The organism is Pseudomonas sp. FSL R10-2964, from assembly GCF_009600035.1.
Classification (GTDB): domain Bacteria; phylum Pseudomonadota; class Gammaproteobacteria; order Pseudomonadales; family Pseudomonadaceae; genus Aquipseudomonas; species Aquipseudomonas bubulae.
Genome location: NZ_WIWH01000004.1, coordinates 1 through 57,671, shown reverse-complemented (window position 1 = coordinate 57,671; position 57,671 = coordinate 1). Strand labels below are relative to the sequence as shown.

Sequence of the window (57,671 nt, the reverse complement as noted above, 5' to 3'; positions counted from 1 at the left end):
GCGGGTAGGCGTCGATAAAGTCCTGCAGGCCCACCAGTTCGATATGTTCGCGCACGGTGTCGCGCTTTTCCTTTGTGCTCAGCGGCGAGTTTTTCAGCGCCACGGCAACGTTCTGTTCAACGTTGAGCCAGGGGAACAAACGGTGATCCTGAAACACGATGCCGCGCTCCAGCCCCGTGCCGTCGATGGGCTGGCCATTTAGCAGGATGCGCCCCTCGTACTCCTCGTCCAGGCCCAGAATCAGGCGCAGCAGGGTGGACTTGCCGCAACCGCTGGCACCGACGATGCTGATAAATTCGCCGGGAGCGATATCCAGCTGGATATTGTCCAGCACTTGCAACTGGCTGCTGCTACCGGGGCGCGAAGCAAAGCGCTTGCTGATGTTTTCCAGGGTCAGGCTGTTATTGAGCATGCTGCAATCCTTTTGAAAGTGCCGATTAACGCGGTTCAATGCCGTACAGGCGTTGCATGCGTCGCTCAAAAATTCGGGCCAGGGCATTGAGGCTCCAGCCCACCAGGCCGATGACCACCATGCCGAACAGCACCAGGTCCATCATGAAATGCTCGCTGCCATCGATCAGCGTGTTGCCGATGCCCTCCCCCGACACCAGCAGATATTCGGCGCCGATGGTCGCCAGCCACGAGTACACCAGCGCCAGATACAGCCCGGTGAAAATCGAGGGCAAGGCGGCGGGCAGCATGACTCCGACGATGGTCTGCCAACGGCTGAAGCGGTAGACCCGCGCCACTTCCAGCAGGTTGGGCGGCACATTGCGCAGGCCGTCGCAGGTATTGACCACCACCGGCACCAGGGCCGCCAGTGACAAAAACACCACCTTGGCCACATCGCCCAGGCCGAACCACACCGAGATCAGCGGGATCCAGGCGAACAGCGAAATCTGTTTGAAGGTGTTGAAGCTCGGGCCTACCAAACGCTCGAAATAGTGCGACAGGCCCAGCAGGCAACCCAGCACCAGGCCCAGGGCGGTGCCGATAAAAAAGCCGCTGAGGTTGCGCGTCAGGCTGGCGCTGATGGCCCGCCAGAACTTGCCCGAAGCGATCTGATCCCAGGCCGTGGCCGCCACTTTCTCCGGTGAAACCAGCAGCCCGGACTGGCTCCAGCCCAAATGCGAAGCCAGCCACCACAGGGCGACGGCACTGATCGGCAACACCCAGCCGCGATAGCGACGGCTGCTGCCATGACTGATAGCCAATGCGCTGCTCATGACAGGCGCCCCGCTACCGATGCGCGGCCACGATTAAGGCGGCGCTCGGCATAATCAAAACCACGGTCGATCACCAGGCCGATCGCCCCGACCACCACCACGGCGGCCATCACCAGATCCAGCTGGAACAGTTGGCGACCATAGACAATCAGGTAACCCAGCCCTTCGCTCGACGCCACCAGCTCAACCACTACCAGCGACAGCCAGGCCTTGGTGAAGCCCAGGCGCAGGCCGGTAAACAGGGTCGGGATAGCCGCCGGCAACACGATAAACACCACACTTTGCCAGCGGCTGAAACCATAGGCCCGCCCTGCTTCCAGCAAGCCCTTGGGCGCCTGGTGGAAAGCCTGCAAGGTGCACAGGGTGATCGGCACCATCGCCGCCTTGGCAATCAGCACGTACTTGAGCGGCTCGCCGATGCCGAACAGCAACAAGGCAAACGGCAACCAGCCCAAGACCGGGATTTGCACAATGGCATTGAAGGTGGGCAGCAGATAATCCTCGACGGTTTTCGACAACCCCATCGCCAGCCCCAGCGCCACACCGATAGCGCCCCCCAGGGCAAACCCGACGACTACCCGCTGCAGGCTGGCGGCAGCATTTATCCACAGGTCGCCAGAAGCAAAGAGATCCGACAGGGTTTCGTAAACATAGGCTGGCGGCGGCAAGACCTGCTCTGACAGCCAGCCCTGCTCAACCCCCAGATACCACAGGCCCAGCAGGGTCAGCGGCAAGAGCCAGGGCAAGCTCCGGTCACCCAGGGTCGTGGCCCAGGCCGAGGTGCGCGGCACTTCGACCTTGCGTACCGGGCGTGCCGGGGCCGGTGGCAAACGCTTGACGTTGCCCTTGGGTAGCGCCGGTGCGTACTGCTGCGGTATGACGGTCTGTGCCCTGGCCATATGCCTGGCTCCTTTGTTGCTACTACAAAAAACGGATTCCCTGTGGGCTCCCACAGGGGTATCCCCATAAGGGTATGCAGCTACTTGCCCGCTACCGCATTGCCGGCGGGCTGTTTGCCATCCACGCCATAGGCCGTCCAGAAGCTCTCCAAGCCCTTGGCTTTCAACGCGGTCTGCAAATAGTTCGGCTCAAACCAGCCTTCGATACTCACCGGGCGGCGGATCAGCTTTTCGTCCTTGGCCTGCTCTGCCACTGCCTGGTAGCGACTCACCAGAAAGGTGTCGATCAGCGGCGAATTCCGGTCCCGCAAACTGACCCCGGTAAAGTCGGCGCGCAGTGAGTCCACCGGGTCGTTGCTCTTGGCCCACTCGCTGAACACCTCATCACGATGGCTGTCTTCGGACGCCCATTTCGCCGCATCCACCAGGGTATCGACGACTTTTTGCACATTGCCCGGGTGCTCTTTTTCATAGGCACCGCGCACCACCAAGGCGGTCTGACGGGTGTAGCGCACATCCTGGGCAGGGTTGTCGTAAACGATGTCGATCAGGCCCTTGTCACGCAGCTTGAACAGCTCACGACCACCGAAGGCCGCATCCACGCCATTGGAAACCAGGGCTGCCTGGGTACTGCCGGCATCGAGGTTGATCACCTTGATATCGCGCTCGCTCATGCCGTGCGCTGCCAGCAGGTTGATCGACACCAGATGACCGTTGGTGCCGCGAAACACCGCGACCTTCTTGCCTTTGAGGTCTTCGATGGTCTTGATGTCAGAGCCCTTTGGCACCGCCAGATACAGGTTGGCCCGCACCCCCAGTGCTGCCAGCAGTTTGGTGTCCAGCCCGTTGGAGCGCCCGACCACCGCCGGCAGATCACCCTGATAGGCGAAGTCCAGCTGCTGGTTGGACAACGCTTCGTTGACCGCAGGGCCAGCGCCTTTGAAGAAGAACCACTGCACCTCGGTGCCGGTGCCGGCGAAGGCTTTTTCCAGCAGTTGCTGGTTACGCACGATGCCCAGCGGCGAGCCACTGAACGTGACCGGATCACCGCCACCGGCGCTCGCCACACCGACGCGCAACACATCGGCCTCGGCCAGCGGAACAGCCATGACCGCCGCCAGCACGGCGGCAATGCGGGTCTTGCGCAACAGGGCATTTACTTTGAATGTGGCCATGGGCAGGTCTTCCTTGAAGCAATAAGGCGCGGCCCGTCAGGCGGCGAGGTGTTTTTTGTCGGCTTCGGTTTTCGGCGAGCGGGTGTCCGGGGTCGGCTTGAGCGCCTGGCTCAGGCGGCCGTCGACACCCACCGGCACATCGCCGTCGATGGTGGTGCGACGTACGATGCGCGGGGCATCGTCGTAGTCGTTGATCGCAATATGCTGGGTGGCGCGGTTATCCCAGATCACCACATCACCTTCCTGCCAGCGCCAGCGCACGGTGTTGTCGACATGGGTAATGCGGTCATGGAACAGGCGAATCAGTTGCTTGGAATCGTTGCTGCTCACACCCTGAATATCTTTGACAAAGTGGCCCAGCAACAAACTTCTTTCGCCCGATTCCGGGTGAACGCGAACCAGCGGATGTTCAGTTTCATAAACTTCGGCAGTGAACTGTTCGCGATAGCGCTTGAGACCGGACTCATCGGTACCGCGAGGCGTCGCATAGTCATAAACATTGGTGTGCAGAGCGCGCAAATTGTCCGCAAGTTGCTTTAACGGCTCGGGTAAATCGTTATAAGCCGATGCGGTATTGGCCCACACTGTGTCGCCGCCATAGGGTGGAATGACCACACCGCGCAAGATGGAGATTTTCGGGTAATTGGCCACAAAGGTCACATCGGTATGCTAGGAGTTGGCGCGGGTTTCCTTGGCGTCCAGGTGCAGGATGGCGGAACTTTGCTCGGCAGAGCGCACGGTCGGGTGGGGCACCTGATCACCGAAGCGGCGGGAAAATGCTTCGTGCTCGGCGTCGCTTAAATGCTGGTCGCGAAAGAACAGGACTTTATATTTCAACAAGGCCTGATGAATAAACTCGAATGTTTCGCCACTGATATCACCGCCCAGTTTTACGCCTTCAAGTTGTGCACCAATTCGACCCGCTACGGGTTTTACTTGAATAGTCATCGCCCCACTCCTGCTTCACGAGTTGTTGTGAACAGATCATAAAGGCATAAAAACTCGGGCAGCCAATCACTTTTTAGTCTAACGATAGATGAGCAGTTTTATAGAACATGTCCGGTGTTAGCGGCGTTAAATGGTTATAAACTTTTCAGTTGTAAGTTAATAACCCTTTCAATTATTCACCTGTTTGCCTGGCTCGCGCATAACCGCTTTACGACGTGGCAACCGGCCATTGAGCAGCGGTGGAGCGAGACTCTTCCCCGATTTGGACAGGCGCAAGCGAGCGGAATTACGCTCGGATGTTTCACGGGAATGAAAGCGAATCGTCGTACGAATCACCTGATTATCTCTAGCTAGGCTCACAGAACTGACCACCCTTCTTTGGTTTGGTGGCTTAAATTCAGGAGCGCATATGAACAACGCAGAACACTTAACCGCCCAATGGCACTTGCAAAAGAAACGGGCAGAGGTCAGCGTAATGACAAACGTCATTACACGAGTCAAAGCCATGGCCTCCATCAACATTCGCATTGACGATGAACTCAAAGCCCGCGCTTACCAGGAACTTGAGCGCCTGGGTGTCACCCCCTCTGAACTGGTCCGCCAGGCATTTCAGTACGTAGCCGAACGCGGCCAACTGCCCTTTCGCCCCATGCTGGTAACCGAAGAAGACGAAGCCCTCATCAACACTGTGCGCGAACGCCTGGCGGCACCACAAAGGGTCAAGGTAACACTGGATGACCTTTGATCTTGAGTTTGAGTTTGACCAGCGCGCACTCAAGGAATGGCACAAGCTCGCAGACCGGTCAGGCAGCAATTCAAGAGCAAACTGTCAGAGGTGTTGCTCAACCCCCGCGTTGAAGCCAACCGGCTGCGCAAGCTGCCCGATTGCTACAAAATCAAGTTACGCAGCGCGGGTTACCGACTGATCTATCAGGTCATTGATCAAGAGGTTGTGGTGTTCGTCGTCGCCGTTGACAAGCGCGAACACGAGACCGCGTATCGCAAGGCGCAAGACCGCTTGAAGTAAGCCACCCCATTAAAGGCAAGCGCAAATCCAAAGCCCTGTAAAATCCAGGTTTTCAACTGGGTCAACACCTCTGGCATATGCCTTGCACCCTCGCAGTATGCTTTTGCCAAGGTGCTGCCTCCCATGAACGAATCACTCGCCGGGCCTCTGGCCTGGGTCAACGGCAGCGATGCCCCGGAAAAAACCGAAATCAATCTCGGTTTTATGGCCCTCAGCGATTGTGCCTCGGTGGTGGTGGCCGCCACTCAAGGGTTCGCCCAGCCCTTCGGGCTGACGCTGAACCTCAAGCGCCAGTCGTCCTGGGCCAGCCTGCGGGACAATCTGGTCAACGGCCAGCTCGACGCCGCCCACAGCCTCTACGGGCTGATCTACGCCGTGCACCTGGGCATTGGCGGCGTGGCGGCCACCGACATGAGCGTACTCATGGGGCTTAACCAAAACGGCCAGAGCCTCAACCTCTCCCACGGTTTACAGGCCCTGGGCGTGACCCGTCCTGAGGCGCTGCAACAACACGTGCACCAAAGTCGATCGAAACTGACCTTCGCCCAGACTTTTCCCACGGGCACTCATGCCATGTGGCTGTATTACTGGCTGGCGAGTCAGGGCATTCATCCGCTGCAAGACGTCAACAGCGTAGTGGTACCACCGCAACAGATGGTTGCGCACTTGCAGGCAGGTCGCATTGACGGCTTTTGCGTCGGCGAGCCGTGGGCTGCCAGCGCGGTTGCACAGAATATGGGGTTTACCCTCGCCACCACCCAGGCGCTGTGGCCCGATCACCCGGAAAAAGTCCTGGGCTGTACCCGGGCGTTTGTCGAGCAGTACCCCAATACCGCCCGGGCGCTGGTGATGGCGATCCTGGAAGCCAGCCGCTTTATCGAGCAGAACGACGAAAACCGGCGCAGTACCGCGCAGTTGCTGAGCGCCCCCGAGTACCTGAATGCACCCGTAGAGTGCATCGCGCCGCGTCTGCTCGGCGACTACAACGACGGCCTGGGCAAGCACTGGCAAGACCCGCACGCCCTGCGTTTTTATGGTGACGGCGAGGTCAACCTGCCGTACCTGTCCGATGGCATGTGGTTTATGACCCAGTTCCGCCGCTGGGGCTTGCTGCGCGAAGACCCGGACTACCTCGGTGTTGCCCGTCAGGTTCAGCAATTGGCCCTGTACCGCGACGCGGCCAACGCCGTTAAGGTGCCGGCAGGTGCCGCAAACATGCGCAGCAGCCAGTTGCTCGATGGCAAGGTGTGGGACGGCTCGGATCCCGCAGGCTATGCCCGAAGTTTTGCGCTGCATGCCATGAGCACCCGCGCTCCTCTTGCTGCCCGTCGTTGACTGGAGCCACCCCCATGCTGCGTATCTTGCTGATCAACGACACGGCGAAAAAAGTCGGCCGCCTGAAAGCCGCGCTGAGTGAAGCCGGATTTGAGGTAATCGATGAGTCGGGCCTGACCATCGACCTGCCTGCTCGCGTCGAAACGGTGCGCCCGGACGTGATCCTGATCGATACCGAGTCGCCAAGCCGCGATGTGATGGAGCAAGTGGTGTTGGTGTCTAGGGACCAACCACGACCGATTGTCATGTTCACCGACGAGCACGACCCAGGCGTGATGCGTCAGGCGATCAAGTCAGGGGTTAGCGCCTACATTGTCGAAGGCATTCACGCACAGCGCTTGCAGCCAATTCTCGATGTGGCCATGGCTCGCTTCGAGAGCGACCAGGCCCTGCGCGCCCAACTGCATGCCCGCGACCAGCAACTGGCCGAGCGCAAGCGCATCGAACTGGCCAAGGGTCTGCTGATGAAGATGAAAAGCTGCAACGAAGAAGAGGCCTACACCCTGATGCGCCGCCAGGCCATGAGCCGCCAACAAAAACTGATACAGGTGGCGGAACAGATCATAGCCATGAGTGAGCTTCTGGGTTGACCCATGATCCTCCTCAATTGGCACAGTTTTCGCTAAGCAATCCTTACCGGTAACCAACGGCGGTTGCCCCATCTACGACAGAGACGTCGCTCCCCTGATTCGCCCATGGCGGATCCGGCAGCGGCGTTTTTTCGTTTTGGCCCCAGCGACCGGGGCCGGTGGTGCGGCCGTTACGGCGCCCCATCGCAACTCTTCTTCTAAAAACGATCAACCGTTGAGGTGCGCGATGAATTCAAGCTTCTGGAAGTCCGGCCATACTCCAACCCTGTTCGCGGCGTTTCTGTATTTCGACCTGAGTTTTATGGTCTGGTATCTGCTCGGCCCACTGGCCGTGCAAATCGCCACCGACCTGCACCTGACCACGCAACAGCGTGGGCTGGTGGTGGCCACGCCGATCCTCGCGGGGGCCGTGCTGCGCTTTGTGATGGGCCTGCTGGCTGATCGCCTGTCTCCCAAAACCGCCGGGCTGATCGGTCAGGTCATTGTTATTGGTGCGCTGTTTGTGGCCTGGAAGCACGGTATTCACAGCTACGAGCAGGCTCTTTTGCTGGGGCTGTTTCTGGGCATGGCTGGCGCCTCGTTTGCCGTTGCGTTGCCGCTGGCCTCGCAGTGGTATCCACCGCAACACCAGGGCAAGGCAATGGGCATCGCCGGTGCAGGCAACTCTGGCACGGTGTTCGCTGCGCTACTGGCCCCGGTGCTGGCAGCGGCCTATGGCTGGAGCAATGTGTTCGGCTTTGCCCTGATCCCGCTGGTGCTGTGCATTTTCGTGTTTGCCTGGTTGGCCAAAAACGCCCCGGAACGGCCCGTGGCCAAGTCCATGAGTGATTACTTCAAGGCCCTGGGCGACCGCGACAGTTGGTGGTTCATGTTTTTCTACAGCGTGACGTTCGGCGGCTTTATCGGCCTGGCCAGCGCCCTGCCCGGCTACTTCAATGATCAATACGGCCTGAGCCCGGTGACTGCCGGCTACTACACCGCGGCCTGTGTGTTTGGCGGCAGTTTGATGCGGCCGCTGGGCGGTGCGCTGGCGGATCGCTTCGGCGGTATTCGTACCCTGTTGGGGATGTACACCCTGGCGACCATCAGCATCGCCGCCGTAGGTTTCAACCTGCCAAGCTCCTATACAGCACTGGCGCTTTTCGTCTGCACAATGCTGGGATTGGGTGCAGGTAACAGGGCAGTTTTCCAATTGGTGCCTCAGCGCTTTCGTCGTGAAATTGGCGTTATGACGGGCTTGATCGGCATGGCAGGCGGCATTGGTGGTTTCGCCCTCGCAGCAGGCATGGGCGCGATTAAACAAAGCACCGGCAGCTATCAACTGGCCTTGTGGTTATTTGCCAGCCTTGGCGTACTGGCCTGGTTCGGCCTGCACGGGGTCAAGCGCCGCTGGAGAACAACCTGGGGCTCGGCTGCCGTGACCGCTGCCCGAGTGTGAGACTGCAATGAGTCTGCAACTGAGTTTCGCCCACGCCAGCGCCATCGGCCCTCGCGCAGAGAATCAGGACGCACTGCGCGAGGTCACGCCTGTGCCCATGCTGGCGGCAAGCAAGGGGCATTTATTTGCCATTGCCGATGGCGTCAGCCAATGCGCCGATGGCGGCCTGGCCGCCCGTTCGACGTTGCAGGCACTGGCGCTGGACTACTACGCCACACCAGAGACCTGGAGCGTCGCCCAGGCACTGGAGCGTTTGCTGCAAGCGCAAAATAGCTGGCTGCGCGCCAATGGCGGCGGGCAACCGCTGCTGACCACGGTAAGTGCTGTGGTCATGCGCGGCAGGCGTTTTACGTTGGCCCATGTGGGTGATTGCCGGGTCTACCGCTGGCACGCCACAACCTTGCAGCGCATCAGTGAAGACCACGTCTGGGACCAGCCGGGTATGCAGCATGTGCTCAAGCGGGCGCTGGGGCTGGATCAGTATCTGGTGGTGGATTTTCTGGACGGTGAACTGCAACAGGGCGAGACCTTTGTGCTGCTTAGTGACGGTATATGGTCGACCCTGGGCGATACCGCCATAGCCGCCCTGTTGCGTGATCTTCCCGACCTGCAAAGCGCCGCCAGCACGCTGGTGAATGCCGCGCATCGGGCAGGCAGTCAGGACAATGCCAGCGCTCTGCTGGTGAGGGTCGACGCTCTGGGGGAAAGCGCCATCGGCGACGCCCTGGCGCAACTGCAGCAATGGCCACTACCGCCCGCGCTCAAACCGGGGCAACACTTTGAAAACTGGCAGGTCGAAAACCATGTTGGCCAGAGCCAGCAATCACTGCTCTACCGGGTGCGGGATGCGCAGCAACAGCCCTGGCTACTGAAAACCCTGCCGGCCCATCTGCACGACGATCACCTGGCAGGGCAAGCGCTGCTATCGGAAGAATGGTTCCTCAAGCGCGTGGCGGGTCGTCATTTCCCCGAGGTGCACCCCGCCAGCCAGCGTCAGCATTTGTACTACGTGATGCGTGAATATCCAGGCACCACCCTGGAAAATCTCTATACCAAGCGCGGGCCTCTGCCCCTGGCACAATGGCTGGATCTGGCCGAGCGCCTGTTGCGAGCTGTGGGCCTGTTACACCGACGGCAGATTTTTCATCGCGATATCAAACCGCACAATCTGTTGCTGGGTGACGACGGTGAATTGCGCTTGCTGGACTTTGGGCTGGCCTACTGCCCCGGTCTGTCGGAGGATCTGCCATCAACGTTGCCCGGCACACCCAGTTATCTCTCCCCGGAAGCCTTTCGCGGCGAAAAACCCAGCCCCGGACAGGATCTCTACGCCGTGGGCGTGACGCTGTATTACCTGCTGACCGGGCATTACCCCTACGGAGAAATCGAAGCATTTCAGCGTCCGCGCTTTGGTATGCCTGTCAGCGCCAGTCGTTATCGACCCGATCTGCCGGAGTGGATTGCCCATAACCTTGAGCGCGGGGTTGCCGCCAATCCGGCGCAACGCTTTGAAACGGCCGAAGAATGGCTGCTACAACTGGAGCAGGGTGAGCGCCAGAGCTTGAGCGTGCGCCCCCGGCCCTTGCTGGAGCGCGAGCCGTTAAAGGTATGGCGGACGGTGGCATCAGTGTCGTTGTTGATAAATCTGGTGCTGATATTTTTGCTGTCTCACCCATAAAGGTGTTCGCTACAGGGCAAGCGGCGCCCCAATAACGGGCGAGGCGCATTGCATCGGTGCACAAAAACACCCCGCGAATATCCAGACATCGTGTAAACACGGGCTCTTGTCAACTTGGCACAACCACTGCATTAGCTAATCCATCAAACATAAAACCCGGTCTTCAACGACGAATACCAGGTTTCCCGAGAGAACGGGACAAGGACAAAGGCGTCCTCGCTAGGCAACTAGCGGGACGCCTTTTTTTGTTTTTGCACAATGTGTCGAGCAAGGCCGCAATGCCCCCCAGAAGGCCGGCCTTGCTCGCGGAGAACCTGATGAAAAAACTCAAACTGGTGATGATCGGCAACGGCATGGCCGGGGTTCGCACCCTGGAAGAGTTGCTCAAACTGAGCAACGAGCTGTACGAGATTACGGTCTTCGGCGCCGAACCTCACGCCAACTACAACCGTATCCTGCTCTCGCCCGTTCTGGCCGGGGAACAGACCTTCGAGGAGATAGTGCTCAACGATCTGGACTGGTACCTGGACAACAACATCAAGCTGCTGCTCAACCGCAAGGTGGTGCAGATCGACCGGGCCAAGCGCAGGGTTATCGCCGAAGACGGTACCGAAGCCGAGTACGACCGTCTGCTGATTGCCACCGGCTCTACGCCCTTTATCCTGCCGATCCCCGGCAACACCCTGGACGGTGTGATCGGCTACCGCGATATTGCCGATACCCAGGCGATGATCGATACCGCCAAAACCCATAAACACGCGGTGGTCATCGGCGGCGGACTGCTGGGGCTGGAGGCAGCCAATGGCCTGATGCTGCGCGGCATGCATGTGACCGTGGTGCATATCGGCGAATGGCTGCTGGATCGCCAACTCGACCCGATCAGCGGCCAACTGCTGCAAAACGCCCTTGAAGCACGCGGCCTGCATTTTCGCCTGCGCGAACAGACCAATGCCCTGCACGATGCTGGCAATGGCCGGGTGGGCTCGGTGGAGTTCAAGAACGGCGAGATCATCCCTGCAGATCTGGTAGTGATGGCTGCCGGTATTCGGCCCAATACCGAGCTTGCCGAGCAGGCGGGCATCCCCTGCAATCGCGGCATTCTCGTCAACGACACCCTGCAAACCTACGACCCGCGCATTTACGCCATCGGCGAATGCGCCAGCCATCGCGGCATCGCTTACGGCCTGGTGGCGCCACTGTTCGAGCAGGCCAAGGTCTGCGCCAACCACCTCGCACAACTGGGTTTTGCCCGTTATCAGGGCTCGGTCACGTCGACCAAACTGAAGGTCACCGGCATCGATCTGTTCTCGGCAGGCGACTTTATGGGCGGTGAAGGCACTGAAATCATCACCCTCAGCGACCCGATCGGCGGGGTCTACAAAAAGCTGGTGATCAAGGACGACATTCTGGTGGGTGCCTGCCTGTACGGCGACACCGCAGACGGCGGCTGGTACTTCCGACAAATCCGTGAGAATCATGCCATCGGTGAGATCCGCGATCATTTGATGTTTGGTGAAAATGCCATAGGCGATGTCGGCCATCAGGGCCAGGACAAGGCCATGAGCATGGCCGACACCGCCGAAATCTGCGGTTGCAATGGCGTGTGCAAGGGCACCATCGTCAAGGCTATTCAAGAGCACGGGCTGTTCAGCGTTGATGAGGTCAAAAAGCACACCAAGGCGGCCAGCTCCTGCGGTTCATGCGCGGGGTTGGTGGAGCAGATTCTGATCAACACCGTGGGGGGCGCGGCAGACGTCAAACCCAAAAGCGAAAAAGCCATCTGCGGCTGCAGCGATCTGAACCACGGACAAATCCGCCGGGCCATTCGCGAGCAACATTTGCTGACCATCGCCGACACCCAGCGCTACCTGAACTGGCGCTCGCCCAACGGCTGCGCCACCTGCCGCCCGGCGCTCAACTACTACCTGATTTCCACCTGGCCGGGAGAGGCCCGCGATGATCCGCAATCACGGCTAATAAACGAAAGGGCCCACGCAAACATTCAAAAAGACGGCACCTATTCCGTCGTCCCGCGGATGTGGGGCGGCGTCACCAACCCGTCCGAGCTGAGGCGTATTGCCGATGTGGCCGACAAGTACAACGTGCCGATGGTCAAGGTTACCGGCGGGCAGCGCATCGATCTGCTGGGGATAAAAAAACACGACCTGCCGGGCGTGTGGAAGGATCTGGACATGCCCTCGGGGCATGCCTACGGCAAATCCATCCGCACGGTAAAGACCTGTGTGGGCAGCGAATTCTGCCGCTTCGGCACGCAAAACTCGACGCAACTGGGCATCGAACTGGAACACGATCTGTTCAATATGTGGTCGCCGCACAAGGTGAAGTTGGCAGTGTCCGGTTGCCCGCGTAACTGTTCGGAAGCAGGCATCAAGGACGTAGGCATCATCGGTGTGGACTCCGGCTGGGAGATGTATATCGGCGGTAATGGCGGGATCAAAACCGAGGTTGCCGAGTTCTTCGTCAAACTCAAAACGGCTGAAGAAGTACGCGAGTACAACGGTGCCTTTTTACAGTTGTATCGCGAAGAGGCCTTCTACCTCGAGCGCACCGTGCATTACCTGCAACGGGTCGGTATGGAGCACATCAAAAAGGCTGTGCTTGAAGACCCCGAACGGCGCAAGGCGCTCAATGATCGCCTGCAGTTTTCCCTGTCGTTTGAACAAGACCCGTGGAAAGAGCGCCTGGTGCAGCCGTTGCTGAAAAAGGAGTTCGAGGTCATCCCCGTGAACAATCTGGAGGTGCCGGCATGAACTGGCTCGATATCTGTTCACTTGAAGAAATCAACACCCTGGGCTCACGGATCATCAGCGGACCGAAGGGTGATATCGCGATTTTTCGCACAAGCGACGACGAAGTGTTCGCCCTCGACGACCGCTGCCCGCACAAGGGCGGCCCGTTGTCCCAGGGCTTGATCTACGGCAAGCGCGTCGCCTGCCCGCTGCACAACTGGCAGATCGATTTGCAAAGCGGCGAAGCCCAGGCTCCGGACATCGGTTGCGCCCACCACCATCAGGCGCGGGTCGAAAATGGCCGTGTGCAGTTGGCCCTGCGGGACGCAGGCTGATGAGCCGCCAGATCACCGCCTCCACCTGCTGCTACTGCGGGGTCGGCTGCGGCGTGCTGATCGAACATGATGGCGAGCGTATTCTCGGCGTCAGCGGCGATCCGACGCATCCGGCCAACTATGGCAAGCTGTGCAGCAAAGGCTCGACCCTGCACCTGACCGGCGACCTCAATGCCCGCGCGCTGTACCCGCAACTGCGCCTGGGCAAGGCACTGGCCCGTGGTCGCATCGACTGGGACAGCGCCCTTGATCACGCGGCCAATGTGTTCGCCGCCACCATCGCCGAGCACGGCCCCGACAGCGTGGCGTTTTATATCTCGGGGCAGTTGCTGACCGAGGATTACTACGCCTTCAACAAACTGGCCCGGGCGCTGGTGGGCACCAACAATATCGACAGCAATTCGCGGCTGTGCATGTCCTCGGCCGTGGTCGGCTACAAACGAAGCCTGGGCGCCGATGCGCCGCCTTGCAGCTATGAAGACCTGGAGCTGAGCGATTGCGTGATGATCGTCGGCAGCAATATGGCCTACGCACATCCGGTACTGTTTCGCCGCCTGGAGGAGGCAAAAGCCCGACGTCCGCAGATGAAAGTCATCGTTATCGACCCGCGGCGTACCGATACCTGCGATCTGGCCGACCTGCATCTGGCAATTTTACCGGGCACCGACGTCGCGTTGTTTCACGGAATTTTGCATTTATTGCTGTGGGAAGACTGGGTCGATCGCGACTTTATCCAGGCCCACACTCAGGGCCTGCCCGAGCTGAAAAGCCTGGTGCGCGATTACACCCCGCAGATGGTCTCGCAATTGTGCGGCATCAGCGTCGAGCAACTGCAGCAATGCGCCGAATGGGTAGGCACCTCGCCAAGTTTTTTATCGCTGTGGTGCATGGGCCTGAACCAGTCCACCGCCGGCAGCGCGAAAAACAGCGCCCTGATCAATCTGCATCTGGCCACCGGGCAAATCGGCCGCCCGGGTGCAGGACCGTTCTCGCTTACCGGTCAGCCCAATGCCATGGGCGGGCGCGAAACCGGTAGCCTGTCCAACTTGTTACCCGGCCATCGTGATGCGGCCAATGCTGAACACCGGGCCGAAGTCGCCGCTTACTGGGGTGTTGAGCAACTGCCACAGAACACCGGCCTGAGCGCCATCGAACTCTTTGAGCAAATGGCCAGCGGCAAGGTCAAGGCCGTGTGGATCGCCTGCACCAACCCCGCGCAATCCATGCCGGACCAGACTGCCGTGCGGGCGGCGTTGCAGGCCTGCCCGTTTGTGGTGCTGCAAGAGGCGTTTCACACCACCGAAACCGCGGCCTTCGCCGACCTGCTGTTGCCCGCGGCCAGTTGGGGAGAAAAGGACGGCACAGTGACAAACTCTGAGCGGCGTATTTCCCATGTACGCAAAGCCATTCCGGCACCGGGGGAAGCCCGTTCCGACTGGGCGATTACGGTGGATTTCGCACAGCGCCTGGAAAAACATCTGCGTCCCGAGCACAGCAGCCTGTTTGCATTTGAAACTGAAGCCCAGGTGTTCGACGAATACAAGCGCCTGACCTCTGGCCGTGATCTGGACCTGTCGGGTATCAGCCATGCAGTGCTCGATGCCATCGGCCCGCAACAGTGGCCCTTCCCGACGGGAGCTCGTGAAGGCACAGCGCGGCTGTATCTGGACAGGGCATTCCCTACCGCCACCGGTCGTGCGCAGTTCGTGGCCGAGCCCTACCGCGCCGCCAAGGAGCAGCGCGACGCACGCTTCCCCCTCACGCTGATCACTGGTCGCCTGCGCGATCAATGGCACGGCATGAGCCGCACCGGCACGGCCGCGCAATTGTTCGGTCACGTCAGCGAAGCGGTGTTGAGCCTGCACCCGGACGAGTTGCGCCGTCATCGCCTGCAGCCCGGAGATCTGGTCAGCCTCAAGAGTCGGCGCGGCGCCGTGATTGTTCCAGTCAGCAGCGACGACAGCGTACGCCCGGGGCAGGCGTTTTTGCCGATGCACTGGGGTGACCGCTTCCTCAAGGGCGGGGTCAACACCTTGACCGTGCCAGCGTTTGACCCGCTGTCCAAACAACCGGAACTCAAACACAGCGCCGTGCGCCTGGAACCGGCGCAATTACCTTGGCACCTTTTCGCCCTGATCGAGGGTGATGTTCAACAGAACTTCGAGACACTGCGCCAGCTCTGCGAAACCTTTTCGTACGTCAGTTTCAGCCTGACTGGCCGCGAGCGCCCTGCGTTACTGATCCGTGCCGCTAGCGCCAGCGCACCCGATCCGCAACTGCTACGCGAGATTGATCAATGCCTGGGGCTCAACGAGGGGCCGGTACTGGCTTACGACGACCCGCGCCGCGCCATTGGCAAGCGGGTGCGCATCGAGCACGGAAGCATCACTGCGATTCGTCTGGCGGGCGAAACCCTGGCACGGCACTGGCTGCAAAACCTGTGGCAGGAAGGCCGCGCCGACGAGCAATTGCGCCGCTGGCTGCTGGCGCCACTGAGCGCGCCACCGGGCAACGCCAACGCCCCGACCGCTGGCAACTCGATTGTGTGCAATTGCAAGAACGTCAGTCAGAGCGTGATTGAGGCTGGCATCGCCCAAGGGCTGGACTTGCAGGGACTGAAAAGATCGTTGGGCTGCGGGACGCAATGCGGCTCCTGTGTCCCGCAAATCAAGCGCTTGCTGACTGCCCAGGCGCAGCCGGTCGCCATTAACCCGTGAGGAAATCACAATGAGTGCAAAAGTCTGGCTGGTGGGCGCAGGGCCGGGTGATCCGGAACTGCTGACGCTCAAGGCCGTGCGCGCCCTGCGCGAAGCAGATGTCGTATTGATTGACGATCTGGTCAATGACGCAGTGCTGGAGCATTGCCCCGCTGCGCGGGTGATTTCGGTGGGCAAACGCGGAGGGTGCCGTTCGACTCCACAGGCGTTTATTCATCGCCTGATGCTGCGTTATGCCCGCCACGGCAAATGCGTGGTTCGACTCAAGGGCGGCGACCCATGCATTTTCGGCCGTGGCGGTGAAGAGGCACAGTGGTTGCGTGAACACGGGATTGAGGTGGAACTGGTCAATGGCATCACGGCCGGCCTGGCTGGCGCGACGCAATGCGCTATCCCCCTGACCCTGCGCGGCGTGGCCCGTGGGGTGACGCTGGTGACGGCACACACCCAGGATGACAGCCAGGTGAACTGGCAGGCGCTGGCGCAAAGCGGCACGACCCTGGTGGTGTATATGGGGGTAGCAAAGTTGAGCGAGATCCGCGAACAATTGCTGGCGGGCGGCATGACGGCGGACATGCCGGTGGCCATGATCGAAAATGCCTCCTTGCCCCACCAGCGCGAATGCCGCAGCGACCTGACGGCGATGGAGAAAGATGCCCAGGCGTTTGAACTCAAGAGCCCGGCGATTCTGGTGATTGGTCGCGTGGCAGCATCCAGCGCGGCACAACCATCACGGGAGGAGAATGTGTGGGAGCCGGGCTTGCCCGCGATGCAGGCAACCCGCTAGTTCTGAAGGGAATTTTAACTGTGGGAGCGAGCCTGCTCGCGAACGACTTTCGCGAGCAGGCTCGCTCCCACAGGGAGGGTTGACCGGCAACAGAGTATCTACAGAAATGGCGCAGAAGGGGTGATCTCAAACGACCCCCTTCGCCTCAACGTTTACCCCGCTGCGGGCCACAAGCCACGCGCAAAGCGACTTGTGACTGAGCCAAATCGACCCCCGCCGTCATCCCGGTGTCATGGGGCTTTGTTTCCTTGACGGGCATTCAGCCCTCAAGGAGCCCCCATGATTCGCCCCACATTACTGGCCCTCGCGCTTTTTTCCGTGATCAACAGCGCTTGCGCCGCCCCCGACACGCCGCTGCCCCACTCCCCCGGCGCGCCTTATGCCGCCAGTGGCCTGGCCGACCGTATCGTGCTGACCCCCGGGGCCGATCCTGCCAGGGAAATGGCCGTTACATTCCGCACCGATACCCGCCAGCAGACCAGCCAGCTGCAACTGGCTCCTGCCCTCGATGGCCCGCAACTGGCCAAGGCGGCGCATGAGGTCCAGGGCACAAGCATCAGCCTGGACAACGAGAACGGCGCGGCGTTGTTCCACCAGGTACGCCTGCACGACCTGCAGCCGGGCACGGCCTATGTGTACCGGGTCAAGGGCAGCGACGGCTGGAGTGAGTGGTTGCAGTTCCACACTGCGACCAAGACTTTCAAGCCGTTCAACTTTATTTATATGGGCGATGTGCAGAACGACATTCTGTCACTGGCCTCGCGCAGCATTCGCCAGGCCTTGCAGAGCGTGGCCAACCCCGCGTTGATCGTGCATGCCGGGGACCTGGTGTCGCAACGCGAAGACCTGGTACACGACGATCAATGGGGCGAATGGAACCAGGCAGGTGGTTTCAATTACGGGATGATTCCCCAGCTAGTGGCCGCCGGCAACCACGAATACCTCGACGGCCTCAACCCCGACGGCAGCGAAACCCGCACTCTCGGGCCGCACTGGAGCCGCCAGTTCGCCCTGCCGCAAAACGGTGTTGATGGGCTCAAAGACACCACCTACTTTGTCGACTATCAGGGTGTGCGGTTTATCGTCCTTGATGGCACCTCGGCGCTCGATATGGGCACCCTTGATCAACAGACCCGCTGGCTTGAGCAGAGCCTGAAAACCAGCCCCGCACGCTGGAATATCGTGGTCACTCACCAGCCGGTCTACACCTGCGCCCGCCCCGAAGATACCGAGCCGTTGAAAACTGCCTGGAAGCCGCTGTTCGAGCGTTATGCGGTGGATCTGGTGTTGCAGGGCCATGATCACTGCTACAGCCGTGTCAGCAACGAGGCCGGGCGTGTTGCGTCCAAAGCCGCACAAGCCGGCGGCAAGATTCAGGGACCGGTGTATATGGTCTCGGTGGCGGGTTCAAAGATGTATGGCCTCAATGACCGGGCCCGGCAGCAACCGGATCGCAGTGCTGAAGAAACCCAGCTGTACCAGACGGTCGACGTACAGGACTCAAGGCTGAAGGTGCGCAGCTACACCGCGGCTGGCAAGTTGTATGACGCCTTTGACCTGGAGCGCGACGGCAAAAATCGCAACCACTTGCGCGAGCCGGTGAAAAACCTGCCCGCCGAACGCGCCTGCACGCAAACGGCTGGCCCCGACGGCTTCGCCTGCAGCTCAAGGGCCAAGTAACCCGCTGCTACGGGAAAACTTCAACTGTGGGAGCGAGCCTGCTCGCGAACGACCTTCGCGAGCAGGCTCGCTCCCACTGGAAGGAATCTACGGGGTTCGGCGGCACCTCACTGCTCTAGGTGATCGGCGCCGGATTGAACAGGGTGATGTCGTTGTGCAATTTGTGCTGCTCGGCCCAGGTGTGCTGTTTGCCACTGGCCACGTCCAGGTAGTAATGGAACAGCTCCCAGCCCAGTTCCTCGATGCTCGCCCGCCCGGTAGCGATGCGCCCGGCGTCGATATCGATCAGGTCCGGCCAGCGTCGGGCCAGCTCAGTGCGGGTCGAGACTTTCACCACCGGTGCCATCGCCAACCCATAAGGCGTGCCGCGACCTGTGGTGAATACGTGCAGGTTCATACCGGCGGCCAGTTGCAAAGTACCGCAGACAAAATCGCTGGCAGGCGTGGCACAAAAGATCAGGCCCTTGCCCTTGACCCGTTCGCCCGGCCCCAGCACGCCATTGATCGCGCTGCTGCCGGATTTGACGATGGAGCCCAGGGACTTTTCGACAATATTCGACAGCCCGCCTTTCTTGTTCCCCGGCGTGGTGTTGGCGCTGCGATCCGCCTCACCCTTGGCCAGGTAACGGTCGTACCAGTCCATTTCACGCACCAGTTCTCGGGCGACGGTTTCGCTGGCAGCACGGGAAGTCAGCAGGTAGATGGCGTCGCGCACTTCGGTGACTTCGGAAAACAGCACCGTCGCCCCTGCCCGCAGCAGCAGATCCGAGGCAAAGCCCAACACCGGGTTGGCAGTGATGCCGGAGAACGCATCGCTGCCACCGCACTGCATACCCAAAATCAGCTCGGACGCAGGCACGGTTTCGCGGCGACGTTGATCGAGTTTTTTCAACCGCACTTCGGCCAGCGCCATGATCTGTTCGATCATTTCGGTAAAGCCGTGGCTGGAGTCCTGCAAGCGGTACAACCACGGCTCGCTCAAGTCCACTGAGCTGTCGTTTTCGTGCATCACCTGGCCGGCCTGGAGCTTTTCGCAGCCCAGACTGATCACCAGCGCTTCGCCACCCAGGTTGGGGTTGCGCGCCAGGTTGCGCACGGTACGGATCGGGATATAGGCGTCGGTGGCGCTGATCGCCACACCGCAGCCGTAGCTGTGGGTCATAGCCACCACATCATCGACATGCGGGTAACGGGGCAACAACTCGTCCTTGATGCGCTTGACCGCATGGTCCAGCACGCCGGTCACACACTGCACGGTGGTGGTGATGCCGAGGATATTGCGCGTCCCGACCGTGCCATCGGCGTTGCGATAACCCTCGAAGGTGAAGCCCTCAAGTGGCATTTGCGGTGCGGGAACATCGGTGGCCAGTGGCAGACTGTCGAGGGGCGGTGCGGTGGGCATGCGCAGTTGGTCCTCATTGACCCAACTGCCCCGCGCAATGGCTTGCAGGGCATAGCCGATCACCTGACCGTAGCGGATCACCTCGCCACCTTCGGCAATAGCCGCCAGCGTGACCTTGTGGCTCTGGGGGACAAAATCCACCGTCACCAGCCCGTCGGCAAACACAGTACCCGCCGGTACGCCCTGGTCGTTGACCACCACCGCGACATTATCCCGCGGGTGCAGGCGGATCGAGCGCGGTGAGTCGGAATGTTCAATCAACGTCATGACGCCGCTCCTCAAATATGGACAGGTAAAATGTCAGCGATTTTCGGGTCGCTGGTCGGTGGTTCTTTAAGTACCACACGCTTGATCGGGCCGACGATCACCAGATAGCTGAAGACCGCCACCAGTGCGTTGCAACCGACAAACACCAGCGCCCATTTGAACGAGCCGGTGGCACTGATGATGTAGCCAATGACGATCGGGGTAGTGATGGAGGCGATGTTACCGAAGGTATTGAACAGGCCGCCGCTCAAGCCGGCGATCTGCTTGGGCGAGGTGTCGGAAACCACGGCCCAGCCCAGTGCGCCCACGCCCTTGCCGAAGAAGGCCAGGGCCATAAAGCCCACCACCATCCATTCAATGTCCACATAGTTGCAGGCCACGATACTGCTCGATACCAGCAGGCCGGCGATGATCGGCGCCTTGCGGGCGAAGGTCAGGGAGTGGCCCTTGCGCAGCAGGTAATCGGAAATGACCCCGCCCAGCACGCCGCCGATAAACCCGCAGACCGCCGGCAGTGAGGCAATAAAGCCGGCCTTGAGGATGGTCATGCCGCGATCCTGCACCAGGTACACCGGGAACCAGGTCAGAAAGAAATAAGTGATGCCATTAATGCAGTACTGACCCAGGTAAACGCCGAGCATCATGCGATTGGTCAGCAGCTGGCGTATGTAGTCCCACTTGGGGCCGTCGGCCTTTTTGCCTTTCTGGTCCATGTCGACCATGCCGCCGTTGTCGGCGATGTGTTTGAACTCCGCTTCGTTGATGCGCGGGTGCTCACGCGGGCTGTAGATCACTTTGAGCCAGATGCCCGAGAAGACGATGCCGAACACACCCATCACGATAAAGACGTGCTCCCAACCGTAGGAATACACGATCCAGCCCATCAACGGTGCAAACAGCACGGTGGCAAAGTATTGCGCCGAGTTGAAAATAGCTGAGGCCGTGCCACGTTCGGCGGTGGGGAACCAGGCGGCCACGATGCGGGCGTTGCCGGGAAAGGACGGCGCTTCGGCCAACCCCACCAGAAAACGCAGCATGAAGAGCGCCACCACGGCCGTGGACATGCCGAATTCACCGACAAAGCCTTGCAGCACGGTGAACAGGGACCAGGTAAAGATGCTCAGGGCATAGATTTTTTTCGAGCCGAACCGGTCGAGCAACCAGCCACCGGGGATTTGCCCGGCCACATAGGCCCAGCCAAATGCGGAGAAGATATAGCCCAGGGTCACGGCGTCGATGCCGAGGTCTTTTTGCAGGCTGGAACCTGCGATGGCGATAGTGGCACGGTCGGCATAATTGATCGTGGTCACCAGAAAAAGCATGAGCAAAATCAAATAACGGACATGCGTCGGCTTGGTCGCTTGCATGTAGTACTACTCCCACTGATTATTTTTATGTGCGGGTTAATCTGTTTTGGCTGTAGCTGACGGGTGGAACTTATGTGGGAGCTGCGTGAGCCACCGATCGTATTCCTTTACGTAAAAAGCCGCTGATTACTCAGCGGCCTTGGTCATTGCTTACTGCGGACCTTGCTTGTCGATCAAGGCTGCCAGCGCCTCGTACTCGTCCGGCAGCAGATCGGTCAACGGGGTACGCACCGGGCCTGCGCCGTAACCGGAAATGGTGGCCCCGGCCTTGACGATGCTGACCGCGTAGCCGGCTTTGCGGTTGCGGATGTCCAGGTACGGCAGGAAGAACTCATCGATGATCTTGCCGATCGTGCCGTGATCGTCACGGGCCACCGCACGGTAGAACTCCATCGCGGTTTTCGGGATAAAGTTGAACACCGCCGAAGAGTAAACCGGAACGCCCAGTGCCTTGTAGGCCGCGGCGTACACTTCGGCCGTCGGCAAGCCGCCCAGATAGCTGAAGCGATCACCCAGGCGGCGACGGATCGACACCATCAATTCGATATCGCCCAGGCCATCCTTGTAGCCGATCAGGTTGGGGCAGCGCTCGGCCAGACGTTCCAGCAGCGGTGCGGTCAGACGGCAAACGTTGCGGTTGTAGACGATCACGCCGATGTTTACCGACTTGCACACTGCCTCAACGTGGGCGGCAACGCCGTCCTGGCTGGCTTCAGTCAGGTAATGCGGTAACAGCAGCAGGCCTTTGGCGCCCAGGCGCTCGGCTTCTTGAGCGTATTCGATGGCCTGGCGGGTCGAACCACCGACACCGGCCAGGATCGGCACGCTGGTAGCGCAGGTATCGACTGCGGTTTTGATCACTTGCGAGTATTCGCTGGCTGCCAGGGAGAAGAACTCACCCGTGCCGCCAGCGGCAAACAGGGCCGAAGCGCCGTACGGAGCCAGCCATTCCAGACGTTTGATGTAACCCTCAGGGTGGAAATCACCTTGAGCATTGAAGTCGGTTATCGGAAAGGACAACAGACCGGAAGAGAGGATGGACTTCAGTTCTTGTGGATTCATTATTCGAACACCCTGGGAGCACGTTGTGATGAGAAATACGTTAGCGATTCGTTGCGTCGTACGTCATCGTACAACTTAAAAAAAGAACGTCAATCTCATTTCTTGAAATCGTGGCTGCCCTGGGGCGAATCAGTTTCGATAAAAACAAAAAAGCCCGTCTAGTACGGGCTTTGGTGGAGTGTGGTGAAAGTGAAATTTAATTTTTGGTAAGTGACAGGTTGTCGTAGAACAGCTCATCTTACGCAGCAATACCCGGTGGGAGCGGGCTTGTTCGCGATGCAAGCGCCGCGTTCTGTCAGGCCATCCGCGTCGATACGATCGCGGGCAAGCCCGCTCCCACAGGTGGAGGACGCCCTACCCGCGCTGCGCCTCTGCCTCTTCATGGGCATGGCGCAGGCGCTCGCGGCTGTTGGTCAGGTGCAGGCGCATGGCAGCGCGGGCCGCTTCCGAATCCTGACGGGCAATAGCCTGGTAGATTTCTTCGTGTTCACGGTTCAGGCGGTCCATGTACTGCTGCTGGTCATCATGGGCCAGACGCGCCGAATTGAGCCGGGTTCGCGGGATAATGCTGGTGCCCAGGTGAGTCATGATGTCCGTGAAGTAGCGGTTGCCGGTCGACAGTGCAATCTGCAAATGGAACTGAAAATCCGAGGCCACGGCATCACCGTTACGCGCGGTGTTTTCATTCAGGGCATCCAGCGCCGCGCGCATTGCGGCCAGTTGTTCGGCACTGCGACGCTGCGCCGCCAGCCCTGCAGATTCAACCTCCAGGCTGATGCGCAACTCAAGAATCGCCAGCACATCGCGCAATGTGACGACAGTTGCCGGATCGATGCGAAAACCGCTCGGGCTCGGTGTATCCAGCACAAAGGTGCCGATGCCGTGTCGCGTCTCGACTTGCCCTGCGGCCTGCAGTCGGGAAATGGCCTCGCGCACCACCGTACGGCTAACACCATGGGCTTCCATGATCGCCGACTCGGTGGGCAACTTGTCGCCGCGCTTGAGCATGCCGTCGCGGATCTGCTCGGACAGCACCGTCACCAACTCTTGCGCCAGGCTGCGGCGCTTGCGAGGGAGGCGGGGTACGTCGTTGTGGTTTTCCATGGTGAACATTTTTCTCGAAATCAAAAGGATCGGAAGCATTGATGATTAAAGCAGCTGATCTATCGCCTTGGCCGACCTGAACACTGCGAAATCGCGCCCCCGTAGGGACGCATCATAGCTCAAGGCGGTTGTACGATCACCTGCTGACACATGACAACGCAAAACCCCAAGGGGCTGGCCTGCCTGTAATACGGGCGCTGCGGTCTGGCTGGCCGGGTCACGGTATCGCGAGCAGGCTCGCGCCTACTGTGACCCGGCGAGCATCAGACGGTCAGTGGCAAAGACTGCTCAGCCTCGACATCGCTCACGGCCAATGTGTCGTCCGGTACCCAGAACAAAAACGGGTCTTTGGCCGGACGGTTATCATGGGCCCGCACACGGCCCTCCTCGGTGACTGTTCCTGCGCGTTCAAAGCCATATACCTGACGGCGCTCGACATGAATGCTCGGCGCCGCGCCTTCGCCGCTGGCAGGCTCGATGTTCATTGCCTTCAAGGTAGCCAGCAAATCATCAATGATCTGCTGACGATCAAGGGTAAAAGCCGATGCAAAGCAACGCCAGAAACGCCAGCCCGCCCGCTCCAGAATACGCTGGCGACGCATGTCGCTGTCCCAGCGGTCCGGGCCGTGGAAGCGGTCGCCGTCACATTCGATGGCCAGGCGACTGTCGTTGTCGCCCTCGACCACCATGTCGATGCGATACGCACCAACGCCCACCTGCGGAATCACCCGATAGCCACGCTGGGTCAGCTCATCGTATATCTCCTGCTCGAAGCCGGATTCGCACAACTCGCGCAGATCACTGACCTGCGCAGCATCCTGGGTAAAAGGGGTTTCAAAGTGCTCAATCAGGCCGCGGCGCAAACTGTCCACAGGGCTGAGGTCGGCCAGCTCGACACTGCGCACCAGGTACATGCGATCCCGTGCCCGCGAAGCGGCCACGTTGAAGCGCTGGGCTATCGAGTCCCGACTGTTGGCAAAGCAATCGCCGGGAGAGGCCACCATGCTCAGGAACATGATGTCGCGCTCCTTGCCCTGGAACGTGCGGGCATCGCCACAGCTGATCTGGAACTGGGTAATAACCTCTTCGCCCAGCTCTTTGGTCAGCATCTGCATGATCTTTTGCGCTTGCTCGGCGCCCAGCAGCGAGACCACGCCGATGCTGCGTCCAGTGATCTGCGGCAGGGCGATCAGGCGGCGAATTTCCTCGACGATCACCTGGGCTTCGCCAAGGTTGAACTTGCCTTTCTTCTCCCCGTCCATCACCAGCAGATCCACCAGCGGCGGGTCAAGACGCTCAGTCATCAACGGCAGGCGCAGCGGTTTGAGTTCGTGGTTGTAGAACTCTCGCTTGGAGTATTCGATGATCGGCGCCACACAGCGAAAATGCTCGCGCAGCATGGTGCCGCTCTTGGCAAATACCACTTTGAACAGGTCATACAGCGAACGCTCGGGCGACATCAAGGGCCGATACAGGCCCACCTGATTGCCCAGAAAGCGCGCCATCATGTTCTGCACGCGCTCTTCTTCCATGCCGATACCATCGGGCGATACTTGTTTGTCATCGCCCACCACCAGCACTTTTTTCGCCCGCAGCAACGCCGGCAATGCACTGAGATCCGACTGCGACGCTTCGTCGATAATCACCAGGTCAAAGGCACCGTACTGCGCGGGCAGGCTTTCGCAAATGCGGTAATGCGGCATGATCCAGCACGGGATGGCCGAGATCGCCACATCGGCCGCCAGTCGCGCATCCTGACGATAACGCCCGGCGCGTACGCCGGTGCCCTTGCCGATCTTGCGGATTGCGGTGCGGTACAGCTCAAGGGCTGCCCTGACACTCGGCGTGGCGTTTTCCGACAGCCGCAGCCAGGTTCGTTTGACCATCGCATCCTGATAAAGACGCGACAGACTCAGCTCCAGCTCACCGCGTAACTTGAACAATCGCTTGAGGTCTTCGCGTCCGTCGATGCTTTCGAGGTAGCGGGCCAGACGGCTCAGGCGCCACACATCCAGGCAGTTGTCCGGGAGCAGGCCGTCGACCGGCCCGACGACCGGCTCTTCACGCAAACGGGCGGCCCAAAGCAGGCCGCCGCTTTGCGCGATCAGGTCGGTTACCCGCTGTACGGTCTCAAGGGCACTGGCCAGGGCCATCACCCGGCGCAACTCGTCCATCAGCGCGGACCACCGGGTTTGCAGTAAGGCGGTATCAACCTGAGGCTGACCAAGGCTCAAATCCAGAAAGCCTTGCAACTGCTCACTGATATCGCCACCACACCCGGCCAGCGCTATGTTGAAGGTTTCCTTGATGGCCCAGGTGGCCGCCAGGCGATGGCGTATCAGGTAGTGTCGCAGGATGCTTTCGGCCTCGGCCAATACCGGTGCGTTGCTGCGCAACTGGCTAACCTCGGCCCAGTCCGGGAGCAGCTGCTTGAGTTCGCGGTGGGCACGGGCTTCGCCCTGCTCGGTGAGCACAATGGCATCGAACTGCTCGATCGCCCGGGCCGCTGCCATCAGTTGCTCGGCGTCGGTTTCCAGCGTCGGCAAGGGTATTTCGGCAGCCAGCGCATTCCAGCGCAGCAGCAAGGTACGGCTGTGTTGCTGGAAGTGCACAAAGGCTTGCACATGCTGCCAGTCCTGGTCGCTTTGCGGCTTGCTGCCCAGCACCACAATGGTGTCCAGCAACTGTTTTTGCGTGCCCTTGCCAAGCAGGCCGGACAAGCCGAACGGGCGTCGCCCCTGGGCCAGGTTATCGATAGCTGCCACCACCTCGGGTTGCGCATGCAACTCGAACGACAGGCTTACCGGTCGTGCCACAAAGGCCTTGCGCCCTGCCAGCGCGTCTTCGATCTCGCCCTTGAGGCTGGCAAACAGCGCCAGCACATCATCGTTGCCACCACGCATCAGACAAGCCTGCATGGGCGCGGCCCAGCTGTGGGCCGAGGTGCTGATCTGTGTGCGCAGGGTTTGCAGTTGGCCCAAATGCTCGACCAGCGCCTGGGCCTGCTCCAGGGTTTCGGCACTGTTATCCAGCAGGCGCGGCACTTCGCCGGTGCTTTCCTTGAGCTGCAGCTGGCTTTCCTGAGCCAGATCCTGATGCACCTGAATCAGTGTCTGCGCGTCCGGGAAGTCAGCCAGCTGCGGCAGTTTCTGGCCCAGGTAGGCCAGTGAGTCCTTGAGTTCAAGCCGGGCTTCGCGCAAGGCGATGATGTCTTGCAACGTAAAGCGCGGACGATAGGCTTCGTCCACGCCGATCCGGTCGGTAAAACCGCTGATTTCATCTTGGGCCGCCGCAACCTGCAAGGCCGCATGGGTAGGGCTCAGGCGCTCACCGTCGATCTCCAGGTCCGACAGATTACGCTCGGCCCAATGAGTGATCTCACGATCAACGCCGGCCATCTGACCATGAAGGGTGTTGATTTCGTCGTCAATCTGCCCGATTTCGCGCTTATACAGCGAACGATCGATGCGCTGTACTTCAGCTGAGATCTTTTGAATGGCGAACTCGAACTGCTTCATGCCGTCCGCTTCACTGCTCAACAAACTGATTGCCAGCGGACGTATGGCTTCCGGGAGTTTTTCCTGCAGCACCGCCAGGGCCGGGTCTTTCATCGACGTCACCAGCACCCGCTTGCCATTGGCCAGGTAATGGCTGATGACGTTGGCGATGGTATGGGTCTTGCCCGTACCGGGCGGGCCCTGCACCACAACGCCATCGTGCACTTGCAGCAGCTGGATGATTTGCACCTGCTCATCGTTGTACGGTTTGGGGAAATACAGCTCCTGCGCTTTTGCCGCCGGCGCATCATCCCCCTCGGTACCGCTGACGTAGGACAAACCACGAAACGGTGGCAGGACCACATCTTCCAGCACACTGGACGGTTCGGTGAGAATGGCCCGCAAGGCCGCCGGCAGCTCACCGGCCTCCTCGATCCCGGCTTCAAAGCGACCCAGGTCTTCAATAAACATATTGCTGTCGCGGGCGCGGGCAAACAGGCACCAGGTATCGGTGACACACAAGAACTCGGCAGCCTTGGGGACGGATCGATCACCCTCGGCCAGCGTCACCGGCAAAAACTGACCATGGGCATCGAGCAGGGTCGATGCTGAACGAATCACCGGCTCGTAGCTGGCGGCGTTGAACGGGCTGATGCCGGCCTGATCCTGTTTGAAAAAATCCTTGGCCAGGGTTGCCAGCGGCCCGACACCGGCAATATCGGCCGCCACATAGGCATCCACTTCCAGACGTGGCTCGGCAGCGCGCGGACGCACTTCAATGGCCATGCTGTCGGGGTTGATGGCGATCTCCACCAACTGGCTAATTAACGGGTAATGGATGACACCGACCACGGGATGTTCCCACGTCGAAACCCCCAGGCCCCACACCAGTTCCAGCTGCGCATCCCCCAGGTTGCCCTGCATCTGTTGCACCAGCATAAAAAGCTCGGCATACAGTTCGATGCTTTTGCGCCGCTGTTTTTCCTCAGCGGCCCACAGGCGCCAGGCCGTTTGGCTGTAAGACTTGAATTGCGCACGGATCTCGCCAGCATCCAGGCAGTCTTCCAGATTGACCCACTCTTCGACAGCGACGTCTTCCCCGATCTGCAGAGCTACAAGCATCAAGCGCGAGCGTTCGTCCTCGGAGATCGCCGTGCTGTTGATCAGGACCTCCCGTGCCAGGCGGACCTTGAGTGCCGGTTCGGTCTGCGGCGTGCCCTTGAGTTCGATCCACAACCCCAGCAGCGGGCTGAGGGGCGCCGGTGGCTTGCGCTCATGCAGACGTTCGAGCTGCAGCCAGACTTCGTCTTCCTCGCCGTTGTGCAGATCCAGGCTGACCCCGGGCAACGCCCGCAATTTTTCTTCGCTGGCACTGAAGGCGCTGTGTTGGCTAAGGGTTAACGCCGGCCGCTTTTGCATCAGCGCGGTCTGTTTAACAAATTCAATCAGGCCGGCAAGACGGGCACGTACTGTTTCCATGGGTGAGCTGAACCACTTCGATAAGGTGGCACTTCGACAGAATCTGGAAGCGCCGAGTAAAAGCGAAATTTCTTACAATGGCCGACACGATACAGAGGTTCTGGTGGTATTCGGATACATCATTTTGTAAAACCTGTTCGCTATACATGACGACCTTATTATTACAAAAAAGGTCGTTCGTCATGCCCGCCTCACCCCAGCGTCTTGCGCTCACCCTTGCACTGCTGAGTACCAGCTGTTTATCCCCTGTGGCGTTTGCCAAAGCTGCCCTCCTCAGCACCGCCAGCACCGACAACCTGACCCTCAATGGCAACGACACCCTGACGTTGACGCCCAGCGGCAGCCTGACCACCACCAAGGTGGCGGTCACTCTGAAAGACGACACCCGCGGCTCAGGTGTCGTCATCGACAACGCCGGCAGCTTGATCTCGACAGGCGGGCGAGCCATCGATACCAGTGGCAGTACCCGTGGTGAACGCAACTACAGCATTATCAATCGCAGCGGCGCGACGATTCAGGGCAGTAACGATGCTTTGCGAATCGACACCAATTTCACCAGTGGCAGTGTGTTGATCGACAACAGTGGCACTGTGCGCTCGACCGGCAGTGGCCAGGCCATCGACCTCGACTCGCTGCGCAGCGAGGGTGTCCAGACCACCCTTATCAACCGCGAGGGTGGGCTGATCCGCGGCGAATTCAGTGACGGCATGAAAACCGGTTCCAACGCCACAATCCTCAACTACGGCGAGATTTCATCGGGTGATGCCCTGACCGACGACAACAAATTCGACGGCATCGATATTGACTCGGCAACCGGCGTGACCGTGACCAACCACGGCACCCTTTCAGGTGGTCGCCACGGCATGACCACCGATCTGGGCGCAACCCTGGTCAACTACGGCGAAGTCACCGGGCGCAACGGTTCGGGCTTTGGTTCGGACGGCAACGGCACCGTGATCAATTACGGCACCATCACCGGCGCCTATTCCGGGCTCAAGCCCAACGGTGACGGCGATGGCGTGGATATCGACCTGATCGCCCATATCGAAAACTATGGGGTGATTCAGGGCACCGGCGTCGGTGGCGTCGATAAAAACGGCTTTGCCAATGGCAGCGAAGGTATCGCCCTTGGCGGGGGTTATCTCTACAACGCCGCAGGTGCACTCATCAGTGGCGCCAACAATGCGGTGCTGGTGGATGACGGCAGCGATGGCCCCGGGGTCGCGGCCACCCGACTGATCAATAACGGCACAATCAAAGGGCTGGACGGTTTTGCCGTCAGATTTGTGGGAGAGTTCGATGATGTGGTCAGCAACAAGGGTCTGATCAGTGGCAGCAATGGTCTGGCCCTGGACCTCGGCGGCGGCGATGACCACCTGACCCTGGGCAGCGCCAGCCGCTTCGACGGCCTGGTGGACGGCGGTAACGGCTACGACCGGGTGACATTGGATGACCCGGCCGGTGGCCGCTTCGGCAATAGCCAGAACGTTGAATGGCTGGATGTGAAGTCCGGCAGCTGGACCCTCACCAGCCACAACGACTTCAGTGACGGCGGCGAGGTGTTCAGCGGCGCCCGCCTGGTCAACCTGGGAGCCATCAGCGGCGCTATCACGGTCGATGAAGGTGGCATGTATGCCGGTGGTGGCAGCGTCGGCAACCTGCAGGTCAACGGCACGCTGCAAACCGACACGCAGCTGGGCAGCGCCACCATCAGCCATGACTTGACCCTGAGCAGCGGCGCGACCCTGGCCTATGGCGTCAATGCCGATGGCAGCAGCGCACCGGTGCAGGTTGGCGGCACGGTCCACCTCAATGGCTCGACCCTGGCCATCAATACCGGTAGCGGTACCTATCCGTGGCTAAGCCAGTACAGGGTGCTGAACGCAGCGGCTATCGACGGCACCTTTGGCAAAGTCACCAGCGATTACGCCTTCCTCACCCCGACCCTCAACTACACCCCCACCAGCGTCGAGCTGACCTATGCGCGCAATGACGTGGCATTTACCGATTATGCCAGCAGCGCCAACGGCCACAGTGCGGCCATCGGCCTGAGCCAGCTAAAGGCCGGCAACGCGCTGTATAACGCCCTGCTCAACACCTCGGCACAGACGGCGGGCGCCGCCATCGAGCAGCTATCCGCCAGCAGCAATGCGAGCCTGGGCAGCGCCACACTGGGCGCCTCTTTGCAGGTGGGCAGCAGCATGCTGGCGGCCATGCAGTCGTTGGGCGCAGGCGGTGGCCTACAGGTTGCCAGTGCCGCCAGTGATGCCCCTGCCCTGGCCGCCACGGGCCTGGTGCCGGGCGTGCGCAACCTCAACGACCCGAATGCCCGGGGCAGGCTCTGGCTGCAGGGCTTGGGCAGCTATGGCCGGCTGGACGCAATCCACGGCAACAGCGACCTGACCCAACGTACCAAAGGCGGTGTACTGGGTGCCGACTGGGCGCTAACCCCGGACTGGCGCATGGGTGTACTGGGCGGCTACTCAAAAACCGACGTGGACAGCACCGGCATGGAGGGCAGGGTCAACAGCTGGCACGCGGGCGCCTATGCCATTCACCAGAGCGGTGCGCTGGCCCTGCGCCTGGGGGCGGCGTATAGCGGCCATAACGGCGACAGCAAACGCAGCGTGATATTCAACGGCTTCAGCGATCAGCCCAAGGGGGACTACCACGCCAGCAGCCAGCAGGCTTTTGCCGAACTGGGCTACGCCCTGGGCAGCGGTCGCCTGAGTGCCGAGCCGTATGCCAACCTGGGTTATCAGCGTTATCAACGTGACAGCTACACCGAAAAAGGCGGTGCCGCGGCGTTGCAGGTTGACCGGCAAACCCAGGACAACTTCAGTAGCACCCTGGGTGTACGGCTGGCGCATCTGAACCAGCTCGAAAACGGCATGAGCATCACACCCCGCCTGAGCGCTGGCTGGAAACACCTCTATGGTGATGTCGGCAGCTCAACTACCCAGGCCTTTGTGCTGGGCGGATCGGCCTTTGATGTCGAAGGCAGTGCGCTGGATCGCAACTCGCTGGTGCTGGAGGCCGGGCTGGATCTTGGCGTCTCTGCCAGGCAGACCCTGGGGGTGGGCTATACCGGCGATATCGGCAGCAACAGCCGCAACCACGGGCTGATGGGGCAGTGGCAGATGAGGTTTTGATCAAGCGGTGCGTGGAATACTTGTAGCAGCGGCCGAGGAACGAAGGCTGCGTTCGAGGGCGAAGACCTCGTAAAACCTGAGCGTTCAATCTATCTGATGCAGCGAAGTGTCTGATTTCACGACGGCTTCGCCGCCGAGCGCAGCCTTCGTTCCTCGGCAGCTGCTACAGGTGTTTATACACAAAAAAAAGGCCCTCCCCGATACCGGGGAGGGCCTTTCGTTTAACGCCGGGGGTTAGCCCAGGTTAACGCCAAAGTTCGAAGCCAATGGCGCCAGGCCACCGGCAAAGCCCTGACCAATTGCCTTGAACTTCCACTCTTCGCCATTGCGATACAGCTCGCCGAAAACCATCGCGGTTTCGGTCGAAGCGTCTTCGCTCAGGTCAAAACGTGCCAGCTCCTTGCCGTCAGCCTTGTTCAGAACGCGAATGTAAGCGTTGGATACCTGACCGAAGTTTTGCTTGCGGCCATCCGCTTCGTGAATGGTCACCGCGAAAGCCAGTTTTTTGGCTTCTTGCGACAGACCCGACAGGTTGACGTTTACTTGCTCATCATCACCGTCGCCGGCGCCCGAGCGGTTGTCGCCCTGGTGCACAACGTTGCCGTCGGGCGAAGTCTTGTTGTTGTAGAACACAAAGCTGCCGTCGTTCAGCACTTTGCCGTTCTCACCAACGATAAACACCGAGGCGTCCAGGTCGAACTCCTGACCGTCAGTAACCCGTGGGTCCCAACCCAGGCCTACAACCACTTCGGTCAGGCCAGGTGCTTCTTTGGTCAGGGAGACGTTGCCGCCTTTACTCAGACTTACTGCCATGTTCGTGAACCCTTATATGAAAAGTTGATTGGGTGCAGATTAAAACTTCAGGCCGTAGCTTTCCGCCAATGGCTTGAGACCGCCAGCAAAGCCCTGGCCCACAGCGCGGAACTTCCACTCGGCGCCATTGCGATACAGCTCGGCAAAGATCATCGCGGTTTCGGTGCTGGCGTCTTCTGCCAGGTCATAACGCGCCACTTCACTGTTGTTGTCCTGGTTCACAATGCGGATGAAAGCATTGCGCACCTGACCGAAGTTTTGACGGCGAGCGTCAGCTTCGTGAATGGTCACGGTAAACGCGATCCGGTCGATGTCAGCGGGTACTTTGGACAGGTCGACCTTGATCGCCTCGTCATCACCGTCGCCTTCACCGGTACGGTTGTCGCCCGTGTGTTCAACCGAGCCGTCCACGCTTTTGAGCTGGTTGTAAAAAATGAAATCGGAGTCAGCGCGTACTTTACCGTCAGCCTTGAGCAAGAAAGCGCTCGCATCCAGGTCGAAGTCTTGACCATCGGTGGAGCGAGCATCCCAGCCCAGACCCACGAGGACTTTGGTCATCCCGGGGGCTTCTTTGGACAGAGACAGGTTGCCGCCTTTGGAAAGGGAAAGTGCCATGTGTAATTCTCCTTAGTAATGTGCGATCAAGCTTTCGTGTCGTTGTTAACGTCGGATTGCTCTTCTTCCTTACCGGGAAAGATGATGCTGGCCACGATACCGATAGCCAAGACCACCAACACCACAATCAGACTGGTGTTTGGATCAATTTCATAACCATGGCCAAACAGGTGATCGGTTGCGTTCAGGGCCAGCTTGCCGGCGATAAAGAACAGCAGGGCGATAACCGCTTTTTCCAGGTGCACCAGGTAGCGTTTCAGTGCTTCGAGAACGAAGTACATGGTCCGCAGACCCAGAATGGCGAACATCATGGCCGAGTACACGATCAAGGGTTCACGGCTCACGGCAATCACTGCCGGTACGGAGTCGAAGGCAAACAGAATGTCTGAAACCTCAACCACCACCACACACAAAAACAGTGGGGTAGCAAAAAGAGCGCCCTTGCCTACAAGAGTCATTCCCTTGTTCTGCGGCTTCGTGATCTCTTTTTCAAGCTCTTTGCGTGAAACAAAGAAATTATGCCCGTGCAGCTTCGGCCAGACCGGGAACAGTTTTTTCGCAAAACGGTAGGCGATGTGCTTGGAGTAATCCTCCTCCTCATCCTCTTCCTTGCTGCGCAACATCATCACTGCGGTCCAGGCCACGACCACGGCAAACAGCACTTCGACCCAAGGGCCAAACGCCAGCAGGCCAGTACCGATCGCCACGAAAATCAGGCGGAACACAATGGCGCCGATGATGCCCCAGTACAGAACCCGGTGACGCAATGCGTCCGGGATCTTGAACCAGGCAAAAATCGCCATGAACACGAACAGGTTGTCGACGCTGAGTACTTTTTCCAGCGCGTAACCGGTAACGAACAGGCTGGCGACACTTGGGCCGTGGGCCACATACAGGTAGCCCGCAAACATGAGCGAGATCACCACCCAGAACACCGACCAGACGGCGGCGTTGGTCAGCGAGACCGGTTTATCGCTTTTGTGGGTAAACAGGTCGATTGCCAGAGCAATGACCGCCAGAGCCACAAATACAGCGATGGTAGTTGGCGGAAAGCCAATTGCCGTGTTTTCCATGATGTCCTCAGAGATCAAAATCGCCAGGGTTCAGCCCCAGCTCATTGCAGATAGTGCGGCAGGCAGCCCGCTCACTTTCATCGAAGTTGCCGTCGGCGCTACCGATTGCGCAGCAAACACGCACCAGCAGGCGGGCGGCATCTTCTTTTTTACGTAGCTGACCGATAGATTTCAGCGCTTCAGCGCGACCGATCTGCTGGTCAAATTCAAACTTTTCACACACGGCGTTGAAAGCTTTGATCACGTCCTTGACGTCAAAGACCTTCAACTCATTGGAGTTTTGAATAAATCCGACCATTTTCTGTTTTTCGTCACTGCTGATATTGCCATCGGCAGCGGCCACCAGTGCGCAACCGGAAACCACGGCTTCCATAAACTCACGGTTCTTGAATTTGCTGACTTCCGCCGAGAGCTTGTCACGGGCGGCGCTTGCGTTGGTTTTGAGCCATTCGAGCATTGGAGTCACCTTGTCAGAAATTGCAGGTACGGCGCCTGTTTCATCAGGCGGCCACTTACAGAGCGCTCATTTGGAGCCGGCAGCCCAGCGCATACCCCAACCAAACGCTTTATCCATGTCAGAGTGGCCCTTGAAGAATTCAACCCGACGGTTGACCTTCACACTGCCACCGACGTTTTCGAGCAAAGCAATGGCGCACATGCCTTTGGTCCCGCCCTCTTCGCTCAGGCGCACTTCTATCGGCGGCTCACCCGGGATGTACAAGGTGATGACACCGTCAGTCGCCTGCCAGTTCGGGGCACCTTCGTAGATGAACGCGTAAACCAGCACGCGACGCATCTTGCGCCACTCCTTGCCATTGATGCGCAACCACTCGCCGTCACTTACCGAGCCGGTGCGGTCGTCGCCCATCAACTGGATAAACGGCTCGTCACGGAAATCACCGAAGGCATTGCCCAGGGCCTGTACCGCGCCTTTGCGGCCGTTCTCCATTTCGTACAGGCAGCCCACGTCCAGGTCGATCCCGCCCGACTTGCCGCGCAGCGAAGCAAAGAAGCCGCCGCCCCCGGCGTTGGGGTTGGTACGGTTCCAGTTGAGGTTGATCTTGATCTCGCCGAAGTCACCGTCCTTTTTCTCAAGGCTGATGGACGGACGCTGCTTGTCCAGGGTGATCTTCGACAGATTGATCTTCGCTGCCGGTGCTGGTGCTGGTGCTGGAGGCGCTGGAGGTGGCGTCGGCGCTGCAGCAGGAGCAGGAGCAGGAGCAGGAGCCGCAATATCAACCCCAAAGTGCTCGGCCAAGGGCGCAAGGCCACCGGCAAAGCCCTGTGCTACGCAGCGGAACTTCCACACGCCCTGACGACGATAGAACTCGCCGAGGATCAACGCGGTTTCCTGCATGCCCTGGGTCGGAATCGGTGCTTCGATGCCGCCGCTTACCGTTACGGTCAACTGCGGGAAGGCGTCGAAACGGGCCTTGTTCTCATAGATGGTTGCGGTGAGGGCGACTTTTTCGATGGCCTGATCAATGGCGTCCAGATTGACGCTGAACACACTGCGACCTGCAGCCGATTCCACCAGCTTGACCGCGCCATTATTGACGCTTTGCTGGCCGAAGAAGCACATGTCGTTGTCGCCACGCACCTTGCCCGACTCATTGAGCAAAAACGCAGAAACGTCCAGGTCCGCGCCGGTCACCGGGGTATAGCTGACGGTGACGCTCAGGGTACCGCTGGCAACGCCGGTGTTGGCGCCCGGGGTCAATGTGGTCATGAGCGCACCGCCTGGGCTGCGTCAGTGGCCAGATCCTGGGCGGTACGGCCATTGGCCACGGTGCCGATGGCGGTCAGGTCCCAGCCCGCCGATGTGCGGCTGATGTATGCCATGACCACGCCGGTGTGACGGCCCTTGTCCGACAGGTTGAAGCGCGCCAGCTCTTTGCCGGTCAGCTCGTCAACGATACGGCAGTAGGCGTTTTCTACCGCTTCGAAATTTTGCCCGGTAAACGAGTTCACGGTAAACACCAGGTGCTTGACCCCGGCCGGCAGCTGCTCCAGGTTGACCTGGATCGACTCGTCGTCGCCATCGCCCTCACCCGTGCGGTTGTCGCCGGAGTGCACGATGGAGCCGTCTTTGGACTTGAGCTGGCGAAACCACACCAGGTCCAGCGGTTGTTTGGCACTGTCGAGCAGGATGCACGAAGCATCCAGGTCGATGGCGGTATCACTGCTCAGCAGCTTGGCGAAAAAACCGCTGGGCTTGACCGGATCCCAGCCCAGGCCCATGCGAATTTTCTTGAGACCGGCTCCCGCTTCTTTCTCGAGAGAGATGGTTTGATTCTTGGACAGCGAAATGGCCATGAAACGTCTCCTTGTCTGCACTGAAGCACGATAGGTAATTACTGATTATTGACATGCTTTGCTTGCGCCTGGCTTACAGCTCCTCGCGCAAGCACACGTCAAGTGGCCGCTTGCGACGCCACAGTGCGTGAAATTCACGCCAATGCGGCTCTTGAGCGGCTCCGAGCATCTGTTCATCGCCCCGGGTGTCACCCCAGGCACGCAGTGTGTATTGGTCCAGAGGCCCGTATTGCGCCTCCAGCCGAATGACTTTTTGTTCACAGCGACAGTTGGTGCCCTCGATATCCCCGGTCAGCACGCCATCGACTGAGGCCAGCCGTGTACCGATCAAGCCGATACCGAGTTTTTTGGCAAAAGGTGTGAGCACCAGTTCAGGGGACGCCGAGCAAATTGTTACCTTGGCGCCCTGCTCAATCTGGTTGGCGACGGATGTTAAGCCCAAAGGCCGCATCAGACGCTGCCAGGAAACGTCACAAAATGCTTCAGCGCGCTCCTTTACCCAGGCCTCTTTGGCGCCGGTCAGGTAGACCGCGATCAGTTTCTCTTTCAAATCATTGCGAGAAATCCTGCCCAGCAGGTAGCACGCCGTGGCCGGAATCATCCGCAACAAGCGCATTGCGAACAGGCGATTGCCAAAGGCAAAGCGCAAAAACGGCACAAAGCTGTCGTGATAGGTCAGTGTGCCATCGAAGTCGAACGCTGACAGAACCTGCTTGTTGCCTTTGTCCGATGTATTCAAAACGTCGTTCAACCCACTAATTCAGCCAATCTCAGGCTGCCTCCAAAAGTGTCTGTCGGGCAGGCGACTTCAGGGCGAACCCCTTGCCAATGTGCCCGTTCAATAATTGTTTGCGCCCATTTGTAATGGGTCGCAGGCTCGCACATGGCGTCGTTGAACTTGAACACCGCAGGCGCCGCCTCACTCAATATTTGGCGTGCGCTGTTGAGATCTTCAAGGCTGACTTGCAACGCCCTGTGGATAACTGCAATTTGTGACGGGTGAATCGCAGTTTTCCCTACAAGCCCGTGAGCCATATCCAGCGCCAGTTCCTGATCCAGCACGTGTGGCGTATTGAGCTGCTCGAACACCGGTGCGGTCAGGGCAAAACCTGCCGAGCCCATGATCCCGCACAACATGGGAATCACATAGCTCATGGGCGTGCTGTACAGGGTCATGGTTTGTGGACGACGCAAGCCCAGGCAGCCCATCAGGTCGTTGCCACCGATGCGCAGGGCAATAATGCGCTCAGGCAACAGCTCCAGCATGGCGCTGCGCAGCTCTACCATGGCATTGGGCACAAAGACTTCCGGGGTTTCCAGAGTGGGCATCAGCATCAGGTCGTCGCGGGTCACCGCCTGCTGCCACTCGCGGATATTGCCCAGGCTGAGTTTGGGCACCACAAAACCGTCGACATGGCGCATCAGCGACCAATCATTAAGCACCGCTGCCATTGCCGCATCACGCGGGCGCACAAACAGGATCGGCCCGCTCGACGGACGGCCGCCACGCGCCTCGATGCCCAACAGCAGGTTCTTGAGGTTGTTCAGCCCCTGCTGCACGTCGATTTCGGCCACGGCGTCTTCCAGGCACACCACCAGCGAGCGTAAACCCTGGATCTTCTCGCTCAGCACCACATCCAGAATATCGGGACGGGTGGCCGGCATATAAAGTGTGGCGCCCAAGGCATAGGCTGAATGCTTGATCATCAGCGAACACTCCTGATTACGGTCACCGCGCGATACGGCCCCAGTTCATCACCGACTTCCTGGACCTCGATATTGGCCTGGCGCGTCAGGTGCAACAGCAGTTGCACGTCCTGATCGTCAAGGTTGCGCACCAGCACGTGGTCCGGTACCCGGCGCATCACGGCGCGGGTGGCCTCGGCGATACCCGGTTTGACCCGGTTGGGGTTGGTCACCGCAAACCGCGTCGAGATACGTTCGACCGCGGCTACCGCCGAGTGTTGCAAGGCTGCGGCCTGCTCCAGTGTCCAGGGTTGCGCAGCGGCCAACGGGGCAAGCTGTGCCCGCTCGGTTTCGATGCTGTGGATAAAACTCATGGTCACGTCGTGTTCCGCCAAATGGTCATACACCACGCAACCATGCAGGCCCGGGGTTTGCGGCCAGATGGAACGAGAAACCAGCCCGGAAACCGTAGCCCCCAGAATGCCCGAGGGGATCAGCCAGTCTTCAGCGGACGCCGCCAGCCAGGCGCGGCCACAAGGGTCCGCCAACACCACCAGGCGTGGGTCTGCCGGGAAACGCGAGTCTCCCGCCAGGCTGTCGCGGATCTGGCCGCTGATCGCGCCCTTGCCGGTCCAGCCATCGACAAACACGATGTTTTCGGCACCGTGGCTCTTGATGATAGCTTCGAGTGCGACGTTGTCGATTCCACGGTCACGAATAATGCTGATGCCGTAATGCGCAGCCTCGCGCCCCAGATCAAGCAGCGCCCGGCGCAGCAGTACACCCAGCGGTAAACCGGCGCGCACAAAGGACACCAGCGCAATCGAGGGGCCGTTGTAGCGCTCATTCAAGGCCAGCGCCAGCGCCTGCACATCGGCCGCCATGCGCGCGCCATTTTGCATCAGGGCACGCTGGTAAAGGCTTTTATGGGTGTCGGACGGCGCATATTCCTGGCTGATCATCTCGGAGTAATGGCGTTGCCGGGTCTGGATCAGCCGCTCTTTTTCCTGCACGTCGGTGACTTCAATCTGCAGGGCGCGCAGTAAAAAGTGCACGTCATCGGCGTCATAGCTGCCACTGCCGACGGTTTCCAGGCCTGCGAAAGCATTACTCATGGTCGACGCTCGCCAGCACATGAGCGGCCAACTGCCCGCGTTTGGGCGTGCCCCACCAGTCGCACTCGGCCATAAAGCCCAGGTCCGACACACTGTCACCGAAGCCCAGCAACGGGCGCTTGCCGTTGATCGCCTGATCGCGGCGGATCCATTCACGTACCGCTTCACGCTTTTGCAGGGTGATGGGCAGAAACGCCAGGTTGTTGCCATTGCCGTGTACATACAGGCCATCGAGCAACCCGCGCGCCTTGACCTCGGCCAATACGACGAGCAGCGCTTCGTCGGTTTCGTTGTTGTGCTTGGTGACCACGTAATTGGCCAGGCCCTGCTCTTCAACCACCCAGCCACGCAACGAAAAGCCAAGTTCGGCACCAATGGCCAGGGTTTGCTCGCTCAGTTGATGCAACCGGGTTTGCTCAAGGGCCAGTTCGTCGCACATGCGCGCATGCCAGACCGGGTCCAGCGAGCCGTCGGGCTTGAGAATCACGCCGCCGTGGGCACACACCGCGCCGTGGACGAACGGCAATTGCACACGTTGATAGGCCTCGATGCTGCGCGCAGTTACGGGGACGACATCGCTGGTGGCCAGCAGCCATTCCACAAAGCTCTTTTGTGTTGCGCTCATAAAGCCGTTGGGCTGGCCGTCCACATCCAGGGTGGCGGCAAAGCGTGGCTCATCACCCATTTTGCGGGCGGTTTGAAACAGGGTGTCGTCCAGATCAACGAACACCAGAGGACGATTACTGCTCATCAACGATTACCTGCGCATTCAACGCGCTAACCAGCGCCGGATCGACCGCAGCTGCCGGGGTTTCGCTGCAGATCAGCACCCGGTCGAACTGGCCGGGGGCGACGTTATAAAGAAAGTTGGGGATACCCAGGCCATAGTTGTCCGAGAACGACAATGCATGATCGATGCAATGGCCCAAGGCAATGGGCGAGCGGCTGGTGGAGCTGAAGCGCACGTCGGCGCCCGCCCGCTCAAGGCGCTCGGCCAGCAGAAACGGGCGCCAGACAAATTCGCTGGTGCCGACCACCAAGACCCGTTCACCTGGGGCGACCTGCAGATCGGGCGCCAGGGTATCAAGGTGTTCGCGAACGCCCATGCGCCCCCAGTCACGGCTGGCATCAAGTGCCCAGTCGCCCTGGGCCACGCTGCCCACTTCGGGCATTTGAGGGAGCTCTGCGGTGGTATCTTCGGCGAACGTGTAGCGACCATCGAGCAAAGAGACGCTGCTGACATGATCGCCCATGGCCTTGCGCACAGCGTCCCGGGACCAGTCGGTCAGGGTCGTGGTGACAATACGCTCGACCGAGTTGAGCCCAGCCTCGGCCAGCGCCCGGGACAGATTGATAAAGGTATTGCCGGTAGAGGCTTCATCGTCCACCAGCACCAGCGAGCGGGCGTTGAGCATCATCTCGCGGGTGTGTGCGTCTTGCGGCAAATGCAGCAGATGCGAGCTGGCGTGACTGTGCTCTTCTTCAAAACGGGCAAACAGTTCACTGCCCGTAGGGTGGCGGCTGCTGCACAGGTACACGCTGTCATCACGGGTCTGGCTGAGCGCGCGGTGCACGCCAGCACCCAGGCCAACGGCGGTTTCAGCCATGCCGATAACCAGCACCGGACCGGGCAGGTCGGCAGGGATTTTTGCAGCCAGGGCATTGAAGCTTTCCGCCATCAGTGACGGCCGTGCCGGGATATGACGCCCCAATACACGGGAAACGAATAAAAAGGCGCGCTTGGGGTTTCGGCGCTCGGCAAAATCGAAAAGTGCCTGTGGCTCAAAGGTCGATGCATTGACCTCTACCTCCAGACGACCGCGCTTGAGGTTTGCATGCAATACCTTGGGTTCGGTCTTGGAATTACCGCTGTTCATTGATGTTTACTACCTGAACATACTGAAAAAATGGGGGACGATTAGGGAGGCGGGGGGTTAAGACAAGTAAAAAATGGTTACTGAAGATGGCTGGCGTCAATCCGCCACAGTCCAGCCTGCGAAGCGCGTACCAACTCCGGCGTGCTCAACGAACGTTCACTGCACCCGCGCCGGGCCGGTACACGGGCTGCCTCAAGGAACGCCAGTACCAGTGCCGACTTGACAGCAAAGTTCATGTTCTGCGCATCCGCCATGCTCGAGGTCACCAGGCCACTGACCAATCCTTGCGGGTCAAACACCGGGCTTCCGCTGGAGCCGGGCTGAATCGGTGCGGTGAACTGCATCAGGCTGGCATCGTCGCGAAGGCCAAACAGGCCCGAAACCACACCTTGGGAAACTTGCACGCCACCGCCTGCCAGCCCGGCGAGCGGAAACCCCAGGGTGACGACACTTTCGCCCAGCTCACAGCCCACGCCCTCACGAAAAGTCACCGGGTTCAAAGGGGGGGCACCAATGACCCGCAGCAAAGCGAGGTCGTTCTTGCGATCGACCACCACAGACTCCGCCTTGTATCGACCCTCAAAGGACGTAATCGACAATTGCTCGAGGCCTTCAATGACATGGGCACAGGTCAAAATATGCTGGGTGCTTACGGCAAAACCAGTACCTGTAGCCCCTTGGCGCGCAACGCTGTCGTCTGATGCCTCAGGTCTCATGCGTTGCGGATGACGATCATCCAGAGCCAGCCCCAGGCGTCGGGCAAACGCGCTCAAGCCGTAGGCGGACGCTTCGGCGAGTGCGCGGATTTTCCATTGATCGTTGCGTCGGTACACCTCGGCAATGACCATTGCGCCATCACCGAACTCATCCAGTGCCAGACTGTGCTCGATCTGCTCACCGACCTTGAGCCGGAACTGGCCGAGTTCACGTAACGGACCCAGCGCGCCGAACACATAGAGCACCAGCAATACACGCTCACAATCTGCAGGCAATTGTTCCAGCACCAGGCTGAAGCGTGCCAGGCCGGCGGTGTCATGCCATGCCAGCCAGGGTTGCGGGGCGTGTATCAGCGCAGGCTCCCCGACGGGTTGGCGCTTGCCATCCACGGCCAGCAACGCCAGCCCCGCATAGTCACCCAATGCGCCCGCTCGCGAGCAGGTCAGGCTCATCTCACAACGCACAGATTCAAGGGCCGCATTGGCGCCCGGCATCAATATCATCGCTTGTGACTCCCCTGTGCCCGCGACAAACAAGAGCTGATCACCTTAACAGCTCTTCTCCGCGAACCGGAACCACCACCGTGATTGCCTTGACCTGCACATTCTCGCACCATGTACTGGCTGGCACGGGCAGGCCCAGGCGGCGTGCGGCAAAGATACCCGGCAGGTTGACGCCGGCTTCGCGGGTGTAGCCGATACCGCCAGAATAGCGCAGGTTGATCTCCAGCAAATGCGGCTGGCCTGCGGCATCATCCCGGGTCTGCACATTGACGATACCGTCGCACTTGAAGTGCCGCGCCGCCTTGATCGCCAGTTCGACCGCCGCACCGTCGCGCTCGAATGTCTGCATCAGGCCCTGCTTGCGCCGCCCCACATAGGCCACGGCCTCGCCCGCCTCGCAGACCATGTCCACCGAGCATTCGCTGCCGGGCATATAAGGCATCACCAGCAACGGTTGGGGCGCATCCGATTGACCGTAGGCCTGGGCAAACACCGCCGCATTGACTTCATGGGCGTCGGCATTGGCAAAACTGCGAAACGGGTCCACGTTATCGGCCAAACGCCAAAAGCCCTGGCCGTAAATACCGCGCGTCGGTTTTACACACACCTGGCCGTCGCGGGCCAACTGGGCGTAAGCCGTCTCCAGTTCAGCCTGGGTGCTCACCGTCATCGCCGGTATGCACGCCAGCCCGGCCGCCAGGGCCTCACGGGTAAACGTCGACTTGTCGTCAACCCGCTCAAAGGTTTCCAGGTCCAGCGCCCCGGTAATCAATTGCAACCCGGCTGCTTCGAACTCGGCGCGGTGCGCTTCATATACCTGACCCACACGCCCGGCCAGCACCACCTTGATCTGCCGGGCGCGGGCCTGCTCGATCACCCAGCCGATGCGCTCCTGATTGTCTTGCGGCTCCCGCCAGGCGACATCCGCCAATCCGGTGATTTCAGGGCGATTTTGGCGGTGCGAGGCGAAAATTTGCACGGTGTCCGGCAGCGCCGCCCGGGCACCTGCAATCACATCGCGTTGGCTCGATTGCCCTTCAAGAAACCAGATCATGAACATCCCTTGGTACGGATAAACGCGGGAGTCTAGCGGATGGCCGCTACCAACGCCCTTAGTCATTAGAGGGAGGTCGTGTAACCAAATATGAAATTAATTAACTAAATAGTTCATAATGTGCGGCATCGTGTCGCGCCCCGTCGCCGACACTTCATATAAAGGAGCTTCTGTAGATGTTTTTCTCTTCCCGCGCCCTGCTGAACACCAGCCTGTGCGGCGGCTTGTCATTGCTGGCCCTGACGCCTGCCTGCGTACTGGCCGACACCACCGACAACCTGATGAACCGTTCGACCCTGACCGGCGACTGGGGCGGCGAGCGCCAAAAGCTGATCGACAAGGGCATCAAGCTGACCGGTGATTACAACTCCGAAACCTTCTCCAACTTGCATGGCGGGATCAAGCACGGCACCCGCTACTCGCAACAAGTGCGTATCGGTGCCCAGTTCGACCTGAGCAAAATACTGGGTAGCGCCGATGCTGGCCTGGTGCAAATCACCGTCAATGATCGTCGCGGTCACAGCGCCTCCGAAGACCTCGTAGGCAACCGCCTGCCAATCCAGGAAAACGCCGGCGGCAACTACACCCGCCTGTCCGAGTTCAGCTACCAGCGCACCCTGTTTTCCGAAGACCTGACCACCAAGGTTGGCTTTATGCCAATGGGCAACGACTTTGGAGGCATGCCGCTGTTGACCAGCTTCGTCAACGCCGGTTTCTGCGCGCATCCGCTGACGCAGTCCAATGGCAGCGGCTGGACCAACTACCCCACCGGCCACTGGGGCGGCGAACTGCGCTACACCGTCAGCCCGGCCCTGACCCTGCAAACCGCCGTGTTCCAGGTCAACCCCGAATACAACAGTCGCTCCTCCGAAGCCTTCAGCATGACCACCAAAGGCACTACCGGAGCGATCATGCCGCTGGAAGCGATCTTCACCAACAACGCCTGGCTCAATGGCCAATACAAAGTGGGCTGGTACTACGACACCTCCAATACCCGCAAGATTGGCAGCACGCAAAAAGCCAACAACCGTACCGGCGCCTATGTGCTGGTCGACCAGGCCATCTGGCGTGATGAGCAAGACCCCGAAAGCGTATTGCGCGCCTTTGGCCAGGCATCCAGCAGCAATGCCGCGACCTCGCCTATGCGCCACTGGTACTCGGTAGGCCTGGTCAAACAAAAGCCGTTTGCCAGCCGCCCCAAAGACAGCATCGCCTTTGCCTACGGCCGCGCCGTATTCAACTCGCGCTCCCGCGACGTGCAGGAAGCGGCAGCCAGCAGCCCGGAACAGGCGGACATGATCGCCAGCCTGGACAGCGGCGAGCAGTTGCTGGAGCTCAACTACGGCGCGCAAGTCACGCCGTGGCTGCTGTTGCGCCCGGACCTGCAATACATCATCGAACCAGGGGCTTTCTACGGCGCCAAGCGCAGCAATGCGCTGGTCGCGGGGCTGCAGGTCAAGGCAACGTTCTGACACAAGCGTTTGTGTAGCTTTCACAAAGCTTTAAGATTTGCCCTCCTATACTCCAGTGCAGTACTCCATTCGATTGCTGCCTGGTAGCCCAATGCGTCTGACTCGTCCTGCCCTGCTGTTACTGCTTCTCGGTTGCGTGCTGTTCTTTTTTGCGCTGGGGAATCACCAATTGCAGGGCTCGACAGAGTCCCGCGTGGCAGGCATAGCCATGCAGATGCACCTGAGCGACGATTGGGTAACGCCCAATTTGCTCAATGCCCCCTTCCTGGAAAAACCACCCCTGAGCCTCTGGCTGGATGCAGGAGCCATTCGCGTATTCGGCGGCGAACTGTTCGCCGTACGCCTGGCCTCGGCCTTTGCCGGTCTATTTTGCGTGTTGCTGCTCTATGCAATGCTGCGCAAGCTGGGCCGCCCCACAGCACTGGCCTGGACAGCCGCCGCCATGCTGGCAACCATGGGCATATTTTGGGGCAACACCCGCCAGGTGGGCGAAGATGCCTTGCTCACCCTGGGCGTAACCATGGCCTTGCTGGCGTTTTTTCATGCCAACCGCCAGCCCGGTTTTGCACGGGGCAGCTGGCTGTTATTCGCGACCGGCATCGCCATTGCCACCTTGAGCAAAGGCGTACTGGGCCTGGCACTGCCGGGCGTGGTGATTTTTGTCTATCTGGTGTGTGAAAGCCTGCTGGAAAAACGCTTCAAGCCGCGCAACTGGCTACGCCCTGCCCTGCTGACCCTATTGGGGCTGATCCCGCTGACGGTCTGGCTGTGCATGCTCTATCAGCGCGGCGGCATGCCGTTAGTCAGCGAACTGCTGCTGACCAACAGCGTTGGGCGTTTTAGCGGCTCCTTTGTTGAAGCCGGGCATTACGAACCCTTTTACTACTACCTGCGAAAACTGCCCGAAGCCTTCCTGCCGTGGAACCTGCTGACCTATCTGGGTCTGTGGCACTTTCGCAAACAACTGCGCAGCAACCCCTTCCTGTTGTTTTTCTGTGTATGGCTGGTCGCGCAATTTGTGCTGCTCAACCTCGCCTCCAGCAAGCGGGCGGTGTACATGATGTCGATGGCCCCTGCGGCTGCAGTGATTGCCGCCGAGTACGCCCGGGTGCTGCTGGACTGGCTGTACCAAAAAAGCGCGCACTCGACCGTGGCCAAATTCTTCAGCGACAACCATCGCCCGCTTGCCATCGCGCTGCTGGCCGCTCTGGTGGGCGCCTACCTGCTGGCGGCCCATCGGGCACCGCTGGCCGACAAGGAACAGTCCTTCCAGCCCCTCGCCGCTGAGGTCATGAGCCTGCAGGCCAGCGGCAAGCAGGTCGCACTGCTGCGGCCCGACGAACGCCTCGGCGCCGTGGTGTTCTACAGCCAGCAGTTGCAGCACACCCTCAGTTCAACCGAAGAGTTGCAGGCATTCCTCAGCGCATCCCCCGACAATATCGCCCTGGTAGAAAACCCCGAGATACCGGGCATGGCCCTCAAGACTCTCGACAAGCTCAGCGTCGGCCGGCACCACTTCTACCTTGTCAGCCTGGCCGCTTCAGCCCCATAAACTTGATCCCGGGCAACGCAACCGCAGATACCGTGGCCGATCACGGCACATTGACTACGCTCCTTGGACAATTCCCGACCAAGGAGCCCGCCATGACCATCGGTATATCCAGCAAAACATTGAGCGACTACGACGCTCACCTGGCCTTCAATACGGCCACCGCCTTCTTGCGCAAATCCGATCTGGCCAACTATCTGATCGATCAGCTAGAGCAGCAGCATGTGAAACTCAATGTCGAGGTCAGCACCGACCCGGCATTGGCCAATCAGGAGGTGTCGAACAACGGCGCGATTCTATGGAACCTGCGCAGCAACCTGTCACCCGGTGCGAACCTGCCTGACGTGGCCGCCCTGCTCAATCGCATCCCCGAGCAACAAAAACCCTACATCACCAGCCTGTGGGCGCTGATGCACTTGCTCGCCCAGGCGTGCCAGCAATTGAACAACCAGCTCAACTTCCGCGATGCGGATGCGACCTGGCCATGGCTCGACGAAAAAGTGCTCAGCGCCAACGATATCGAAAACGTGGTGGCCCGCGAACTCAGCGACCTGCCATTGCCGGCAGAACAGAACTGGGATCGTTTGTTCAAGCACAATTGAGGGCGATAGATTGACTCTATGGGCGCGAACCTGCTCGCGCCCACGATTAGAACTGCGAGGCTTCAAACCCGTGACGGTTGTTCGGGGTGACCACCGGCACGATATTTTTCCAGTCTTTGGGCTCGATATAGCCCAGCATCTGCGGATCCTCGTTCGCGCCATCGGTCTTGATAAACAACGAAGCGCCATAGCCAAACGTGGTGCTGGTTGACAGGTTCATGTCCATCAACAGTTGGTCCATGCATTCGCTGTGGCTCACCAGAATCAGGTTGTGGCCCGCCACTTTGTGCTTGAGAGCATCACGCAGCATGCTGCCGCGGCAGTTGAACAGCCAGTCCTGCGCCTCTACCGGGCGGGCAAACATGGCATCGGCGGTTTGTCGGGCTCGGGTCAGCAGGCTGCTGTGAATATCAGTATGGCTGAGCCCCAACTGCCTGAAGTCTGCGCCCAGCGCCTGAACTGCTGCTTCACCGCGCACCGTCACGCCGTCCATGGGGCCCAGGCACTGGGCCGAGGAACGGTCGCAACGCTCGCCGTGTCGAACCAGCGCAATCACATCACCCTTGGCCCAGCTGTCGGTGAGCAACAACACACGATCGGCATGGCTGGGCTGCGCCAGATCAGGCGGGGCCGCAGGGGCCAGCAGCCTCAATGTCAGCGCAACGGCAAGCGCACTTGCCACGATCACCACCAGCACATTTTTGTAACGGACCAGAGCACGACGCAACAGCGTACGGTTAATTCCGGTCTGATCAAGACTCAACGTCACGATGCTTATGCCCTCTGCGCCAGCCAGTGATATCACTGACCGACACCCTATAGCGCGAATATGACAACGGGTCGTTTCGCGGCCCGGCGGTATAAACAGACTTGCATAAAGCAGGTCTCTATTAGCTGAACATAGGCTAAAAAAAGGGAGGTCAGAGGCAGGTGAAACGGATGTGAAAAAAAGCGTAAAAGCGCAATCCAGGCACGCTACTCAAATGGATAGGTTGTTATGTGAACTGGCGCCCAACAAAACGTTTCAGCTCTGGCGAATGCAGCCGATACCCCTCCAACACAACACTCGGCTGGGTCAAAAAAAATAATTCCCTTCAGCGAACTTAGATCATGCGTGCAGCGTTCCTGGAGAACTCTATGAATAGATGGCTGAGCAATATCAGCGTCAACCTGAAACTGTCCCTGGGCTTTGGCCTGGTACTGGCCCTTACCTGCGTAATGGCCGTAAGCAACTGGATCAGTCTGGGCCAGATGATTGATCGCAGTAACTGGATGAGCGACATCACCCGTTTAAACACCGCGTTTACCAACCTGCGGGTGACGCGTTTGCAATACATGCTGACCGATGGCGACGAAACTGCCGCACAAAGTGTACAGGCCAGCATTGACGCGTTTTCTGCGCAACAAAGTCAGCTGATTGCCACCTTCCAGAGCCCGGAAAACCTCAAGTTGCTCAAGGAGCAACAAGCCATCATCGGCCGCTACGAGCGTGCACTGGTGAGCATGCGCAAGGCTTACGTCGAGTCCGCCGCATCCCGTGCCGACATGGACCGCAGCGCCGCTCAGGCCCAGGACGCCATCACGACGTTGCTGAACCGCGCCCTGCAACTGCCCGCAGGTGACGAAAACCGTTTTGCCATGTACCAGAGCGTGTCTGAAGTACGTGAACAGTTCCTGCTCTCGCGCTATCAGGTGCGCGCTTATATTGCTGCGCCCACCCCCGCCACGGAAAAGGCCGCACGCCAGCAACTGGACGCGGCCCTTGCCAGCCTAGACCGCCTGAGCTCGCACTTTGCCGCCAATGCCGGCGACACCCTGCGCACCCTGAACAAAACCATGGAGCAGTACCAGCAGGCGCTGGAGCTGTACACCAGCACCGACAACACCATCATTGCCATGCGCAAGGACATGACCGAATACGGCTCCAGCATCCTTGGCCGCAGCGATGAGCTGTACAAGATTCAACTGGAACGCCGCGACATCGAAAGCGCCACGGCAAACAGCATGCAACTGATCACCACCTTGCTGGTATTGCTGTTTGGCATCACCGCGGCCGTGATCATCACCCGCCAGATCACCGTGCCCCTGCGTGAAACCCTGGCCGTGGTCGATCGCATCGCCAGTGGCGACCTGACCCAGAACCTGCGCGTCACCCGTCGCGACGAGCTGGGCGTGCTGCAACAAGGTATTGCGCGCATGGGTACGACCCTGCGCGAGTTGATCAGCGGTATCCGTGATGGCGTCAGCCAGATTGCCAGTGCCGCCGAAGAGCTGTCCGCGGTGACCGAGCAAACCAGCGCCGGGGTCAACAGCCAGAAGATCGAGACTGATCAGGTGGCCACCGCCATGCATGAAATGACCGCCACCGTGCAGGAAGTGGCGCGCAATGCCGAGCAAGCCTCGCAAGCCGCCGCGGCCGCAGACAATGAAGCCCGCGAAGGCGATACCGTGGTCAACCAGGCCATTGACCAGATCGAGCGCCTGGCGGTGGAAGTGGGTCGTTCAACCGAAGCCATGGCCGTATTGCAACAGGAAAGCGACAAGATCGGCAGCGTGATGGACGTGATCAAGGCCGTGGCCGAGCAGACCAACCTGCTGGCCCTCAACGCCGCAATCGAAGCAGCCCGTGCCGGTGACGCCGGGCGCGGTTTTGCCGTAGTGGCCGATGAAGTGCGTGGCCTGGCCCAGCGTACGCAAAAATCCACCGAAGAGATTCAAACCCTGGTCGCGGCCCTGCAAAGCGGCACCCAGCACGTGGCCAGCGTGATGCACAACAGCCGCACCCTGACCGACAGCAGCGTGACCCTGACCCGTCACGCGGGGACCTCGCTGCAGGGCATCACCCGCACGGTGTCGAATATTCAGTCGATGAACCAGCAAATTGCTGCTGCCGCCGAGCAACAGAGCGCGGTGGCCGAAGAGATCAGCCGCAGCATCGTCAACGTGCGCGACGTTTCCGAGCAAACCGCAGCGGCGAGTGACGAGACGGCCAAGTCCAGCGTTGAATTGGCGCGCCTGGGTAACCAGCTGCAAGAAATGGTGAGCCATTTCAAAGTGTAACAACTCAGGGTTCAACTTCTGTTGCAGAAGTTGAACCCTCTTCAACTCCTTAAGATTAAATCCGGATAAATGACGATTTAAACGTGGCGCCCCAACATAGCCGGAAATGACGTTTGCAACCTCGCAGCGTTATAACTATAAGCCCACAACATCAAGGCTTAATGGCATCACCTATACCCAAGCCACTAACTACTCCTTACTACAACGTATAACGACTGCCCCCACATCTAAATGTAATCCCGCCCATCGCCGTCGCTGATTACAGCACTTAAGATCTCTGGACCTCATTAAAAACAGGCCCCTGGACTATGCTAATCAAAAATAAACGTGCGCTCCTGGCAGGTCTTGCTATCGCCAGTGTACTGACCGCTTCTCCACTGCTGGCTGAATCTCGCAAAGACTACACCCTGAGTTGCTCGGCGAATGGCTTTACAGGTACCGCTTATGTAACGGCCGTCAGAAACGGAGACTTGCTCTTCGCTACCACCACCGGGTATACAATCAAAGCACCTAGAGAGTCACAATCGCGTACCAGTGCCAATTTAAATCTTCGGGTGTGGGGCGCCACAAAGAATGCCTGGTCTCCTTGGAGCTACTCGAATGACAACCTTCAGCAGGATGGAGTGCGTCGCCCTGTATTCGTGAAAGCCAGCGTTAACGAATCACGTCTAGGAGCAGTAGAAGTCAACTTTATATTTGATAAAACCGGCACCGATCCCCGCTGCACAGCGAAAGAGATGATTCGCAAGTTTTAATCGGTCATAAACAATAAAAGTCGCATGTTCAACATGCGACTTTTTAAAAACCCCGACAGCACCGCATCACTGTAAAAATCGCAGCCTTCGGCAACCCCCGCGTTAACGGGGGCGATAGCCGATTCAGTCGTGCCCCACCCGTGCACGCTTAAGCAGCTTCTTGCTGCGCTCGGACAGGTGCAGCACCCGCAGATGCTTGCCCGCTTTGCGATAACGCTCGCGCAGGGTGTCCAGTGCCGCAATGGCCGAGTAATCGACCAGGTTCAAATGGCGACAATCGAGCGTCACCTGCGCCGGGTCATTACCCGGATCGAACTGTTTGAGAAACGTCGTAGTCGAGGCAAAAAACAGCGTGCCGTGCACACGGTAAAGCTTGCTGCCATCGCTCTGCAGATCCGCGTCGGCATACATCTGGCGCCCCTGCTGCCAGGCAAAATTGAGCGCAGCAATAACCACCCCGCACATCACCGCTACCGCCAGATCGGTAAACACGGTAATCACGGTCACCGCGACAATCACCAGCACATCGTTGAGCGGCACTTTGTTCAGTACTCGCAAAGAGGCCCAGGCAAAGGTCTGCTGCGACACCACAAACATCACCCCCACCAGCGCCGCCAGCGGAATGCGTTCAATAAATGGCGACAGGAACAACACAAACAGCAAAATCATCACACCGGCGGTCACGCCGGACAATCGCCCGCGCCCGCCGGAGCTGAGGTTAACCACGGTCTGGCCGATCATCGCGCACCCGCCCATGCCGCCGAATGCCCCCGACACCATATTCGCCGCCCCCAGCGCCACGCACTCGCGGTCCGGGTAGCCACGGCTTTCGGTGATTTCGTCGGTGAGGTTGAGGGTCAGCAGGGTTTCCAGCAAACCCACCACTGCCATCACGATCGCATAGGGCGCAATGATGCCCAGGGTCTCAAGGGTCCAGGGAATCTGCGGCAGGCTGAAGCTGGGCAAACCACCGGCGATATGCGCCATGTCACCCAGGGTGCGGGTTGGCAAACCCAGCAAGTACACCGCCAGCCCTACGCCCAAAATGGCCACCAGCGCAGGTGGCGCGGCGCGGGTCAGACGAGGCAACAGATAGACGACGGCCATGGTCACGGCCACCAGCCCGATCATCATGTACAACGCCATACCGCTGAGCCAGGTGTCGCCATCCTTGAAGTGATCCAGTTGCGCCATGGCAATCACGATTGCCAGGCCGTTGACGAAGCCCAGCATCACCGGGTGCGGCACCATGCGTACCAGCTTGCCGAGTTTGAACAAGCCGAACGCCAGCATGATCAACCCGCTCAGCAGCACCGTAGCCAACAGATACTGCACACCGTGTTGCACCACCAGGGCAACGATCACCACCGCCATCGACCCGGCAGCACCGGACACCATGCCCGGCCGGCCGCCAAACAGCGCGGTTAGGGTGCAAATGATGAACGCGCCATAGAGCCCCATCAAAGGGTTGAGATGGGCGACCAACGCGAACGCAATGCACTCGGGCAACAGGGCGAAAGACGTCGTGAGCCCGGCCAGGACATCAGCGCGCAGACGTGAGAGTTTCATGGTTTACCTAAAATTCGGGACGGGAAAAACGGAGGGAGTTACAGGCAACAGATGGTAGCAAATTGCAGGGGCTAAAAAGCAATTGTGGGAGCGGGCTTGCTCGCGATGGCAACAACTCGGTGAACCAGAATGGCCGAGGTGTCTGCATCGCGAGCAAGCCCGCTCCCACAAGAGTGATGCGTCTATGTGCGTTGCGGGCTTACTTCACCACCATCCCCACACCACGGCCACGCGGGTCGGAGGCGGTTTCAAGCTCAGTGCCTTTAACCCGGATGGCCTGAATATCCCCCATGTTCCAGCCCTGATCCTCCAGGGTGTAGCCCATCGCTTTCAGCTCCTGAGCCACCTTGCCGGTAAGTGGCGCATAGGCGTCGAAGTAGATCGTGTCTTTAGGCAGCAACTGGTGATGCACACGCTGTGCAGCTACGGCTTTTTCCAGCGGCAGGTCGTAGTCGTAGATATTGTTCAGCACCTGGAAAATCGAGGTAAAAATCCGTGAGCCACCCGGCGTGCCCAGCACCAGCGTAACCTGGCCATCGCGGGTTACCAGACTTGGACTCATGGAAGACAACATGCGCTTGCCCGGCTCGATAGCGTTGGCATTGCCGCCCACCACACCAAAAGCATTGGCCACCCCGGGCTTGGAGCTGAAGTCATCCATTTCATCGTTCAGCAAAAAGCCCGCGCCTTTAACTACAACGCCGCTGCCGTAATCCCAATTCAGGGTATAGGTGTTGCTGACCGCGTTACCCTGTTTGTCGACAATGGAAAAGTGCGTGGTCTGATGGGGTTCCAGGCCCGGTTTGACATTGGCGGTCGGTGAAATCGCTTTCGGGTTAACCTCTTTCGCACGCTTGGCGATATAGGCCGGATCGGTCAGCTCGGCCACAGGCATCTTCCCGAAGGCCGGGTCGCCGAGGTAGTCGGCACGGTCGGCGAACACACGTTTTTCGATTTCGGCCAGCAGGTGGATATAGGGCGCAGAGTTCAGCTCCACACCTTTGAAGTCCGCTGCGCGGTCCTCCTTGATACCGATCAACTGCGCCAGGGCAATACCGCCCGAGCTTGGCAGCGGCGCGGTGTACAGGGTGTTGCCACGAAAATCCACGCGCATCGGCTCACGCCAGCTGACCTTGTAGTCGTTGAGGTCTTGCTTGGTGATCAAGCCCTTGTCCTGCTGCATTTGCGCGACCAGCAGGTCGGCGGTCTTGCCGCGGTAGAACTCCTTGGCGCCCTGGTCGGCAATGCGCTCCAGGGTCACGGCCAGCTCTGGCTGTTTGAACGTTTGCCCGGGCTTCATGCTGCCAAAGTAGTCCGCGAAATTGGTAGTGCCCTTGAACAGCGCCAGTGCATCTTCGCGGTACTGAAATTGCTGATCGGCCACTTTAAAGCCGTTTTTCGCATACCCCACGGCCGGGGTCAGCAATTCGGCCCACGGCAATTTGCCAAAGCGTTGATGCGCTTCCCACAGCCCCATCACCGTGCCCGGCACGCCGGCAGCGCGGGAACCGACCAGGCTCAAGTTCTCGATGATGTCGCCTTTGTCGTCCAGGTACATATCGCGGCTGGCGGCTTTGGGGGCGGTTTCGCGATAGTCGAGGAAATAGGGTTTGCCATCGATGTACATCGTCATAAACCCGCCACCGCCGATATTGCCGGCTTCGGGGTAGGTCACGGCCAGGGTAAAGGCGGTGGCAACTGCGGCGTCGACGGCGTTGCCGCCTTTTTTGAGAATTTGTGCGGCCACTTCGGCGCCGTATTGATCGGGTGCGGCGACTGCGCCGCCGTCCAGGGTGACGGCATACGCCGAAGAGCTGGCCGCGATGGCAGCCGTCAGGGCCAGGGTTTTGAACCACACAATGCGCATTCGATACATCCTTTTATTGTTATCAACTGTGGCCGAACCTTGTCTGAATTCGGCGATACTTTCAAACAACAAACGTAAAAGTGCGCAATGACACACCCTTGAGGGCAGCGCGGTTCTGCACCAAAACAGAACTGGTAGCAGCTGCCGAAGGCGTTATGTGCGCGTTTCGGTGATCAGTGCATCCACCAGACCACGGGCCAGCTCGACGCCGTGAATGACGCACCACAACTGCTCGGCCTCAAAACCGCTGAGGTGGGAACGGATGTCGTCGGCGGTCAGTTCTGCGCCCTTGAGCCACAGCGAGGCATGTTTGAGCGCCTCCTGCATCGGTACGCCGGGATAGAAAGCGACGCAGCAGGTGCAGACGTTGCTTTATATGTAGGAACCTCACTCAAGCCCTGTGGGCTTGTCGCAGATCGCGTAGCTGGCCAGCTTGGCCTGGATAAAGTCCAGAAAGCACTGAATGCGCAGCGCCAGCTGCGAGTTGCGGTAATACACAGCATGGATCGGCTGGCGATAGCCGCTGTTGAACTCGCCCAGCACCACCTGCAGGCGCCCGGCGCTGATATCTTCGTGGGTCATAAAGTGCGACAGGCAGGCGATGCCCTGACCTTGCAACGCCAGATGACGTACGGTTTCACCGCTTGAGGCACTGATGGCAGGCTGAATGGGCCAGCGGTCGCCCTGCGCATAACGCAGCGGCCACTGGTTGAGGCCATCGTTCTGGGTAAAACCTATCAGGGTATGGTGGGCCAAATCCGCAACATTTGTGGGCATGCCGTGGGCGGCAATGTAGTCCGGGCTGGCGAGGATATTCAGCGGGCTGCACCCCAGGGAGCGGGCATGCAGGGTGGAGTCGGCCAGGGTGCCGATACGAATGGCAATATCGGTGCTTTGTTCCAGCAGGTCGATAATCAGATCGTTGCTGTTGAGTTCCAGCTGGATCTCGGGGTACAGGGCACGGAATTCAGGGATATACGGCACGATGGCATGTAGCACAAACGGCGCGGCGGCATTGATGCGCAAGCGCCCGGAGGGGGTACGCTGGTGCGAGATCAGGCGCTCTTCCAGCTCGTCCATTTGCTCAAGGATCAACTTGGCCCGTTCGAAAAAGAACTTGCCCTCCTCGGTCAGGTCCATGCGCCGCGTGGTGCGGTTGATCAGCGTGGTTTCAAGCTTGGCCTCCAGCCGTGACAGCGTGCGGCTCACGGCCGAAGGCGTTTGCCCGGCCTGCTCGGCGGCGGCAGATATCGAGCCGCACTCGATCACCGAAACAAAGATTTGCAGCTCATCGGATCTGGCTTTCACGCGGTCGACCTTATCTACGTGTGGGAGCGGGCTTGCTCGCGATGGTATCACCGCGGTTCGTCATAACAACCGAGTTGCCTGCATCGCGAGCAAGCCCGCTCCCACCCCGGCATCGCTTACGCCTTCAGGCCAAACACCTCGGCCAGGTGCTGCTCGTAACGGGCCGCATCAACGTCTGGCTGCGGACGCTTCATCACGTCAACACACAGGAAAGTCGGCAGGCCGGTCATGCCCAAAAACTCATTAGCCTTGTGGAACGGGAAGTACACCGCGTCCACGCCCTTGCCTTCAAAGAAGTCGGCCGGGTCATCGAACGCCTGCTGCGGTGCGTTCCAGGTCAGCGACAGCATGTACTGCTTGCCCTGAATCAGGCCGCCGCTGCCGTAGCGCTGCGAAGCGTCGGAACGGGTGCGGCCGTCACTGGCGTAAAGTTTGCCGTGCCCCTCGGTGAACACTTCATCCATGTACTTTTTAACGATCCACGGCGCGCCCATCCACCAGCCGGGCATTTGGTAGATGATTACGTCAGCCCAAAGAAATTTTTCCACCTCTTCGGCGATATCGTAGCCTTCGTCGATATGAGTCACTTTGACTTCAAAGCCCTGACGATCAAAAAACGCCAGCGCAGTGTCGTGCATGGTCAGGTTGTAGCGACCATCGGAGTGGGCGAATTTTTTCGCACCGTTAAGCAAGAGTATTTTTTTCATCATCAGCCTCCAGGGGGTTAAACCCTCAGCGCTGTTGAGCGACAGGGGGGTTCAAAAACATGTCGGCAGAATATCGTTGCCCTCGCATGAGAAAAACCCGTGATGGGTCAAATCACCTTTGCCGCTACAGCACGAATCCATTGTTAATTATTGATTAGCAAGTGAGTACCCAGCAGCGCCATGCCGATAAAAAACACCCGCTTAAACAGCAAGGCGCTGATGCGCTGGCGCAACCATTGCCCCAGCCACATGCCGAGCATGGCGGGCAAAAGCGCCAGCAATGAGGCATTGAGCTCAGCGCCAGCCAGGTTGCCACGCCAGTACAGCCCGGCGGCAAGGGCCAATGTGGAGACGCTGAAGGACAAACCCAAGGCCTGCACCAACTGGTTTTTGCTCAGGCCCAGGGCTTGCAGATAGGGCACGGCAGGGATAACAAACACCCCGGTAGCCGAGGTGATGACCCCGGTGATCAGCCCGCACACCGGGCCCAGCCAGGGTTCGCGCTGCGGGGCGATGCGCAGGGTGGGCAGGAACAACCCGCTGAGGGCATAAAGCAACAGGGCCGCGCCCAGCGCTCGTACCACCCAGCTACCGCCATCGATACTGAGCCACAGCATGCCTGACGCGGTGCCGATAAAAATCCCCAGCTGCATGGGCCACAGACGTTTGAGCAACCCCCGCAGCTGGCCGCCGGCGGCCAGTTGCCAGGCGTTGGTCACGATGGACGGGATAATCAGCAGAGCCGCAGCCTGCGCCGGAGCAATAGCCAGCCCGAGCATACCCATGGCGACAGTCGGCAGGCCCAGGCCGATGACGCCCTTGACCGTACCGGCCAGCAAAAAGGTCACTATCACCAGCAGTGACAAGGCCCATCCCAGGTGTTGGTAAAACTCGACAAGTGTCTTCATGGGCCTATGCTGGGGCATGGGCCAGCGCCTGAAAATGCGCCATGCACAGAGTCTGCCTATCGCCTGACAATAGGCAGAACCCCTCACCCGTAGCAGCTGCCGAACGCAGCCTTCGGCAGCTTGTGTCTAAAGAAAGGAATAAAGTCTGGGGTGAGAGCGGTGAATGGCAGGTTGTTCGGCAGCAGTGTTA

The 57,671-nt window shown here is 59.7% G+C and carries 44 protein-coding genes and 4 pseudogenes (1 of these 48 running past the window's edge); 18 read left to right on the top strand and 30 right to left on the bottom strand.

Going from position 1 to position 57,671, the window contains the following annotated elements; genetic code table 11:
- The 5 genes and pseudogenes from GHN92_RS03355 to GHN92_RS03335 all read right to left on the bottom strand — a co-directional run.
- Window positions 1-412 (bottom strand): annotated as a pseudogene (locus GHN92_RS03355) (ABC transporter ATP-binding protein) (it extends 354 nt beyond the left edge of the window).
- A 25-nt stretch (window positions 413-437) separates the two neighbouring features.
- Window positions 438-1,226: an ABC transporter permease gene (locus tag GHN92_RS03350; protein WP_095027123.1), complete on the bottom strand. Its 789-nt coding sequence runs from the start codon at window positions 1,224-1,226 to the stop codon at window positions 438-440.
- Window positions 1,223-2,125, bottom strand: a complete 903-nt coding sequence (locus GHN92_RS03345) for an ABC transporter permease (RefSeq protein ID WP_130872483.1) — start codon at window positions 2,123-2,125, stop codon at window positions 1,223-1,225. The genes GHN92_RS03350 and GHN92_RS03345 overlap by 4 nt, the downstream gene beginning before the upstream one ends.
- An 80-nt stretch (window positions 2,126-2,205) precedes the next feature.
- Window positions 2,206-3,300, bottom strand: coding sequence for an ABC transporter substrate-binding protein (locus GHN92_RS03340; RefSeq protein ID WP_095002504.1), 1,095 nt, complete (start codon window positions 3,298-3,300; stop codon window positions 2,206-2,208).
- Window positions 3,301-3,336: 36 nt separating this feature from the next.
- A pseudogene (locus tag GHN92_RS03335) lies at window positions 3,337-4,248 on the bottom strand (TauD/TfdA dioxygenase family protein).
- Window positions 4,249-4,753: 505 nt separating this feature from the next.
- Between GHN92_RS03335 and GHN92_RS03330 the strand changes: the two are divergent.
- The 11 genes and pseudogenes from GHN92_RS03330 (at window position 4,754) to GHN92_RS03280 (ending at window position 18,585) form a co-directional block, all read left to right on the top strand.
- The gene (locus tag GHN92_RS03330) at window positions 4,754-4,993 is read left to right on the top strand and encodes a type II toxin-antitoxin system RelB/DinJ family antitoxin (RefSeq protein WP_095002587.1); all 240 of its coding nucleotides are present in this window, start codon (window positions 4,754-4,756) and stop codon (window positions 4,991-4,993) included.
- Window positions 4,983-5,275, top strand: a pseudogene (locus tag GHN92_RS03325) (type II toxin-antitoxin system RelE/ParE family toxin). Before GHN92_RS03330 ends, GHN92_RS03325 begins: the two are co-directional and overlap by 11 nt.
- Before the next feature lie 123 nt (window positions 5,276-5,398).
- Complete coding sequence (locus tag GHN92_RS03320; protein ID WP_133143991.1) at window positions 5,399-6,610, top strand: CmpA/NrtA family ABC transporter substrate-binding protein; 1,212 nt, start codon at window positions 5,399-5,401, stop codon at window positions 6,608-6,610.
- A 14-nt stretch (window positions 6,611-6,624) separates the two neighbouring features.
- Window positions 6,625-7,200: an ANTAR domain-containing response regulator gene (locus tag GHN92_RS03315; RefSeq protein ID WP_019827366.1), complete on the top strand. Its 576-nt coding sequence runs from the start codon at window positions 6,625-6,627 to the stop codon at window positions 7,198-7,200.
- A 226-nt stretch (window positions 7,201-7,426) separates the two neighbouring features.
- Complete coding sequence (locus GHN92_RS03310) at window positions 7,427-8,638, top strand: NarK/NasA family nitrate transporter (RefSeq protein ID WP_153379366.1); 1,212 nt, start codon at window positions 7,427-7,429, stop codon at window positions 8,636-8,638.
- 7 nt (window positions 8,639-8,645) lie between these two features.
- Window positions 8,646-10,316: a bifunctional protein-serine/threonine kinase/phosphatase gene (locus tag GHN92_RS03305; protein ID WP_133143989.1), complete on the top strand. Its 1,671-nt coding sequence runs from the start codon at window positions 8,646-8,648 to the stop codon at window positions 10,314-10,316.
- A gap of 317 nt (window positions 10,317-10,633) precedes the next feature.
- Window positions 10,634-13,087 carry a nitrite reductase large subunit NirB gene (nirB, locus tag GHN92_RS03300; protein ID WP_133143988.1) on the top strand — a complete coding sequence of 818 codons (2,454 nt, stop codon included), beginning with the start codon at window positions 10,634-10,636 and terminating at the stop codon, window positions 13,085-13,087.
- Window positions 13,084-13,401 (top strand): nitrite reductase small subunit NirD, encoded by a 318-nt coding sequence (nirD, locus tag GHN92_RS03295; RefSeq protein ID WP_095002498.1) that lies wholly within the window; start codon window positions 13,084-13,086, stop codon window positions 13,399-13,401. The genes nirB and nirD overlap by 4 nt, the downstream gene beginning before the upstream one ends.
- Entirely contained in the window at window positions 13,401-16,118 is a 2,718-nt protein-coding gene (locus GHN92_RS03290; protein ID WP_133143987.1) for a nitrate reductase, read from the top strand. Before nirD ends, GHN92_RS03290 begins: the two co-directional genes overlap by 1 nt.
- Before the next feature lie 10 nt (window positions 16,119-16,128).
- The gene (gene cobA / locus GHN92_RS03285) at window positions 16,129-16,905 is read left to right on the top strand and encodes a uroporphyrinogen-III C-methyltransferase (protein ID WP_095020655.1); all 777 of its coding nucleotides are present in this window, start codon (window positions 16,129-16,131) and stop codon (window positions 16,903-16,905) included.
- Window positions 16,906-17,184: 279 nt separating this feature from the next.
- The gene (locus tag GHN92_RS03280; RefSeq protein ID WP_153379364.1) at window positions 17,185-18,585 is read left to right on the top strand and encodes a metallophosphoesterase family protein; all 1,401 of its coding nucleotides are present in this window, start codon (window positions 17,185-17,187) and stop codon (window positions 18,583-18,585) included.
- A gap of 115 nt (window positions 18,586-18,700) precedes the next feature.
- Here GHN92_RS03280 and garD read toward each other — a convergent pair whose 3' ends face one another.
- The 5 genes from garD to GHN92_RS03255 form a co-directional block, all read right to left on the bottom strand.
- Window positions 18,701-20,254, bottom strand: a complete 1,554-nt coding sequence (gene garD, locus GHN92_RS03275; protein WP_133143986.1) for a galactarate dehydratase — start codon at window positions 20,252-20,254, stop codon at window positions 18,701-18,703.
- An 11-nt stretch (window positions 20,255-20,265) separates the two neighbouring features.
- Window positions 20,266-21,621 (bottom strand): MFS transporter, encoded by a 1,356-nt coding sequence (locus GHN92_RS03270; RefSeq protein WP_095002494.1) that lies wholly within the window; start codon window positions 21,619-21,621, stop codon window positions 20,266-20,268.
- A 150-nt stretch (window positions 21,622-21,771) separates the two neighbouring features.
- A complete protein-coding gene (gene kdgD, locus GHN92_RS03265) occupies window positions 21,772-22,683 on the bottom strand; it encodes a 5-dehydro-4-deoxyglucarate dehydratase (RefSeq protein ID WP_095002493.1) in 912 nt (303 codons plus the stop codon).
- 354 nt (window positions 22,684-23,037) lie between these two features.
- Window positions 23,038-23,787 carry a FadR/GntR family transcriptional regulator gene (locus GHN92_RS03260; RefSeq protein WP_095002585.1) on the bottom strand — a complete coding sequence of 250 codons (750 nt, stop codon included), beginning with the start codon at window positions 23,785-23,787 and terminating at the stop codon, window positions 23,038-23,040.
- A gap of 263 nt (window positions 23,788-24,050) precedes the next feature.
- On the bottom strand, window positions 24,051-28,763 hold the full coding sequence (locus GHN92_RS03255) for an AAA domain-containing protein (RefSeq protein ID WP_153379361.1): 4,713 nt from the start codon (window positions 28,761-28,763) through the stop codon (window positions 24,051-24,053).
- 182 nt (window positions 28,764-28,945) lie between these two features.
- On the opposite strand from GHN92_RS03255, the gene GHN92_RS03250 reads away from it, so the two are divergent.
- The gene (locus GHN92_RS03250) at window positions 28,946-31,915 is read left to right on the top strand and encodes an autotransporter domain-containing protein (protein WP_133144345.1); all 2,970 of its coding nucleotides are present in this window, start codon (window positions 28,946-28,948) and stop codon (window positions 31,913-31,915) included.
- Between the two features lie 234 nt (window positions 31,916-32,149).
- Here the strand turns inward: GHN92_RS03250 and GHN92_RS03245 are convergent, their stop codons facing one another.
- The 13 genes from GHN92_RS03245 to GHN92_RS03185 all read right to left on the bottom strand — a co-directional run bounded on the left by GHN92_RS03245 (window position 32,150) and on the right by GHN92_RS03185 (window position 43,684).
- Window positions 32,150-32,728 (bottom strand): TerD family protein, encoded by a 579-nt coding sequence (locus tag GHN92_RS03245; RefSeq protein WP_095002490.1) that lies wholly within the window; start codon window positions 32,726-32,728, stop codon window positions 32,150-32,152.
- A 39-nt stretch (window positions 32,729-32,767) separates the two neighbouring features.
- Window positions 32,768-33,343 carry a TerD family protein gene (locus tag GHN92_RS03240; protein ID WP_016783512.1) on the bottom strand — a complete coding sequence of 192 codons (576 nt, stop codon included), beginning with the start codon at window positions 33,341-33,343 and terminating at the stop codon, window positions 32,768-32,770.
- Between the two features lie 26 nt (window positions 33,344-33,369).
- Window positions 33,370-34,416 carry a TerC/Alx family metal homeostasis membrane protein gene (locus GHN92_RS03235; protein WP_095002489.1) on the bottom strand — a complete coding sequence of 349 codons (1,047 nt, stop codon included), beginning with the start codon at window positions 34,414-34,416 and terminating at the stop codon, window positions 33,370-33,372.
- A 7-nt stretch (window positions 34,417-34,423) separates the two neighbouring features.
- Window positions 34,424-34,873: a tellurite resistance TerB family protein gene (locus GHN92_RS03230; RefSeq protein ID WP_095002488.1), complete on the bottom strand. Its 450-nt coding sequence runs from the start codon at window positions 34,871-34,873 to the stop codon at window positions 34,424-34,426.
- Window positions 34,874-34,939: 66 nt separating this feature from the next.
- Window positions 34,940-36,145, bottom strand: coding sequence for a TerD family protein (locus GHN92_RS03225; protein ID WP_133144346.1), 1,206 nt, complete (start codon window positions 36,143-36,145; stop codon window positions 34,940-34,942).
- On the bottom strand, window positions 36,142-36,732 hold the full coding sequence (locus GHN92_RS03220; RefSeq protein WP_095002486.1) for a TerD family protein: 591 nt from the start codon (window positions 36,730-36,732) through the stop codon (window positions 36,142-36,144). The genes GHN92_RS03225 and GHN92_RS03220 overlap by 4 nt, the downstream gene beginning before the upstream one ends.
- A 73-nt stretch (window positions 36,733-36,805) precedes the next feature.
- Window positions 36,806-37,483: an HAD family hydrolase gene (locus GHN92_RS03215; RefSeq protein ID WP_095018727.1), complete on the bottom strand. Its 678-nt coding sequence runs from the start codon at window positions 37,481-37,483 to the stop codon at window positions 36,806-36,808.
- On the bottom strand, window positions 37,480-38,439 hold the full coding sequence (locus GHN92_RS03210) for an HpcH/HpaI aldolase/citrate lyase family protein (RefSeq protein WP_095039285.1): 960 nt from the start codon (window positions 38,437-38,439) through the stop codon (window positions 37,480-37,482). The genes GHN92_RS03215 and GHN92_RS03210 overlap by 4 nt, the downstream gene beginning before the upstream one ends.
- Window positions 38,439-39,533 carry a cysteine protease StiP family protein gene (locus GHN92_RS03205; protein ID WP_133144347.1) on the bottom strand — a complete coding sequence of 365 codons (1,095 nt, stop codon included), beginning with the start codon at window positions 39,531-39,533 and terminating at the stop codon, window positions 38,439-38,441. Before GHN92_RS03205 ends, GHN92_RS03210 begins: the two co-directional genes overlap by 1 nt.
- Entirely contained in the window at window positions 39,526-40,284 is a 759-nt protein-coding gene (locus tag GHN92_RS03200; protein WP_095018724.1) for a trehalose phosphatase, read from the bottom strand. The genes GHN92_RS03205 and GHN92_RS03200 overlap by 8 nt, the downstream gene beginning before the upstream one ends.
- A complete protein-coding gene (locus tag GHN92_RS03195) occupies window positions 40,274-41,410 on the bottom strand; it encodes a phosphoribosyltransferase domain-containing protein (RefSeq protein WP_095020647.1) in 1,137 nt (378 codons plus the stop codon). Before GHN92_RS03195 ends, GHN92_RS03200 begins: the two co-directional genes overlap by 11 nt.
- Before the next feature lie 77 nt (window positions 41,411-41,487).
- The gene (locus GHN92_RS03190; protein WP_095002480.1) at window positions 41,488-42,630 is read right to left on the bottom strand and encodes a trypsin-like peptidase domain-containing protein; all 1,143 of its coding nucleotides are present in this window, start codon (window positions 42,628-42,630) and stop codon (window positions 41,488-41,490) included.
- A 40-nt stretch (window positions 42,631-42,670) separates the two neighbouring features.
- On the bottom strand, window positions 42,671-43,684 hold the full coding sequence (locus GHN92_RS03185; RefSeq protein ID WP_133144348.1) for an ATP-grasp domain-containing protein: 1,014 nt from the start codon (window positions 43,682-43,684) through the stop codon (window positions 42,671-42,673).
- Between the two features lie 176 nt (window positions 43,685-43,860).
- Here GHN92_RS03185 and GHN92_RS03180 point away from each other — a divergent pair, with 176 nt between their 5' ends.
- From GHN92_RS03180 to GHN92_RS03170, 3 genes are all read left to right on the top strand, one after another.
- Window positions 43,861-45,156, top strand: coding sequence for a carbohydrate porin (locus GHN92_RS03180; RefSeq protein WP_095024395.1), 1,296 nt, complete (start codon window positions 43,861-43,863; stop codon window positions 45,154-45,156).
- Window positions 45,157-45,247: 91 nt separating this feature from the next.
- A complete protein-coding gene (locus GHN92_RS03175; RefSeq protein ID WP_095031905.1) occupies window positions 45,248-46,708 on the top strand; it encodes a glycosyltransferase family 39 protein in 1,461 nt (486 codons plus the stop codon).
- Between the two features lie 92 nt (window positions 46,709-46,800).
- Entirely contained in the window at window positions 46,801-47,307 is a 507-nt protein-coding gene (locus tag GHN92_RS03170) for a hypothetical protein (protein ID WP_095018720.1), read from the top strand.
- A gap of 46 nt (window positions 47,308-47,353) precedes the next feature.
- Here GHN92_RS03170 and GHN92_RS03165 read toward each other — a convergent pair whose 3' ends face one another.
- Window positions 47,354-48,076 (bottom strand): histidine phosphatase family protein, encoded by a 723-nt coding sequence (locus tag GHN92_RS03165; RefSeq protein WP_240043183.1) that lies wholly within the window; start codon window positions 48,074-48,076, stop codon window positions 47,354-47,356.
- A gap of 341 nt (window positions 48,077-48,417) precedes the next feature.
- Here GHN92_RS03165 and GHN92_RS24395 point away from each other — a divergent pair.
- The 3 genes and pseudogenes from GHN92_RS24395 to GHN92_RS03155 form a co-directional block, all read left to right on the top strand.
- A pseudogene (locus tag GHN92_RS24395) lies at window positions 48,418-49,512 on the top strand (methyl-accepting chemotaxis protein); the annotation flags it as partial.
- Window positions 49,504-50,367, top strand: a complete 864-nt coding sequence (locus tag GHN92_RS24390; protein ID WP_370824284.1) for a methyl-accepting chemotaxis protein — start codon at window positions 49,504-49,506, stop codon at window positions 50,365-50,367. The pseudogene GHN92_RS24395 and the gene GHN92_RS24390, both read left to right, overlap by 9 nt.
- Before the next feature lie 308 nt (window positions 50,368-50,675).
- Entirely contained in the window at window positions 50,676-51,122 is a 447-nt protein-coding gene (locus tag GHN92_RS03155; RefSeq protein WP_133144349.1) for a hypothetical protein, read from the top strand.
- Between the two features lie 123 nt (window positions 51,123-51,245).
- Here GHN92_RS03155 and GHN92_RS03150 read toward each other — a convergent pair whose 3' ends face one another.
- The 6 genes from GHN92_RS03150 to GHN92_RS03125 form a co-directional block, all read right to left on the bottom strand.
- A complete protein-coding gene (locus GHN92_RS03150) occupies window positions 51,246-52,691 on the bottom strand; it encodes a SulP family inorganic anion transporter (RefSeq protein ID WP_095018718.1) in 1,446 nt (481 codons plus the stop codon).
- A 199-nt stretch (window positions 52,692-52,890) separates the two neighbouring features.
- The gene (gene ggt / locus GHN92_RS03145) at window positions 52,891-54,558 is read right to left on the bottom strand and encodes a gamma-glutamyltransferase (protein ID WP_095020641.1); all 1,668 of its coding nucleotides are present in this window, start codon (window positions 54,556-54,558) and stop codon (window positions 52,891-52,893) included.
- Window positions 54,559-54,711: 153 nt separating this feature from the next.
- Window positions 54,712-54,885: a hypothetical protein gene (locus tag GHN92_RS03140; protein WP_178102593.1), complete on the bottom strand. Its 174-nt coding sequence runs from the start codon at window positions 54,883-54,885 to the stop codon at window positions 54,712-54,714.
- Window positions 54,886-54,945: 60 nt separating this feature from the next.
- Window positions 54,946-55,866, bottom strand: coding sequence for a LysR family transcriptional regulator (locus tag GHN92_RS03135; RefSeq protein ID WP_095002472.1), 921 nt, complete (start codon window positions 55,864-55,866; stop codon window positions 54,946-54,948).
- A 116-nt stretch (window positions 55,867-55,982) separates the two neighbouring features.
- Entirely contained in the window at window positions 55,983-56,573 is a 591-nt protein-coding gene (locus GHN92_RS03130; RefSeq protein WP_095002471.1) for an NAD(P)H-dependent oxidoreductase, read from the bottom strand.
- Window positions 56,574-56,716: 143 nt separating this feature from the next.
- Window positions 56,717-57,481 (bottom strand): sulfite exporter TauE/SafE family protein, encoded by a 765-nt coding sequence (locus GHN92_RS03125; protein ID WP_095002470.1) that lies wholly within the window; start codon window positions 57,479-57,481, stop codon window positions 56,717-56,719.
- Window positions 57,482-57,671 lie beyond the last annotated feature (190 nt).

Coding starts and splice junctions, on each gene's coding strand:
- GHN92_RS03350 (WP_095027123.1), bottom strand. CDS start 1,226: ATGAGCAGCGCATTGGCTATCAGTCATGGCAGCAGCCGTCGCTATCGC.
- GHN92_RS03345 (WP_130872483.1), bottom strand. CDS start 2,125: ATGGCCAGGGCACAGACCGTCATACCGCAGCAGTACGCACCGGCGCTA.
- GHN92_RS03340 (WP_095002504.1), bottom strand. CDS start 3,300: ATGGCCACATTCAAAGTAAATGCCCTGTTGCGCAAGACCCGCATTGCC.
- GHN92_RS03330 (WP_095002587.1), top strand. CDS start 4,754: ATGGCCTCCATCAACATTCGCATTGACGATGAACTCAAAGCCCGCGCT.
- GHN92_RS03320 (WP_133143991.1), top strand. CDS start 5,399: ATGAACGAATCACTCGCCGGGCCTCTGGCCTGGGTCAACGGCAGCGAT.
- GHN92_RS03315 (WP_019827366.1), top strand. CDS start 6,625: ATGCTGCGTATCTTGCTGATCAACGACACGGCGAAAAAAGTCGGCCGC.
- GHN92_RS03310 (WP_153379366.1), top strand. CDS start 7,427: ATGAATTCAAGCTTCTGGAAGTCCGGCCATACTCCAACCCTGTTCGCG.
- GHN92_RS03305 (WP_133143989.1), top strand. CDS start 8,646: ATGAGTCTGCAACTGAGTTTCGCCCACGCCAGCGCCATCGGCCCTCGC.
- nirB (WP_133143988.1), top strand. CDS start 10,634: ATGAAAAAACTCAAACTGGTGATGATCGGCAACGGCATGGCCGGGGTT.
- nirD (WP_095002498.1), top strand. CDS start 13,084: ATGAACTGGCTCGATATCTGTTCACTTGAAGAAATCAACACCCTGGGC.
- GHN92_RS03290 (WP_133143987.1), top strand. CDS start 13,401: ATGAGCCGCCAGATCACCGCCTCCACCTGCTGCTACTGCGGGGTCGGC.
- cobA (WP_095020655.1), top strand. CDS start 16,129: ATGAGTGCAAAAGTCTGGCTGGTGGGCGCAGGGCCGGGTGATCCGGAA.
- GHN92_RS03280 (WP_153379364.1), top strand. CDS start 17,185: ATGATTCGCCCCACATTACTGGCCCTCGCGCTTTTTTCCGTGATCAAC.
- garD (WP_133143986.1), bottom strand. CDS start 20,254: ATGACGTTGATTGAACATTCCGACTCACCGCGCTCGATCCGCCTGCAC.
- GHN92_RS03270 (WP_095002494.1), bottom strand. CDS start 21,621: ATGCAAGCGACCAAGCCGACGCATGTCCGTTATTTGATTTTGCTCATG.
- kdgD (WP_095002493.1), bottom strand. CDS start 22,683: ATGAATCCACAAGAACTGAAGTCCATCCTCTCTTCCGGTCTGTTGTCC.
- GHN92_RS03260 (WP_095002585.1), bottom strand. CDS start 23,787: ATGGAAAACCACAACGACGTACCCCGCCTCCCTCGCAAGCGCCGCAGC.
- GHN92_RS03255 (WP_153379361.1), bottom strand. CDS start 28,763: ATGGAAACAGTACGTGCCCGTCTTGCCGGCCTGATTGAATTTGTTAAA.
- GHN92_RS03250 (WP_133144345.1), top strand. CDS start 28,946: ATGCCCGCCTCACCCCAGCGTCTTGCGCTCACCCTTGCACTGCTGAGT.
- GHN92_RS03245 (WP_095002490.1), bottom strand. CDS start 32,728: ATGGCAGTAAGTCTGAGTAAAGGCGGCAACGTCTCCCTGACCAAAGAA.
- GHN92_RS03240 (WP_016783512.1), bottom strand. CDS start 33,343: ATGGCACTTTCCCTTTCCAAAGGCGGCAACCTGTCTCTGTCCAAAGAA.
- GHN92_RS03235 (WP_095002489.1), bottom strand. CDS start 34,416: ATGGAAAACACGGCAATTGGCTTTCCGCCAACTACCATCGCTGTATTT.
- GHN92_RS03230 (WP_095002488.1), bottom strand. CDS start 34,873: ATGCTCGAATGGCTCAAAACCAACGCAAGCGCCGCCCGTGACAAGCTC.
- GHN92_RS03225 (WP_133144346.1), bottom strand. CDS start 36,145: ATGACCACATTGACCCCGGGCGCCAACACCGGCGTTGCCAGCGGTACC.
- GHN92_RS03220 (WP_095002486.1), bottom strand. CDS start 36,732: ATGGCCATTTCGCTGTCCAAGAATCAAACCATCTCTCTCGAGAAAGAA.
- GHN92_RS03210 (WP_095039285.1), bottom strand. CDS start 38,439: ATGATCAAGCATTCAGCCTATGCCTTGGGCGCCACACTTTATATGCCG.
- GHN92_RS03205 (WP_133144347.1), bottom strand. CDS start 39,533: ATGAGTAATGCTTTCGCAGGCCTGGAAACCGTCGGCAGTGGCAGCTAT.
- GHN92_RS03200 (WP_095018724.1), bottom strand. CDS start 40,284: ATGAGCAGTAATCGTCCTCTGGTGTTCGTTGATCTGGACGACACCCTG.
- GHN92_RS03195 (WP_095020647.1), bottom strand. CDS start 41,410: ATGAACAGCGGTAATTCCAAGACCGAACCCAAGGTATTGCATGCAAAC.
- GHN92_RS03190 (WP_095002480.1), bottom strand. CDS start 42,630: ATGATATTGATGCCGGGCGCCAATGCGGCCCTTGAATCTGTGCGTTGT.
- GHN92_RS03185 (WP_133144348.1), bottom strand. CDS start 43,684: ATGATCTGGTTTCTTGAAGGGCAATCGAGCCAACGCGATGTGATTGCA.
- GHN92_RS03180 (WP_095024395.1), top strand. CDS start 43,861: ATGTTTTTCTCTTCCCGCGCCCTGCTGAACACCAGCCTGTGCGGCGGC.
- GHN92_RS03175 (WP_095031905.1), top strand. CDS start 45,248: ATGCGTCTGACTCGTCCTGCCCTGCTGTTACTGCTTCTCGGTTGCGTG.
- GHN92_RS03170 (WP_095018720.1), top strand. CDS start 46,801: ATGACCATCGGTATATCCAGCAAAACATTGAGCGACTACGACGCTCAC.
- GHN92_RS24390 (WP_370824284.1), top strand. CDS start 49,504: ATGGGTACGACCCTGCGCGAGTTGATCAGCGGTATCCGTGATGGCGTC.
- GHN92_RS03155 (WP_133144349.1), top strand. CDS start 50,676: ATGCTAATCAAAAATAAACGTGCGCTCCTGGCAGGTCTTGCTATCGCC.
- GHN92_RS03150 (WP_095018718.1), bottom strand. CDS start 52,691: ATGAAACTCTCACGTCTGCGCGCTGATGTCCTGGCCGGGCTCACGACG.
- ggt (WP_095020641.1), bottom strand. CDS start 54,558: ATGCGCATTGTGTGGTTCAAAACCCTGGCCCTGACGGCTGCCATCGCG.
- GHN92_RS03140 (WP_178102593.1), bottom strand. CDS start 54,885: ATGCAGGAGGCGCTCAAACATGCCTCGCTGTGGCTCAAGGGCGCAGAA.
- GHN92_RS03130 (WP_095002471.1), bottom strand. CDS start 56,573: ATGAAAAAAATACTCTTGCTTAACGGTGCGAAAAAATTCGCCCACTCC.
- GHN92_RS03125 (WP_095002470.1), bottom strand. CDS start 57,481: ATGAAGACACTTGTCGAGTTTTACCAACACCTGGGATGGGCCTTGTCA.